Source organism: Mycolicibacterium baixiangningiae (assembly GCF_016313185.1).
Lineage (GTDB): Bacteria > Actinomycetota > Actinomycetes > Mycobacteriales > Mycobacteriaceae > Mycobacterium > Mycobacterium baixiangningiae.
Genome location: NZ_CP066218.1, coordinates 1259542 through 1316596 on the forward strand (window position 1 = coordinate 1259542; position 57055 = coordinate 1316596).

A 57055-nucleotide genomic window follows, 5' to 3' on the forward strand; every position below is an offset into this window, starting at 1 on the left:
CACCCGCCGCGCACACCGCGAACGCCCCCTGGCCGCCCTCGGTGACCGCGACGATCGACGGCCCGAGTTCCAGCCACGAGCGGGCGATCTGTTTGGGCGACCGGTTCGGGTCCAGCCAGCGCAGATCTTCGTCGCTGGCCTTGATGACGTCGGCGCGTTCGACGAGACGGTCGATCCGGTTGCGGGCCGCGTCGGCATCGTCGATGAGCGCCGGGCGGATGTTCGGATCGAAGGTGATGGTCGCCGACAGGTGGTAGGCGTCGAGCAGCGCGGCCGTCGGACGGCATCCGGGTTCGAGCACCGTGGCGATCGACCCGGTGTGGGCCACCATCGGCGGCGCGGCCTCCGGTGTGCCGGTGAGGTCCCACTCGATGTCGAATTCGTAGCGGGCCGAACCGGCCTCGTCGAGCGTGGCCCGCGCGGTCGGGGTGTGGGCGGCGCTCGTGCTCCCGGCGACGAGCTGCACCCCGGAGTCGTGGAGATGCTCGATGATCCGCCGCCCGCGCGCGTCGTTGCCGATGTGGGTGATGAAATCGACCCCGCGTCCGAGCCGGGCCAACCCGACGGCGACGTTGAGCGGGCTGCCGCCGACGTGTTCTGCGGACTCACCGTCGCGTTCGACGATGTCGATCAGGGCCTCGCCGATCACCAGAGCGCGGGGGCTCATGACGGTTTCACCAGCGCTTCGAGTGTGGCGCGGGCTCCGTCGCGGTGCAGCGCCTCCAACGCCGCCACATACTCGTCGACGAACCGCTTGTGGTCGACGAGATCTCCGAAGACGGCCCGGTTTTCGATGAAGGAGGTCGGATTGTCGCGTTGTGCGCGGGCCAGGGGAACCAGCGTGTCGGCCAGCTGATCCTGGACGTCGATCGGCCCGCCCTGCTCGTCGACACCCTCTGCGTAGCGCGCCCAGCTCGCGACGACGGCCGCCGAGAGCCGGATCGGTGCGCCGGTCCGCAGATTGTCGCGGACAACTGGCAGCAGCCATTTGGGAATGCGGTCCGACGAGCCGTAGCACAGCCGGGCGATGGTGTCGCGCACACCAGGATTGGCGAATCGTTCGATGAGGGTGCGTTTGTAGTCGGGCAGGTCGATACCGGGTACCGGCTGCAGTGTCGGCGTCGCCTCGGAATCCATGTACTGGGAGAGGAATTCGGCGAAGAGTGGATCGCCGGCGGCGTCGTGCACCAACCGGTAGCCGACCAGGTAGCCGAAGTAGCACAGCGCCTGGTGGCCGGCGTTGAGCAACCGCAGTTTCATCTGCTCGTACGGGGTGACGTCGTCGACGAGCAGCACGCCGGCGTCCTCGAACGGCGGCCGCCCGTCGGTGAAGGCGTCCTCGAGTACCCACGAGGTGAACGGTTCGGCGACCACGGGCCACGCGTCGTCCACGCCGAATTCGTCTCGCACGACGGCGATCACCTCCGGGGTGGTGACCGGTGTGATGCGATCGACCATCGAGTTGGGGAAGCGCGTGTTCGCACCGATCCACTTGGCGAGCCCGGGGTGCGTGCGGTCGGCGTAGGTCATGAACGCCGCGCGGGCCACGTGCCCGTTGCCCTCGATGTTGTCGCACGAGACGATCGTCGGCGACGCGATGCCGCGGTCGCGCCGACGGGCGAGCGCCTCGGTCACCAGGCCGAAGACGTTGACGGAGTCGACGTCGACCGTGTCGACGCCGTAACCGCCCTCGGTGATGGTGAGCGAGATGATGCGGGTGCTCGGCGCGCAGAGCAGTTCGACGACGCCCTCGGGATCGTCGGGGGCGTAGCGGTAGTCGACGATCGACCCGATGACCCGGGCGTCGCGGGTGCCGTCGGGATTCTCCAGCAGCAGCGTGTAGAGCCCGTCCTGGCTGCCGAGCGCATCGGCCATCTTGCGGTCACCGGGCAGCACCCCCACTCCGCAGATGCCCCAGCGGGAGGCGAGACCCTTCTCCATCAGCCGGTCGACGTACATGGCCTGGTGCGCGCGGTGAAATCCGCCGACGCCGAAGTGCGCGATGCCGACGGTGACGTCGTCACGTGCGTAAGTCGGCCTCTCAATTTGGATGTCCGGCAGGGTCGCCTCGCTGAGCTTCATGACACGGTCACCATCGTCTCGAAGTTACCGGGCAGAAAAGTGTTGTCTGCGTCACATTCGCCATGTTAGCGTCATGAGCATCTACTCGCACCAATGAGCATCTGCTCACAGTACTCATGGAGAGGTGAGATACTCTTGGCGACACCGACGTCGGCTCCCGTGACGAACGGCCACGTGTCCCAGCGCTCCCCGGAAGACCTGCGGCTCGCGCTGCGCGCGGCGACGCTGTATTACCTCGACGGTCTGACCCAGGCCGAGATCGCCGTCCGGCTGGGCGTCTCGCGGCCGACCGCCGGCCGCCTCGTCGCCCGCGCCAGGGCACGCGGGCTGGTGCGGATCGACATCGTGGTTCCACCCGAGCTGCAGGACGATCTGCATGCCGACGAGGAGCGGGAACTCGAGGCGCGGTTCGGCCTCACCGAGGTGGTCGTCGCAGGCCACGGCGTCGACACCGGTGCACCCGGCCGGCCCGCCGCCTTCGCCAACCTCGGCCGTGCGGCCGCCGCGCTGTTGACGCGCCGGCTGGGGTCCGACGACGTTCTCGGCTTCACCTGGGGTCCCGAGCAGGCTGCGGTGGCGGCCGCGCTGATGCCTGGCGTGGCGACCTGTCGCGCGGTGGTCCAACTCGACGGCGCCATGTCCAGCGCCGCGTACCAGACCGGCGTGGAGATGATCCTCGGCCGGTGCGCGGACATGTTGCGCGCGAACACGATCCGCTTACCCGCACCGCTGTACGCCGATCCGTCCACCGTCATGTCGATGCGCTGCGATTCGGTGATCTCCCGGACACTGGAAGCCGGGCGGCACGCCGACGTGATGCTGTTCGGGGTCGGTGCGGTCTCGACGTCGACCACGCTGTTCGAGGGCAGCTATCTCGACACCCGCATGCTCGACGAGCAGATCGCGGCAGGCGCGGTCGGCGAGATCGGTGGCCGGTTCTTCGACGAGCAGGGCGCACCCGTCGACACCGAACTGCAGCAGCGCGCGGTGTCGGTTCCGCTCGAAGACATCCGGGCCTGTGAGAAATCGATGCTCATCGCCAGCGGAGTTGCCAAATACCGCGCCACGCTGGCTGCCCTGCGTGGACGGCTCGCTCGGCTGCTGGTCTGCGATATCGACTGTGCACGTTGGCTTCTCGACCACGGAAAGGGGTGAAGGTGAAAGCGCAGACAATGGTGCGCCGGCTGGCGGGAGGTCTGGCCGCTGCCGGACTGGTGTTCACCTCCGGCTGCGCCGGCGCCGGCAGCCTGGGAGCGTCGGACAACGAGGTGACGATCGCCCTGGTGTCCAACTCGCAGATGACCGACGCCCAGGAGCTCTCCTCGGAGTTCGAGAAAGAGAATCCGGGCACGAAGCTCAAGTTCATCACGCTGTCCGAGAACCAGGCCCGGGCCAAGATCACCATGTCGGCCGCGATGGGCGGCAGTGAGTTCGACGTCGCGATGATCAGCAACTTCGAGACCCCCCAGTGGGCCAGAGACGGCTGGCTGCACAACCTCTCGGACTACGCGAAGAACACCCCCGGTTACGACGAGAACGACTTCATCTCGTCGCTGCGGGAGTCGTTGTCGTACGAGGGCAATATGTACGCGGTCCCGTTCTATGGCGAGTCGTCGTTCCTGATGTACCGGAAGGACCTCTTCGAGCAGGCCGGCATCAAGGTCGACCAGAATCCGGACTACCAGCCGACCTGGCCTGAGGTCGCCCAGTGGGCCGAAACGCTCAAGACCGATGACCGCGCCGGCATTTGCCTTCGGGGGAAGCCGGGCTGGGGCGAGGTGCTCGCACCGCTGGACACCGTGATCAACACTTTCGGTGGACGTTGGTTCGACGAGCAGTGGAACGCCCAGCTCGACAGCCCCGAGGTCAACAAGGCCGTCAACTTCTACGTCGACACGGTCAAGAACTTCGGTGAACTCGGCGCAGCCTCAACAGGTTTCCAGGAGTGCGCCAACCTGTTCGGGCAGGGCCAGACCGCGATGTGGTACGACGCGACGTCGGCGGTCTCGGTACTCGAAGATCCCAAGGAATACCCAGACCTGGTCGGCAAGATCGGTTACCTGCCCGCTCCGATCGTCGAGAAGCCGAACTCGGGTTGGCTCTACACCTGGGCACTGGGCATCCCGAAGGGTGCCAAGAACCCCGACGGCGCATGGAAGTTCATCTCGTGGATGACCAGTAAGGACTACATGAAACTGGTCGGGGAGAGGCTCGGCTGGGCGCGGGTACCACCCGGCAGCCGAACGTCGACCTACACCGACCTGCCCGAGTACGAGGCCATCTCGGAGTCCTACGGACCGCTGACGCTGAAGTCGATCGAGAGCGCCACCCCGAATCAGCCCACCGTGCAACCGGTTCCGTACTCCGGAATCCAGTTCGTCGGCATCCCTGAGTTCCAGGACCTGGGAACCCGGGTGAGCCAGCAGATCAGCGCGGCGATCGCCGGACAGAAGTCGGTGGACGACGCACTCGCCCAGGCACAGGAATACGCCGAGGTCGTCGGCCGCACATACCAGGAGAAGTGATGACGGTTACCGCTGAAACCGAGGCTGACACCGGCCAGCAGGCGATGGCCGAACGGGTCCGCAAGATCAAGGAGGCCCAGGGACTGGGCGTGAGCCGCGCCGAGGGCTGGCGACGGCGTGGACCGTTGCTTCCGGCGCTGATCTTCATGATCGTCGTCACGCAGATCCCGTTCCTGTTCACCCTCTACTACTCGACCCTGTCGTGGAACCTGGTTCGCCCCGGATCCCGGCGGTTCGTCGGGCTGCAGAACTACATCGCCGTCGTCAAGGACAGCCAGTTCTGGTCAGTGGCGTTCAACACCGTCATCCTGATCGTCGGTGTGGTGCTGATCTCCGCGTTCCTGGGCCTGTTGCTGGCCCTGTTGTTGGACCGCGCCTTCCTCGGGCGCGGCGTCGTCCGGACCCTGCTCATCACCCCTTTCCTCGTCACTCCTGTTGCAGCGGCGCTTATCTGGAAGACGACCATTCTCGATCCCAACAACGGGATCCTGAACTGGCTGCTGTCGCTCGTCGGCATCGGCAGGGTGGACTGGATCGGTCAGTTCCCGCTGACGATGGTGATGGTCGAACTGATCTGGCAGTGGACGCCGTTCATGATGCTTCTGATCCTCGCCGGCCTCCAGTCGATGCCTCGCGACATCCTGGAGGCCGGTCGAGTCGACGGTGCGGGCGCCGTCCAGCTCTTCCGTGAGCTGACGCTGCCCCACCTTCGGCGCTTCATCGAACTGGGGGTCGTCCTCGGTGCGATTTACCTGATGAACACCTTCGACGCGATCTACATGATGACCCAGGGTGGGCCCGGCATCGCGAGTGCGAACCTGCCGTTCTACATCTACCAGCGCGCGTTCCTGGGCTTCGACATGGGCCAGGCGGCAGCGATGGGCGTGGTGGTGGTCATCTTCACGATCGTCATCGCCAACTTCGCTCTGCGGTTGATCTTCAAATCGTTCTCCGGCAAGGAAGAAGCAGCCTGATGACCACCACAGTCGAGAAAGATACGCCGACACAGGGTTCCGACCTCACATCGAAGAAGAAGTCCCGCAAGTTCTCCGTCTGGGGGGTGCTGGCCTGGCTCGTCGGGCTCGGGTTCTTCTTCCCGGTGTTCTGGATGATTCTGACCTCGTTCAAGCAGGAGGGTGACGCGGCGACCGATCCGCCGAAGCTGTTCTTCACCCCGACGCTGGACCAGTACGGCGCGGTATTCGACCAGGGCATCGGGCCGGCGATGCTGAATTCGTTGTTCGCCACAGGACTGTCGACGATCCTGGTGCTGCTGCTGGGGACGCCCGCGGCGTTCGCGCTGTCGCTGCGCCCGGTGCGCAAGACACAGGACGCGTTGTTCTTCTTCATGAGCACCAAGATGCTTCCCATCGTGGCGGTGATCCTGCCGCTGTATGTGATCGTGTCGAACATCGGTCTGCTGGACAACATCTGGGCACTGGTGATCCTCTACACCGCGATGAATCTGCCGATCGCGGTGTGGATGATGCGGTCGTTCTTCCTCGAGGTGCCCGCGGAACTGCTCGAGGCGGCCAGCCTCGACGGTGCGAGCCTGTGGCGGTCGGTGCGTGAGGTGATCCTCCCGCTGGTCTCACCCGGCATCGCGGCGACGGCGTTGATCTGCGTGATCTTCGCCTGGAACGAGTTCTTCTTCGCGGTGAACCTGACCGCCGTGAACGCCCAGACCATGCCCGTGTACCTCGTGGGCTTCATCGCCGGTGAGGGCCAGTACTGGGCGGTGCTCTCGGCGGCGGCCACCATGGCCGCACTCCCCGTCATCATCTGCGGTTGGTTGGCGCAGAACAAGCTGGTGCGCGGGCTTTCCTTCGGCGCGATCAAGTAAACGGATTCACGAGAGACACGGAGAACGCAATGGCTGCCATCACGTACAAGAACGCGTCGTGCATCTACGAGGGCTCGGACAAGCTCGCGGTGGATTCGCTCAGCCTCGACATCGCCGACGGCGAATTCGTCGTGTTGGTCGGGCCTTCCGGTTCGGGTAAGAGCACCGCGCTGCGGATGCTCGCAGGACTCGAGGAAATCGACGAGGGCGCCATCGAGATCGGCGGCAAGAACATGGTCGGCGTGCCGTCGAAGGACCGGGACATCGCGATGGTGTTCCAGAACTACGCGCTGTACCCGAACAAGACGGTCGCCGAGAACATGGGTTTCGCGCTGAAGCTGCGGGGCGTGTCGGCCGACGAACGGCGCCGCAAGGTCGAGGAGGCGGCCAAGATCCTGGATCTGACCGAGTTCCTGGACCGCAAACCCGCCAAGCTGTCCGGCGGTCAGCGGCAGCGCGTGGCCATGGGGCGTGCCATCGTGCGGGAGCCGCAGGTGTTCTGCATGGACGAACCGTTGTCGAACCTCGACGCGAAACTGCGCGTGCAGACCCGCACCCAGATCGCCGCGCTGCAACGCCGCCTCGGCACCACCACCGTCTACGTCACCCACGATCAGGTCGAAGCCATGACGATGGGCGACCGGGTGGCGGTGCTGCGCTTCGGCAAGCTGCAGCAGTTCGCCGCGCCCAACGAGCTCTACGACCGGCCGGCCAACGCGTTCGTCGCCGGCTTCATCGGCTCACCCGCGATGAACCTCGTCACGGTTCCCGTCGCCGGCGACGGCGTGAAGATCGGGGACTCCACGCTCACCCTCGAGCGCGACAATCTGACCAGGCTGAGCGACGCCGGCCTGTCGGAGGTCACCTTCGGAATTCGGCCCGAGCAACTCGAGATCACCGACTCCGACGGCGTGGATGTCGTCGTCGACCTCGTCGAGGATCTCGGCAGCGAGGCCTACGTGTACACCCACGCCAGTTCCGGCTCGGGCATCGAACTGGTGGCGCGATGCAATCCGCGCACCGCCCCCAAACTCGCCGACACGGTGCGGTTGCGCAGGCATCCGGAGGGTGTGGTCCACCTGTTCCATCCGGAGACCGGCGCCCGACTGAACTAGGCGCGGCGTGGCGCGGCGAGTTCTACACCAGGGTCGTTTGCGTCGACGTCTGACGACCCTCACGTAGAAGTCGGCGGCGTCCAACCGCGTTCGGCGAACGCTGTCCGAACGCGGTGCAGGATGTACCGCCGGCTGTGTTCGGCGACTACCCGAAGGTCGAACCACCCTTCGCGGGCGATGCGCTCGGCGCGCCCGATGTCGTAGACGTACTGGCCCCGGTTACTGGCATGGTGGGCGCCCTCGTAGTCCAGGCCGACCTTCGGCTCGTCGTACCCCATGTCGATGAACGCCTCCGAGTATCCGTCCGACACCCGGATCTGCGTCCTCGGTCGGGGAAGCCCGCCGTCGATCAACGTCAGGCGTAGCCGGGTCTCCTGCGGTGACTGAGCGCCGCCGTCCATCAAGTCCAACGCGATACGTGACGATCGGACACCGCGCGCGCCGCGATAACGCTGCGCCAACGGCCCGGTGTCCGCAGCGCTCACACCCGTGGCGGCGGCGAGCGCGTCGAGGTGCACGAGAGCCGCGTCGCGCGAGAGATGCCGAGCGAGGTCGAACGCCGTGCGCGCCAGCGACGTCACCGGTAACGCACCGATGCGGACGATCTCGTCGTCGCCGACTATCTCTTCGCGCACGACGACGCCGGCTCGGTGGCGACCGTGCTCAGCGATGATCTCGACCGGCGTCGTCGGCTCTATCCACTTCGCTCCGTGCAGAGCCGCGGCGGCGCGCCCCGCGCGATGACGCCTTGGCGGCCGGTCCACAGCCACGCGGCGAGCGCGTTGACGAGGAGGGTGCGCTCGGCTTGCTTGGGGACGTAGAAGCCGGGGTGAATGCTGGTGTACCTGGCACGCAGTTGGCCGCGGGTCAGCATGCCGTCGGCGTCGCCGTCACCAGCGTCGCGCGGCTCGGCCTGTGGAGGAAACAGTCGTTGTGGACAGCGAGTTCGACGTGAGGGTCGTGCATCGGCGTCGACAACGACCCGGGTGTAGAACTCGGCGGCAGGCCGCCCGCCTCGAATGGGTAATACCGTGGCGTGGTGGATCACTTCGGTCGGGTGCGCCTGACCAACCCGGACAAGGTGCTGTACCCCGCGACGGGGACCACCAAGGCCGAGGTCTTCGAGTACTACGTCGACGTGGCCGACGCGATGGTGCCCCACATCGCCGGCCGGGCCGTCACCCGCAAGCGCTGGCCCAACGGCGTCGGTGAGCTGGAGTTCTTCGAGAAGCAGCTGGCCAGCTCGGCGCCGGACTGGCTGCAGCGCGGCACGATCGTCCACAAGTCCGGCACCACCACCTACCCGATCATCGACACCCGCGAAGGGCTGGCGTGGCTTGCGCAGCAGGCCTCCCTCGAAGTGCACGTGCCGCAGTGGCGGTTCGTGGGTGAACCGGACAACCTCACGCCCGGACCGGCCACGCGCGTCGTGTTCGACCTGGACCCCGGCGACGGCGTGACCTTCCGCCAGCTCTGCCAGGTCGCCCACGAGGTCCGCGATCTCATCACCGGTATGGGGCTGGCCGTGTATCCGCTGACCAGCGGGAGCAAGGGTCTGCACCTCTACGTCCCGCTCGACGAGCCGATCAGCAGCCACGGCGCGTCGGTGCTGGCCAAACGTGTTGCCCAGCAGCTCGAGAAGACGATGCCCAAGCAGGTCACCGCCACGATGACCAAGAGCCTGCGTGACGGCAAGGTGTTCCTCGACTGGAGCCAGAACAACGGGAACAAGACGACGATCGCGCCGTACTCGCTGCGCGGGCGTGAGCAGCCGACGGTCGCCGCACCGCGCACCTGGGACGAGATCGAAGATCCCGACCTGCGGCATCTGCGTTTCGACGAAGTGCTCGAGCGCATCGAAGAGTTCGGCGATCTGCTGGCCGACCTCGACGAGAAGGTGCCCGTCTCCGACCGGCTGACCAAGTACCGCAGCATGCGCGACCCGTCGAAGACCCCCGAACCGGTGCCGCCGCGTCCGCCGACCAAGGGCAACAACGACCGCTTCGTCATCCAGGAACACCATGCCCGACGGTTGCACTACGACCTGCGCCTGGAACGCGACGGCGTCCTGGTCAGCTGGGCGGTGCCGAAGAACCTGCCCGACGGCCCCTCGGAGAACCGTCTCGCCGTGCACACCGAGGACCATCCGCTGGAGTACATCGCCTTCCACGGCACCATCCCGAAGGGGGAGTACGGCGGGGGCGACATGTTCATCTGGGACACCGGGACCTACGAGACCGAGAAGTTCAACGATCACGCTCCCGACGGGCCGGCCAAGGGCGGCGAGGTGATCGTCACCCTGCACGGCACCAAGATCGACGGTCGCTACGCGCTGATCCAGACCGACGGCAAGAACTGGCTCGCCCACCGGATGAAGGATCAGGGGAATCCGACCTTCGAGGATTTCGCGCCGATGCTGGCCACCCACGGCTCGGTCGAGAAGTACACCGCCAAGAACTGGGCCTTCGAGGGCAAGTGGGACGGCTACCGGCTGCTGGTCGACGCCGACCACGGCAAGCTCTTCCTGCGTTCGCGCAGCGGCCGCGACGTCACCGCCGAATATCCCCAATTGCGGGCGCTGGCAGCCGATCTCGCCGACCATCACGTGGTGCTCGACGGGGAGGTCGTGGCACTCGACGACAACGGGGTGCCCAGCTTCGGGCAGATGCAGAACCGGGCGAGGGCCACGCGCGTCGAGTTCTGGGCGTTCGACATCCTGCGTCTCGACGGGCGCTGGCTGCTGCGCGCAAAGTACCGGGACCGCCGAAAACTGTTGGAGACGCTGGCCGGCGGCGGCGGCCTGACCGTGCCACCGCTGCTCGACGGCGACGGCCCCGAAGCGCTCGAGCACGCCCGGATGCGCAAGTGGGAGGGCGTCGTCGCCAAGAAGTGGGACTCCACCTATCAGCCGGGGCGGCGGTCGTCGGCGTGGATCAAGGACAAGCTGTGGAACACCCAGGAAGTCGTGATCGGCGGCTGGCGGCAAGGTGAAGGTGGCCGCAGCAGCGGGATCGGCGCGCTGGTGCTCGGCATCCCGGGGCCCGATGGTCTGCAGTTCGTCGGCCGGGTCGGCACCGGCTTCACCGAGAAGGAACTCGGCCACCTCAAGGAGACCCTCAAACCGCTGCACACGAAGGAATCCCCTTTCACCACAAGGCTTCCCACGCAGGACGCGAAGGGGGTGACGTTCGTGCGGCCGGAGTTGGTGGGGGAGGTGCGCTACAGCGAGCGCACCGGTGACGGCAGGCTGCGGCAGCCGTCGTGGCGGGGTCTGCGTCCGGACAAGACGCCCGACGAGGTCGTGTGGGAGTAGTTCAGCGTGAGAGGGAGTCCGTCATCTCCGCGAGTCCGTCGGCCAGTTGACGTGGGAGTCGCGCGTCAAGCGCGTCCGTGGATGACCACGCTTCGGCTGAGAGGAAGTCGATGCATGCGGATGTCGTTCACGGGTGCCGCCGGATCCGCATACCCGAAGGAGATTCCGAACAGCAGTTTGAGGTCGTTCGATACGCCGAGTGCTTTGCGGACTTCGTCGGCGTACATGCCCAGAATGGTCTGTGGGACGCCGTGGAACCCTCGAGCGGTCAGCGACAGCAGGAACGTCTGTGCGTACATGCCGATGTCGCCTGCGGTGCGGACCCCGTCGCCGAGCGCAGGCATGAACAGAAAAGCGACGTGGGGAGCACCGTAGAATCGCAGGTTGTCGCGTATCACTTCGCGTCTGCCTTCGACATCGGAGCGCGCCACTCCCCATGCCTCATAGAGGACTGCTCCGTGGTCACGTGACCGCTCCAGGTAGATGCCCTCGCCGTAGTCGGCGGTGAAATCGGGGGATTCCCGCTCGTCTTCGTAGGCTTGTAATAGTTCATTGCTCACCGCGTCCTTCACTGCGCCCGAGACGACGTGCACTGCCCACGGCTGGGTGTTGCTGTTGGAGGGAGCGGTCTGTGCGTCTTCGAGCACGTTTCGGATGTCCGCCGTCGACATCGGATCGGGCAGGAATCGCCGAGCGGACCGCCGAGACCGGACGACGTCGGTGAACGCTGTCGATGAGTCAGTCATGTCGACCTTTCGTTCTCAGAGCTGCAGAGCTTTGGCGAGTTCCCGCAACGCCGACCGTGGGTCCGCGCTCGCTCCGTCGCCGACGACCTGAACGACGACGTGATCGGCACCCGCATCGAGGTGTGCCGTGACCGACGCGGCGGCCTGTTCGGCGGTGCCCATGCCGACCAGCGCACGGGCCAACCGGTCGGATCCGCCGGGCACCAGGTCGGACTCGTCGAAACCTTGTCGCAGCCAGGAATTCCGGTAGTTCTGAAGCGGTATGTAGAAACCGACGTGGGTGTGCGCTCTTCGGAGTTGATCCTCTGCGTCGCCGCCGATCGCCACTGCTTGCTCAGGCACGAGCCACTTGTCGGGACCGAGGACCGACCGAGTCGCCGCGGTCTGTTCGGGCGTGACGAGATAGGGGTGCGCCCCGTCGGCGAGCTCACCGGACAGCTCGATCATCCTCGGGCCCAGGGCGGCCAACAGGCGGGCTGGCCTGGCGCCTTCTTCGATCTCTGTAGGCACCGAGTTCATCCGCTCCAAGTAGGTGCGCATGGTTGCCAGCGGCTTGCCGTAGGAACCGTGCATGGAGTCTTCCACGAAGGGTGCATGGCTGACGCCGAGACCGAGCACGAACCGTCCCGGATGCAGGGCCGCGAGGGTTCGTGCGCCGGTCTCTGCCGGTATCGGGATCCGGAAGTGGATGTTGGCGATGCCGGTGCCGACGACCAGCCGGTCGGTGGCCGCCAGGAACGCTGCCGACTCGACGAGGGCGTCTTTCCCGCCGCCCTCGGGCATGAACAGCGATCCGAATCCCAATTGTTCGATCTCACGGGCGATGTTCTGCGCGTCACGGATGGGCCAGGGTTCGCTGTTCCACCAGACGCCTACTTTGGAGGGAAAGTTCACGCCCGCTGGCTTGTTCGTCATACGGTTACCTCAATATCTGATTGTTCTTCTAGTCGACCGCGGGGTGTGCGAGGCCTTCGAGCGTCTGTCGAAGGTCATCGATGTCCCTATACGTGAGCCGGCACGCTGATTTGATCTTCTCGGTGACTCCGCGGATTTCAGCCTCGAGCGCCCGGCCTTCAGTCGTCAGGTCGACCAGCACCCGGCGTTCATCGGTGCGATCCCGCACGCGAGTGACCATTCCGGCACCTTCGAGTCGTTTCACCAGGGGCGTGATCGTGCCCGTATCCATGTCGAGACGGGCGCCGAGTGTGCCGACCGTCAAGGGTGCGCCATCCAGTAGCGCCAGCATGACGAGGTACTGGGGAAAGGTCAGACCGAGGGGCTCCAGAAAAGGTTTGTGCTGACGGATCATCCGGTTCGCGGCGCCGTACAGCGCGAAGGACAGTTGCTGACCCAGCTCGTAGCGTGAGCCTGCCTGCGTCCGAGCAGAACGATCTCTAGAGCGCGATTCCATAGCGCACTAGACGATAGCACGCCATAGGCAAGTTGCCTCGGATCGGCGGCGTTGGTTCAGTGACTCAGGCGACGACCCGGAAGTGTTCCGCCCTCGAGTCCGACGAGTCGGGCAGCGTCATACCGGCAGCCGCAGAGCCCTGCTCGAATCCGCGCCCATCTTGTGGACGCTGACGACGCAGACGTCGGCACCAGCGTCCATTGCCCACCTGGGCAGGTCCTCATGGGAAGGCAGGCGCGCACCCCATGCCTCGTCGACGATCAGCGGTTTGCCCCGGTCATGACAGATCTTCGCGATGCCGGCGCAGATGCCGTACGGGCCGGGACTGACGATGAGCGCGCCGACGCGTCGGGGTGTTTCAGCCAGTCAACTGGGAATAGCCGCAGCGGCGATCGCCTGCTGCAGACCGCGGGTCGCCAACTGATCGGCCAACTCGTTGTCGGCGATACCTGAGTGACCCTTCACCCAGAACCACTCGACACGGTGTTGCGCGCAGGCCTTTTGGAGCCGCTGCCACAGATCGACGTTCTTCACCGGCTGCTTGGCGGCGGTCATCCAGCCGTTGCGCTCCCACCCGAGCACCCACTTCGTGATGCCGTTGCGGACATAGGTGCTGTCGGTGTGGAGGTGGACCACCACGGGTCTGGTGAGTGCCTCGAGCGCCATGATCGGCGCGGTCAGCTCCATCCGGTTGTTGCTCGTCGCGCCGGGCTCTCCACCGCACATCTCACGGACGTGTCCGCGCTGGCGCAGGACGGCTCCCCATCCGCCGGGGCCTGGGTTGGGGCGGCATCCGCCGTCGGTGTGGATGACCACTGGGTCCTCGACGGATTCACTCACGCGCCGAGGATAGGCACCGGGGCGGTTGCCGGGGTAAGTGACGCGCCGGGAACTAGGTGTGGCGCCGGTCGTGCGGTGCGGTCGGCGGGACGCGACCCAGCAGGATGCCCAACGCCAGCATCCCGAGCGCCAGCCCGAGGTGCAGCCAGTTGTCGGCGGTGTTGAGGGGGACGAAGTTGGCCGCCGAATCGTGGTCGATCAGCAGGCCGTAGAGCCACAGCACCGCGTAGACGAGGCCGCCGCCGATCAGGTACCACTTCGCCGCGTTGAACGTGCCGTGCAACGTGACGCCGAGGACACCGAACACCAGGTGCACGACGTTGTGCAGGGCCGAGACGGCGAAGACGCCCAGCAGCATCGCCCCCGAATGATGGCTCGCGAAGGTCAGCTCGTCGTAGTGGGTGGTGATCCCCGGGACGAAGCCCAGGATGCCGACGACCAGGAAAACCGCGCCGACGGCCAACGCCGCCTTCTGCACGGGCGCTTTGTCCCAGCCCGGCGCGGCCGTCGGTGTGCCCTGCGTACCCGGTGTCGCCATCGGTGAGCCCTTTCTCCTCTGTCTGCCGAGGTTTGCCCGTACCCCGCTGCGCCGCGGGGAAACCGATTCACCGAGCACCGAGCGGGGTACCTGCCGGACATGTCCTCCGACCACCCCGCCTGGGACGACCTCGCGGGACGGTTCGCGGGGCGGTTGAAGGCCGTGCGGAGCTGCGCGAACCCTGGTTATGTGCGCCCGGACTGGGCCGAACGCAACGAACAGCTGGCCCGCGATCTGCTGCCCGTCCCACCCGCCGACTTCCTCTGCCATCCGGCCATCGCCTTCCAGATGCTGATGGGGGAGCGCATCGTGCCGCACGAGTTGCCGTACGTCCGGGAACGGCTGCCCGACGAGGCGCTGTTGACCGAGGATCCAGTGGGCGCGCCGTCGACCGTCCGGGTGCCCGGCACCGAGATCCGCACGTCGCCCAACACCGTGCATCAGCTCTACCACCTGTTGCGCTACGAGGAGGCCACCGGACGGCGGGTCCGCGACGCCTCGACGATCGTCGAATGGGGTGGCGGGTTCGGCAGCCTGATGCGGTTGCTCGTGCGGCTGCACGGCGCGGATCCGACCTGCGTAATCATCGACACCCCGGTCTTCACCGCGCTGCAGTGGCTCTACCTGTCCGCGGTGCTGGGGGAGGACCGGGTGGTCCTGCACCACCGCGGACCCGTCCGACCCGAAGCGGGACGCGTCAACGTCGTCCCGATCGGCCTCGTCGCGGATCTCGACGTCGACGCGGACCTGTTCATCTCGAACTGGGCGCTCAACGAGAGCATGCCCGCCGCGCAGCGCGAGGTGGTGGTGCGGCGCTGGTTCGGTGCACAGTCGCTGCTGCTGGCCATGCATGCCGGCGATCCGTTCGCCGCGGTGGTCCTGGACCACGGGGCCCGGGCTGTGCTGCTCGGCGATTTCATGCCCGGCCAGCAGTACCTGGTGCTCTAAGTGATGGTGATGCCGCCGTCGACCACGATCGTCTGCCCCGTCACGTAACCGCCCGCGTCCGATACCAGCCACACCAGCGTGGCCGCGAGTTCCTCCGGGTCGCCGATGCGGCCCAGGGCCGCCCGCTGGATGACGCTGTCGAGATAGCCGGGCTTGTATTGGTCGGTCATCTCAGATTTGAAGAACCCGGGTGCGATGGCGTTGACCCGGATGCCCTTGCGAACTCCCCACTGCTGGGCCAGGTCTCGTGTCAGCCCCGTGATCGCCGCCTTGCTCGCGCTGTAGGCCGCCTGCGGCAGACCCGCCGTGGTGATGCCGAGGATGCTCGAGATGTTGACCACCGAACTGCCCGGCGCCATCACCCGCCCGCAGGCCTGCGCGGCCCAGTACGCACCGTTGAGGTTGATGTCGACGACCGCGCGGAACTCCTCCGGGGTCTCGCGGGTGGCGGGGACAGCGGTGCCCACACCGGCATTGTTGACGAGTACGTCGACCCGCCCGAATTCGGCCATCGCCGCGTCGACCATCGCCTGGCACTGCGCGGGGTCGGTGACGTCGGTGGCGACCGACAGCGCGCGGCGCCCCGACGAGCGCACCAATTCCGCGGTGCCCTCGAGTTTCTCGACGCGGCGGGCGGCCAGCACGACGTCCGCACCGGCCTCGGCGCACGCCGTGGAGAACGACACACCGAGACCAGAGGAGGCGCCGGTGACGATGACGACCTTGTCGTCGAGACGGAATCTGTCGAGAACGGACATGGTGGTCATCCCATCACACCGGCACTGCGCCACCGGAGCCCGTTCCTGGGTCAGGCCCGGCTCCACTCCTCGGTCTGCGTGAGCCACAGCAGATAACCGAGCGCGGGCAGCACCAGGACCGCGGCCAGGCCGACCACCACGAGCAACCCGACCAGCGTCGCGTCGGCGCCGGCCGCGTCGGCGATCGTCACCTCGCCGACCAGCAGCCACGGATACTGACCCACACCCCAGCCGGTGATGACGGCGACCACCGCCCCGGCCGCCGGGAACCGCGCCAGCGCGTACCGCCGCCGCCACACCAGCACGAGCGTCGCGATGCCGCCCAGCGCCGCGACGACCAGCAGCGGTGCGCCGCGGCTCGCGAGCCCGGCGGAGAGCACCGGGGCGTCGTGCGCGACGGGATACAGCCCGGCGAAGACGATGACACCGGCGACGATGCCGACGATCAGCGTGCGCATCCGCAGCATGTCGGCGAGCGCAGTGTGGCCCGCGCGCTGGGCGTCCGCGGTGAGGAACACTCCCGCCAGGAATACGCACGTCGTGACCGCCAGCGCACCACCCACCAGCGAGGTCGGGTTGAGCCACGATCCGATCCGGTCGCCGTACCCGTCGGCGGGCACCCGGCCCGAGGCGATGGCCCCGGCGACGGTGCCCAGGAAGAACGGGGTGATCAGCGACGACCCGGCGAAGACCGCGCCGAACAGCTGGGCTTGGCGGAGGGTGCCGGAGTACTTGCGGAAGGCGAAACTCGCTCCGCGCAGCACGATTCCGGCGAGCGCGAGCATCAGCGGGATGAACAGCGTGGTCATCGCGGCGGCGAATGCGGCCGGAAAACCCGTCCACCAGATGACGAGGATGTAGATCAGCCACACGTGGTTGGCCTCCCACACTGGCCCGATGCTGTGATCGACCAGCGTGCGGACCTCACTGCCGCGGCGAGCGTTGCCGGCGGTCAGATCGTAGAAGCCGGAGCCGAAGTCGGCACCGCCGAGCACGGCGTAGACGATGACCCCGAGGAACATCGCCGCGGCGACCACCGTCGCCAGACTCACGGCACCGGTTCCCGCTGCGGTGGCCCGTACGGGCTGGGCAGGTCCTCGTCACCGGCGCGCCACCGCCGGGCCATGGAACGCAGCACGACGACGGCGCCGACGGTCATGCCGAGATAGACCACCAGCACACCGATGTAGCTCCACCACAGGCCGCTGCTCATGCTGGCCGCGTCGCTGGTGCGCAGGGTCTGCCACACCGTCCACGGTTGCCGTCCGACTTCTGTTGCCACCCAACCGAATTCGACGGCAAGGATCGCCAGGGGCCCGGCGATGACGGCGAATCGCAGGAACCAGCGGTTGCCGAGGAGGTCGCGGCGGCGCCACCGCAGGAACCAGTAGAGGACGACCGCCGCGGCGAGCAGTGTGCCAATAACCACCATCGACTGGAACGCCAGGTGCGTGATGTTGACCGGCGGATGTTCATCCTCGGGGATGGTGTCGAGACCGGGCACCGGGGCGTCCCAGGAGTTGCGGGCGATGATCGACCCCAGCCGTGGAATGTCCAGCGCCCAGCGGACTTCGCCGTCGACGAGGATTCCGCCCAGCCGCAGCGGCGCCGGACTCTCGGTCGTCTCGGCGAGTTCGAAGGCCGCTAGCTTCGCCGGCTGGGTGTCGTGGATCCGCATGCCGAGGAAGTGGCCGATGAAGGGCTGGGCCAGGGCCGCCACGGAGGCGAAGGCGAACGGCACCATGAAGCCGAGCCGGTGGTGAGCATCGTTGCGGCCCCGCAGGATTCCGGCGGCATACACGCCCGACACCACCAGCCCGACGACCATGAACGCGGCCACCCACATGTGCAGGAACTGCAACCAGACACCGCTGTTGAACATCGCCCGCCACGGGTTGACGTCCACCACCTCACCATCGCGGATCGCGAACCCGGCGGGGTGGTTCATCCACGCGTTCACCGACACCACACAGAATGTGCCGACGACGCCGGAGACCCCCATCGGGATGAGCATCGCCAGGTGGCGGCGTGGCGGCATGCGGTCCCAGCCGTAGAGGTAGATGCCGAGGAAGATCGCTTCGACGAAGAACGACAGGCCTTCGAACGCGAACGGGAGGCCGAGCACATCGCCGAACCGGCCCATCAGCCCCGGCCACAGCAGGCCCATCTCGAAGCTGAGGACCGTACCCGAGACGGCGCCGATCGCGAAGAGCACCGCGGCGACCTTGGCCCAGCGCCGGGCCAGGCCCAGCGCAACGGGATCCTCACGCACCAGGCCGCGGCGGTGCACGACGTAGATGATGGTGGGAAAAGCCACCCCGAAGCACGCGAGAATGATGTGCCAGCCGAGCGATACCGCCATCTGCTGGCGCGCCGGGAGCAGGCCGGGCGGCTCCCCGCTCGACGCCAGCACCAGGAACTCGGTGAGTGCCATCGCGTGCGCGGTACCCGATGTGGTGGCCTGCAAACATCCACGCGGGCGCATACGGGCGCGGTTGCGTTTCTCGCAGAGCTTCCGCGGCCCGTCGGCTCTGGCGGCAGACGGTCGCGTACGTCAAACATATTGTTCTGCAGGGTGGTTCGACTGCCACCCCGCTGCCCTGGACATACCGGCCGCCTGCTCGCGGCCGACGCGCTGCAGTCCGCGCCGGCCTCGGTTGCAGTATGCTGATGACGGCCTTCCCGTCGCGAACCGCACCACCGAGACCGTCGCCCGCGTCGCCACCGAATGGGGTTTCGCACACACTGGCAGGTTCGCCGTGAGGGACCGCGAAGCCGACGGTCAGAGCCCGCACGCCACGTTGCGTGGCGAGACGCCACACGTTCGGAGTCCGACAGCAGTATCGTTTTAACGGTCAGCAGAAGAGGGGGTCGCCGAGTGATCGAAGACCGTCAGAGTGCCCTCGCGCAGAAGCTCGCAGAGCTGACTCGCGACGTCACCGTCCGCAACACCGGCGACCCGCCTGCGGCGCTTGAAGAGCTGGTCGGAAACGCCACCGACTACGTTCCCAACGCCCGGTATGCCGGTATCACCTTGGCCACGCGCGACGGCGCCGTCGAATCGGTCGCGGCCACCCACCGGTATGCGGAGCTGCTGGACCACATTCAGGAGAAACACCAAGAAGGACCGTGCCTGTCGGCTGCCTGGCACCAGCACACCATCGAGGTCCCGGACCTCAAGACGGACGGCCGCTGGCCGGCTTACCAACGTGAGGCACTCGCTGCGACGCCTGTCAGGTCGATCCTCTCCTATCAACTGTTCACCGGGGCGAAGAATCTGGGAGCGCTCAACTTCTACGCTCATCACGCCGATGCCTTCACCGCCCAGGATGTGGAGCTCGGTCTCGTCTTCGCCACCCACGTCGCGCTCACCTGGAACATGGTGCTGCTCGACTCGCAGATGCGCAGTGCGCTGGCCTCCCGCGACATCATCGGGCAGGCCAAGGGGATGATCATGGAACGCTTCGATGTCGACGCCGTACGCGCCTTCGAGCTGCTGAAGCGGCTGTCACAGGATTCGAACACCTCGCTGGTCACGGTCGCCGAGCGGCTGGTGACCGCTGACCATCCATCCCGATGACGGCACCGGAAGAGCAGGACGGCAACCCTGCGGCGCGGCGCGAGGCGGCACGAGTTCGTGCCGACGAACTGCGCCGGCGACGTGAAGAGCTCGACAACGGTGTACCGCCCTCGGATGAAACCGTCGAACGTGCGCGCCGCCGCGCCGACGCGGCCCTCGAACGCGCGATACAGGCCCATGAAGCCGCCGCACTGCGGCACCGGGATGCCAGCGCGGCCCATCGCCGGGTAGCGGCCGTTCACGAGGACGCCGCGGTGCGCGCGGGCGACGGGAACGCGGACGCGCACCAAGACGCTGCGGCCTATCACCGCAACGAAGCCGAGCGGCACGACGCCGCGGCCGCCGAAGAGTGCGATCGGGGCGAAGAGGACGAAGCGCGGCGCCGGGTCTAGAGGCTACTCACCCCGTCAGTTCTGAACTTCCATCAGCAGCAGCGCGCCGTTGACCGTGCCCTGCGGTGACCGGAACGCGCTGCAGGTGACGCGGAGCCGGGCGGTTCGGCCTCGACGGTTGACGGCGTCGACGACCGTTTCGCCCGTGCTGTCCGGTTCGACGAACGCCCGTCCGATGAGCGGGTGGATCTCCGCGATGGGCATGCCCGAGTCCAGCGAGGACAGCGGTACGCCCGTCGTCTCGTCGGCGCGCAGCCCCCACAGGTCCTCACATTCCCGGTTCCAGACCACCACCCGCATCTCGCGGTCGACCACGATCATCCCGAGCTGGACCGAGTTCACCAGTGAATCGAGGAAGGCGCTGGCCTCGTCGAGTTCGACGCTTCGCTCACGAAGGGTGTCGTTGATCGTGTGCAACTCGTCGTTGGTGGACTGGAGTTCCTCGTTCATCGTCTCGAGTTCCTCGTTGGTGGACTGGAGTTCCTCGTTGGTGGTCTCCAACTCCTCCACCGTCGACTGGAGTTCCTCGTTGGTGGTCTCCAACTCCTCGTTGGTGGACTGCAACTCCTCGTAGGCGGCCTCCAACTGGTGATTGACCTGCACCACCTTGCCCACCAGTGCCCTCGTGGCAGTGATGTCGAAGAAGACGATCGATACCCCGAGCAGTCCGTTGTCGACGTCGACGAGCGGGTTGACGTGGATCTCAAACCAGATCGGATCCGGGCCGGCACGCTGCCACTCCACGTCCTCGATACGTGCCGAGCGTCGCTCGACCTTCGCCTGCTCGATGTAAGCGCGCAACTCGACCGGCCGGAACGACACCTCGAGATCACGCAGCAGCCGACCTATGTCGCGCGCAGAGAGCCCGAACGTCGACTCGGCCTGCTGATTGATCATGGCGACCGTGTCATCGCCCGTCACCACGATCTGAGCGACGGGGCTGGCGCGGAAGGCAAGTTCCCGAATGGGCGACAACCCCGGTAGGTCACCGTGCCGCTCGATGGCGGAGACGCTGTCGCGAAGGGGCCCCAGACCGTTCTGCGCGTTGGGCGCCTTCCGGAAGATGCGATTTTTCAAGTCGATCGGAACGAACCGCTCGCTGTGGCTGAGCAACATCTCGGCGTGCCCGAGGAACAGCGTGCCGCGGGGCGCCAGTGCGAATTGCAACCGCTTCAAGACGTTCTGCTGAGTCTCGGCGTTCAGGTACATCAACAGGTTCCGGCAGACGAGGAGATCGACCCGGGATATCGGTGCGTCCTTGACCAGGTCGTTGCGCCCGAAGATGACCGCCCGGCGCAGATCCTTGCGGAAGACGTAGTGGCCGTTGGTGTGGTCGAAATAGCGTTCGAGCAGTTCCGGCGGTATCGATTCGACGGCCTTGGCCTCGAAGGTGCCCGCCCGCGCCTCGGCCAGCGCGTCCTCGTCCACATCGGTGGCATAGATCTTCACCCGCTGCCGGAAGCCGTCCGGGCCGAGCGCTTCGGCGAGGAGCATGGCGACTGTGTAGGCCTCCTGCCCCGAGGCGCATCCGGCGCTCCACACCCGGATCTGGTCGTTGGGGCCCCGCTCGGCCAGCATGGCCGGAATCACGTCGTCGCGGATGACGTCCCAGGCCGGCCGGTCCCGGAAAAAGGTGGTGACGTTGATCAGGATCGTGTTGAACAGGGACACGAATTCATCGGCGGAGGCCTGCAGCACGTCGAGGTACTCCTCGAACGTCTGGAAGCCGGCGTGGTCCATCCGATGCCGGACCCGCCGCATCAACGAGGCGCGCTTGTAGCCGGTGAAATCGAAGCCACGGGTGTCCCGCAGATAGCGCAGCAGCGCTTCGAACGCCTCGTCTGTCTCGCCGCTCGCCATCGTCCACCCGCCCAGTTGTGCCGCAGGATCAGAGTACTTGGCGACTACAACCGGTTCTCCGGGCCCAATACCGCCCAGACGGCCTTACCGGTCGGGGTCGGGGCGTTGCCCCAGGCCCGGGACAGCGCCGCGACGATCTTCAGTCCCGAGGGGCGGTTGACCTCCTCCACGAATTCGTGGACGTTGGCCGCTACGTGGCTGGCGTCCTCGACGGCCACCGTGACGACGGTGCCGTCGGTCTCCAGTCGCAGACTGGGCCGGCTGTCGGTGTGTCCGAGAACATTCTCGACGAACGCCGTGACGACGACCTTGGCGACCGGGACCAGCGCGGCCTGCGACCACGTCGTCAGCCAATCCTCCACGAATTGTCTCGACTGGTTCAGGCTCGAGCGATCAGCCGACAGATCGGCCCGCGCCCGGCGCCGGTAGCGCGGCGGTTCGGCGCCGTCCAACACCGTCAGCGCCTCGCCGAGGGTCGCGTGCACCGGCACATACCGGGCGATGCCGTTGCGCCTGATGGCCGAGCGGCCTTCGCTGTGCTCACAGACGAGCAGAATGGGTACCTCCGGCCAGCGGGCGACATGCCAGCTCGCACTCGTGAACACCGCCCATGCCGACTCGGCGGGTACATCGAGCGCACTGACATCGACGACGACGCCCGCGGGGGCGTCCAGCGCCGCTTTGATGATCCTGTCCCGCAGGGCACGGTAGGAAACGCTGTCCAGACGTCCCCGGCATGTGAGCAATGCCGTATCGCCCACGATCGTCTCGGCGACCGTGATGTCGGTGTCGTCAGCCTTCACCGTGATCGCCATCGAGGGTAGGGGCCGCGGCCAGCCTTTCGCCCAGGACCATGAGGGCGCGGTCGGCTTCGTCGGCCTGCTCGGTGTACTTCTTGCTCAGAGCCCCATGCCTGGCGTTCTCCGCCATTCTGCGGGCGAGCTTCGCTTTCTCGCGCAGACTGCGCAGCGCCACCCACAGGGCACCGTCCACCTCTACGTCGCGGGCCCGCAGGAGGGCGTCCGCAGTCCACGCATGACCGACCTGGCAGCGGTAGTTGATACCGCTCACCGTCTGCAGCGAACCGTTGCAGTCGGGGCAGGTGTAGCCGGACGGGGGACCCAGTGCTTCGGTGTCGAAGTCGGTGGAGAACCGGCTGCCCATGGCGATGCGGTTCTCCAGTTCCATGCTCGTATCGCGTTCCATCTCCCGCTCCTCGATGTCTCGCTCCACCAGCTTCGCGAGGATCCCTCCGATGTCGGAGGCCGCGGCCTGGTGATCGATCAGACCTGCATCAAGAGCGTGCTGCGGCATTGCGGGGAACAGCGCGTCATCGGGATCCTGTGCAACGGTGACGCCGCCCCGGTCCCTGATGGCCTTCGATCCCAGCACGCCGTCGTCGAGCACTCCGGACAGCACCACACTGATCGCACGCGAGCCGAAGCTGAGTGCGACAGAGCGAAACAGCGCATTGACTGCCGGCCGGTGCGCGTTCTCCGTCGGGCCTTCGGACAGAATCACCCGCTGCTTGTCGGCCAGGAGGTGACGATCGGGTACGGCGACGTGGATATGGCCGGCACGCAGCGGTTCACCGTCGACCGCCGACCGGGCGGGCAACGGCCCACTTCGATCGATGATCTTGGCGAGCATGCTCGGCGCACTGGCGGGCATGTGCAGCACCACCAGGACCGCGTACGGGAAGTCGCTCGGCAGACCCGCCGCGAACTGCGTCAGCGCCTCCACCCCGCCCGCCGACGCACCCACCGCCACCACGCCGTACGGTGCGTCGTTCGGTTGGGTATGAGGGTCGACCATCTGTAGGGACGTACCCCGACGGCGGATATCTACACCTTCGCGATGACGTTTTCCGCGAACCACTCGAGATTGCGGATCTTGTCCGCCAGCGGTTCGGTGTCCGGGCCGGTGATGTAGGGGATGCGGAATCCGACGATGACGTCGGTGACGCCCTTGTCCTCCAGCCGTTTGATGCCGTCGACGCTGAACGCGTCGACCGAGATGACGTGGATTTCGAACGGTCCGGTCTGCCCCTGCTCCTCGCGGAACCGGTTGAGCCGAGCGAGTAGACGGTCGAGTTCCTCGGCGTCGCCACCGCCGTGCATCCAGCCGTCGCAGCGCGCGGCCCGTTTGAGCGCGGCGTCGGCGTGGCCGCCGACCAGGATCGGCACGGGCTTCGTCGGGGCGGGCGTCATCTTGGTCTTGGGGATGTCGTAGAACTCGCCGTGGAACTCGAAGTACTCACCGGTGGTCAGGCCCCGGATGATTTCGATGCACTCGTCCATCCGCTTGCCGCGCTTGGCGAACGGCACGTTCATGAGCTCGTAGTCCTCCTGCCACGGGCTGGTGCCGACACCCAGACCCAGCCGGTTGTCGAACAACGCGGCCAGCGACCCGGCCTGCTTGGCGACCAGGGCCGGCGGGCGGATGGGCAGCTTGAGCACGAAGAAGTTGAACCGCAGCGTCGTGGTGACCGCACACAGCGCGCTCGCCAACACGAACGACTCGATGAACGCCTTGCCGTCGAGGAACTCTCGGCTGCCGTCGGGGGTGTAGGGGTAGGTCGAATCGGATTCGAAGGGATAGGCGACGCTGTCGGGAATCGTCATCGCGTCGTAGCCCGCCGCCTCGGCGGCCTTCGCCAGCGGGATGTGGTACGTCGGGTCGGTCATCGCCTCGGCGTAGGTGAACCGCACAGCGCCTCCTGGGGGTCGGTTGCCGCGGATGGACGGCTTGCGAATACTAGAACGTGTTCTAGTGCGATGTTTGAAGAATGCACAGCCGGGAACGCCTCGGCCGTGAGCGCAGCGAAAACCTTCTACAAGCCCCTGGCCCTCGCTAGCAGCATCGGGGGAGGGCTTCTGGCCGGCAAGATCTTCACCGAGATCTGGCAGCGGGCGAACCCGGACGGCACCGAGCCGCCGGAGCCCAAGGACCTCGACAGCTCCGCGCGTCAGATCTTCATCGCCGCGGCCGTGCAGGGCCTGATCGTCGGCCTGGTGCGGGCGGCCCTCGCGCGGGCGCAGGCCAAGGGATTCAAGGCGCTGACGAACGAGAGCCCCGAGTAGCACCATGGCGTAGGTGCGCACCCGGCGGCCAAGGCTGACCCGTAATGTCCGGCTGCTGTCGGGGGTGTCGTTCCTGCAGGACGCCGCCAGCGAGTTGCTCTATCCAGGCGGGATCTTCGCGATCACCGTGGCGGTGCCGGCTCTGCGGCGCCGGTGATTGGCGCCCGGTTCGGCGGGTATGACCCGGCCATGACCGATCTTGTGGCTGATGCATTGGTGGCCCGGCTGCGTGACTGGGGCGCCGACCGGGTGTTCGGGTACGCGGGCGACGGCGTGAACACGTTGCTGGGAGCGCTGCAACGTTCCGGCGCACCGGAATTCGTCTCGACCCGGCACGAGGAATTCGCGGCGTTCATGGCGTGCGGCCATGCCAAGTACACCGGCCGGGTGGGCGTCTGCATGGCCACCCAGGGCCCCGGCGCCATCCACCTGCTGGCGGGTCTCTACGACGCCAAACTCGACAAGCGACCCGTCGTGGCGATCGTCGGGCAGGTGGTCTCGACCGCGCTGGGCAGTGGCTATCTGCAGGAGGTCGACCTGCACACGCTGTTCAAGGATGTGTGCGGCCAGTACGTGCAGACGTTGTTCGCGCCGGAACAGGCCCTGATGGCGCTCGACAACGCGATGCGCACCGCGATCGCCACGTCGACGCCGACCTGCCTGATCATCCCGCACGACGTGCAGCAGATGGAGATGCCCGAGCATCTCGAGCACAGCCACGGAGTGGTGCCGTCGACGGCGGTCAGCGCCCAGGCCCGGATCATCGCGCCCGACGAACAGATCCGGGTAGCGGCCGAGGTGCTCAACGCCGGCGAGCGGGTGGCATTGCTGGTGGGCCGCGGCGCCGCCGGTGGCGCCGCCGAGATCGCACAGGTCGTAGAGACGCTCGGGGCCGGGGTGACGACGTCGCTGCTGGGTAAGCCGGTGCTCGACGAGGGCGAGCCGTGGCACACCGGTGTGATGGGTCACCTCGGCACCACCGCGAGCGCGGAGCTGATGGCCAACTGCGACACGCTGCTCATCGTGGGCTCCAACGATCCGTGGACGGAGTTCTACCCGGCGCCCGGTCAGGCCAGGGCGGTCCAGATCGACATCCAGGCGCGCGTGGTCGGCGCGAAGTACCCTGTCGAAGCGCCGGTGATCGGGCAAGCGGCACAGGCGCTTTCGGCACTGTCGGCACTGCTCGAACCAAAGACAGACCGTCGCTGGCAGGAGCAGGTGCACCAGTGGCGGCAGCGGTGGGACGAGGACGCCGCCCGACGGGCCGCCGTAAAGACCACCGACGCCAACCCCGAGGCCGTGGTGCGGGCGCTGTCCGATCACCTGCCCGCCGATGCGCGAGTGGCGGTGGACACCGGCTCGTCCACCTACTGGTACGCGCGGCACCTCCGCCTACCGCCGGGTGTGCCCGCCCACCTGTCGGGTTACCTCGCCTCGATGGGTTGCGCGCTGCCCTACGGGGTGGCCGCCAAACTCGATGCGCCGCAACGGCCGGTGGTCGCGCTGGTCGGTGATGGGGCCATGCAGATGAGCGGGCTGCTCGAGCTCATCACCATCGCCGACATGTGGCCGTCGTGGCAGGATCCGCGGTTCGTCGTGCTGGTGCTGAACAATGCGGACCTCACCGAGGTGTCGTGGGAGCAGCGTGAGATGGAGGGCAATCCGCGTTTCGCCGCATCCCAGGACGTGCCGCGGTTCCCGTACGCCGACTACGCCGAACTGCTGGGGCTGCACGGCATCCGGCTGACCGATTCGGCCGATGCGGGTGACGCGTGGGCGAGGGCGTTCGCGGCGGACCGTCCGACGGTCATCGAAGCGGTGGTCGATGCCGGGACCCCGCTGCTGCCGCCCCTGATGCCGGACAGCAAGACCGACAAGGTGCGCGATGCGCTCGACCGGGAGGGCCAGAACGCGCTCGGCGAGCGGGTGGCCGATCAGCGCCGCCACGAACAGGATTGACGATCAGCGGGCAGGCACGTGCACGACGACGTCGTCGACGGGAAACGGCGGGGCGCCGACACCGGTGATCGCGTGGCCCCACGGTGTCGGCTCGCCGATCCGCCCTTCGGCGCTCGATCCGTCGACGGCCACGGTGACCGGCTCCGTATGCCTACGGTTCGGCAGTTCGCCGAAAACTGTTCCGCGCCAGTGGTACCGGCCGTCGACCGGATCGAGGTGCCCGGACAACCGCACCCGTCGGATCTGCGTGGACCCGGCGAGGGTGACCAACGCGGGACCGTCGTACACCTCGTCCTCGACGCCGATCTGCGAGTCCAGATCGAACACCGACGGGATCTGCCGCCTCATCCTCCGCCAGTACCACCGGCCCGTCCGCTCGCGCACGTCGGCGGTGCGCTGTGTACGGTGGCGCACCTCGATGCGGGTGGCCTGCGCCTCGGCCATCACGTGCAGACAACCGACCACGTAGCGCCACCTGTGCACGCGGATCCGTCCCGGCCCGGAGATGGTGAAGTGGTTGGGGAACCCGTGCGCGGCGACACCGAGATAGGCCGGCAGCGGGCCACCCGGCGCCTCCGCCGAGACGACGATGCGCCCCCGGACCGTGTCCTCTGCCGTCTGCACCGACCACGTGTGCTCGGCGTCGTCGAACGTTCGGGTGACCGCGGCCGGGTCCGGCAGTTCCGCGACAGCGGGGATCCCCGCATCGCGCAGAACACGAACCGCATCAGGAACGCCGATCGCGATGGCATCGAACACGGTGGTACTCACAGGAATCCGCTGCGCCGCCACAGTCGCCGGGAGATCGGGCCCATCAACCCGGACTCGTCGAGGAACGCCGCCAGCGATGCGAACCCCAGGACCTGGACCTCGCGGCGATGGGGGCTGGTGCGCGCCATCTGCCGCGCCTGACCGGGATCAAGGCCGACCCGGTGATACGGAACCGGATTGGTGAACAGGCGCCGGAAGAACAATCCGCCGACGCCGTTGATGTTGGCCACCCACATCTTGGTGAACCGGCGCATGTGCGGCACCCGCCTGCGCACCCCGTCGCGCGCGAACTGGATGTGGCGCGCCTCCTCGGCGACGTGAATTCTCATGAGGCGCTGGACGACTGGCTGCAGTTCGGGGTCGTCCATCATCTGTCTCTGCAGCGAGTCGAAGATCTCCTCGCCGACGAGCGCGGCCACCCACAGCAGTGAGCCGCGGAACGTCAGCGGCAGCAGGTTGATGATCATCCGCTGGTACCGCTTCGGCTGCACGGGCCTGGCGCCGACCTTGGCGATGGCCTTGCCGAACATCACCATGTGCCGGGCCTCGTCACCGAGTTCGGTCAGCTCGTAGTGGGTGGCGTGTGCGGTCGGATCCTGGTGCATCATCTTGCGCAGGAGGGCCTGGTTGAGGATGTTCTCGAACCAGATCCCCGCCGAAAGGGTGTTGACCAGTTCCTGGCGGGACAACTCGATCCGCTGTTCGCGGGTCATGGTGTCCCACAGCGGTGTTCCGTAGATTGAGACGACCTTGGGTGGCAGGAAGAACTTGTCCGGTTCGAGTGGAGCGTCCCAGTCGATATCGACGATCGGGGCGTAAGACTTCCTGACCGATCCCTTGAGCAGGCGTTCGGAGAATTCCTGCCTGCGGCGGGCGGTGCCGGTCCTGGCCGAGGTTGTCATCGTCGACGTCCCTTCGTTGGCACTTCTGAAGGTAGGGAGGCGTCCACGGCGTGTCAATACTCCGGGTACCGGATACATGTGTCCCGGTTTTGGGACACGGCCGCTCGGGTATCGACCACGCATGGCCGAAGATGCGTCTACGAAAGACCGCGCACCCGATCCGGACGACGCGCGTAAGCCGGATTCGCCGACCGACCTGACCAAGCCGTCGACGATGTACGTGCTGCGCAAGACCGCCCGTGAGTTCGGCCACGACCAGTGCACCGACCTCGCCGCCGCGTTGACGTACTACGCCGTCCTGTCGCTGTTCCCCGCGGTGCTGGTGATGGTGTCGCTGCTCGGTGTCTTCGGCCAGGGCCGCCGGACCACCGACGCGCTACTCGACATCGTCTCGGACATCGCGCCGGCATCGACCGTCGACACCCTGCGTCCGACGATCGAGCAACTGGTCGATTCCCCCTCTGCGGGTTTTGCTCTCGTGATCGGCATCCTCACCGCGCTCTGGTCGGCCTCGGGATACGTCGGCGCGTTCGGCCGGGCGATGAACCGGATCTACGAGGTCGACGAGGGCCGGCCGGTGTGGAAGCTGCGGCCCCTTCAGCTGGTGCTCACCTTCGCCGCACTGCTCGGGGCAGCCCTGGTGGCATTCATGCTCGCGGTGAGCGGGCCGGTGGCCGAGGCCATGGGCAACGCAATCGGTCTCGGCGAAGCGGCGGTGACCGTTTGGAGCATCGGACGATGGCCGGTGATCCTGTTGCTCGTCGTCATCGCCGTCGCCGTGCTCTATTACGTCACCCCCAACGTGCAGCAACCCAAGTTCCGGTGGATCAGCATCGGTGCCGGCCTGGCCATCCTCACCTGGGTCCTGGCCTCGGTGATCTTCGGGATCTACGTCGCGAACTTCAGCAGCTACAACAAGACCTACGGGGCTCTGGCCGGCGTCATCGTCTTCCTGCTGTGGCTGTGGATCACCAACCTGGCGCTGCTGTTCGGCGCGGAACTGGACGCTGAACTGGAACGGGGCCGCCAGCTCCAGGCCGGACTGCCCGCCGAGCGCGAACTCCAGCTCCCGCCGCGCGACACCCGCGTGATCGAGAAGAAGGAAGCCGCGATCGAGGAAGACGTCAAGCGGGCCAAGGCCCTGCGCCGCAGCCGGGGTCGCGACGACGGCTGACATACTCGCCTGCGTGACCCGACGGATCCATGTCATCGGCATCGGTGCAGGTGACCCGGACTACGTGACCGTTCAGGCGGTCGCGGCGCTCAACGACACCGACGTCTTCTTCGCCATGGACAAGGGCGAGGCGAAAGACGATCTGGTGGCGTTGCGCCGCCTGATCTGCGAACGGTTCATCCGCGAACCCGGCTACCGCTTCGTCGAACTGCCCGACCCGGTCAGGGCGAAGACCGGTGACTACCGCCAGGCCGTCGACGAATGGCACACCGCGCGGGCGCGGCTGTGGGCCGAGGCGATCCGCACCGAACTGCCCGAAAACGGTGTCGGCGCGTTCCTCGCCTGGGGCGACCCGTCGCTCTACGACAGCACGCTGCGCATTCTCGACCGGGTGGCCGGCCACGTCGAGTTCGACCACGACGTCATCCCCGGCGTCACCGCGATCCAGGCGCTCACCGCGCGGCACCGGATCCCGCTCAACGACGTCGGCGAACCCGTGCTCGTCACCACCGGGCGGCGACTGCGCGAACAGGGATTGGCGGGCTCCGCGGTGGTGATGCTCGACGGCGACTGCGCGTTCACCGAGACGCCCCCGCAGACCCGCATCTGGTGGGGCGCCTATCTCGGCACCGATGACGAGCTGCTGGTGTCGGGCACCGTCGGCGAGGTGGGGGAGCGGATCGTGATGATGCGCGCGGAGGCGCGGGCCCGGCACGGCTGGATCATGGACACCTATCTGCTCCGCGCCTGAACCCGCCGTCCACCGTGCGAAGATCAGCCCATGGGTAGCTTCCTGCTGCGGGCCGCGGTCACCGGGGTGGCGTTGTGGGTGGTGACGCAACTGGTCTCGGGGATGGAGTTCGTCGGCGGCGACAACTCGGCGCAGCGGATCGCCATCATCTTCGTCGTGGCGGTGGTGTTCGGCCTCGTCAACGCGATCGTCAAACCGATCGTGCAGCTCATGTCGATCCCGCTGTACATTCTCACGCTCGGGCTCTTCCACATCGTCATCAACGCGCTGATGCTGTGGCTGACCGCGTGGATCACCGAGCACACCACCCACTGGGGGCTCTACATCGACGACTTCTGGTGGACGGCGATCTGGGCCGGCATCCTGCTGTCGATCGTGAGTTGGGTGCTGTCTTTGCTCAGCGGCGGTCTGATCAAGCGCTGACCGGCACACTGGACCCATGCCGGAACTACCCGAGGTCGAAGCACTGGCCGACCACCTGCGGCGCAACGCCGTCGGACTGCCGATCGGACGCGTCGACGTGTCGGCGTTCTCGGTGCTCAAGACATTCGACCCGCCGATCACCGCACTGCATGGACGCGAGGTCACCGACGCCCACCGCTGGGGGAAGTACCTCGGGCTGCAGGCCGGCGACCTGCACCTGATCACCCATCTGTCGCGCGCCGGCTGGCTGCGCTGGTCGGACAAGCTGGCGGGCGCACCCCTGAAACCCGGTAAGGGGCCCATCGCGCTGCGGGTGCACCTCGGCACGCCCGGGGAGGCACATCGGCCCGATGTCGCCGCCGGGGCGGCTCGGCCCGATGTCGCCGCCGGGGCGGCTCCGGGATTCGACCTCACCGAGGCGGGCACCCAGAAACGCCTGGCGGTCTGGCTCGTCGACGACCCCACCCTGGTGCCCGGCATCGCCACGCTGGGGCCCGACGCGCTGGAGCTGACGGCCGAGGATCTCGGCGCGCTGCTGGCGAAGCAGGGCGGGCGCATCAAGACCGTCATCACCGATCAGAAGGTGATCGCCGGCATCGGCAACGCCTACAGCGACGAGATCCTGCACGTCGCCCAGTTGTCGCCGTTCGCCACCGCCAACAAGCTGACCGCCGCCCAACTCGGCGGCCTGCACGACGCGATGATCTCGGTGCTGACCGACGCGGTGTCGCGGTCGGTGGGGCAGCAGGCCGCCACCCTCAAGGGCGAGAAGCGATCCGGGTTGCGGGTGCACGCACGCACCGGGCTGCCGTGTCCGGTCTGCGGGGACACGGTGCGCGAGGTGTCGTTCGCCGACAAGTCGTTCCAGTACTGCCCGACCTGTCAGACCGGCGGCAAGGTGCTCGCCGACCGGCGGATGTCACGGCTGCTCAAATAGTGGTGATTTGGGCGTGTGTGGTCGCGCTGGGCGCAACCCACCACGCCGAAATCACTGCCGTTACGCTGCCCGGATGACCCGCCAGAGAATCCTGATCACCGGGGCGAGCTCCGGACTGGGCGCAGGAATGGCCCGGGCGTTCGCCGCCAAGGGCCGCGACCTCGCGTTGTGCGCCCGCCGCGTCGACCGGCTCGATGAGCTGAAAAACGAACTGACGCAACGGTATCCGAACATCACGGTCGCGGTCGCCGAACTCGACGTCAACGACCACGACCAGGTGCCGAAGGTGTTCGCGGCGCTGGCCGACGAACTCGGCGGCATCGACCGCGTCATCGTCAACGCCGGAGTCGGCAAGGGCGCACCGCTGGGCTCGGGCAAGCTGTGGGCCAACAAGGCGACCATCGAGACCAACCTCGTCGCGGCGCTCGTGCAGATCGAGACGGCGCTCGAGATGTTCAAGCACACCGGCAGCGGCCATCTCGTGCTGATCTCGTCGGTACTGGGCAATAAGGGTGTGCCGGGCGTGAAGGCCGCCTACGCCGCGAGCAAGGCCGGGGTGTCCTCGCTGGGGGAGTCGCTGCGCGCCGAGTACGCGAAGGGGCCGATCCGCGTCACCGTCCTCGAACCCGGCTACATCGAATCGGAGATGACCGCGAAGTCCGCGTCGACGATGCTCATGACCGACACCGAGACCGGCGTCGCCGCGATGGTCCGCGTGATCGAGAAGGAGTCCGGCCGCGCCGCCGTGCCGTGGTGGCCGTGGGCGCCGCTGGTGCAGGTGATGCGGGTGCTGCCGCCGCGGCTGACCAAACTGTTCGGGTAATTCCGGCGCGCTGGGCCGTTGTCCACGGTTGACATATCGTTGGGTTTTCCCAATACTTCGTTGTATGAGTCCGGTGAGACGGGGCCAGGCGCTTCCGATCCACAACCGCATCGGCGTCCTGCGCGCCGAGCGGCGCATGTCGCGGGCTGAGCTGGCGGATCTGATCGACGTGAACCCGCAGACCGTCGGCGCGCTGGAGCGCGGAGACCACTACCCGAGCCTCGATCTGGCGTTCCGGATCTGCGACGTCTTCAACCTGCCGGTCGAGGCCGTGTTCTCCCGCACGGAATTCGTCCCGCTGTCCGCCGAGCTCTACCGCAGCACACGACGAGCCAAAGGAGACGACCCCGATGTCTGAGACGTCCGTGCCAGCCGACCGAACCCTGATCGACCGATACCAGGACTACCGCACCCGCCGATTCCTCAAGACCGAGCGCGCCTACGCCAACAAGCTGCCCGGTTGGCGCAGCCAGCCCCGGCGTCGACTCCTGGTCATCGTGCTCGCCGCGACGTTCGCCTTCATGTTCGCGGTGAGTGTGTTGTGCGCGTTCGGGATCGACTGGGCGCCGCTGCTGTGGCTGCCCGCGTGCCTGGTGTTCTTGCCGGCCTGGACCATGCTCCAGATCGTGTCCGGCCGTCAGGGCGACGCGCCCCAGGCGGCGCTCGACGAGTACGAGGTGCAGCAACGCAACAGCGCGCGTTCGATCGGTCTGACCGTGACGCAGTACCTGATGCTCGTACCGATCTTCTACCTGGTCTTCGGCGCAACCCTCACCGGCGGCACGGATACCGACATGGCCTATGCCGGCGGGTCGATGGCGCTGGCCGTGCTGCTGGTCGGCGGGTGCCTGCCCGCGATGATCCTCGGTTGGATCCGGCCAGACCCCGAAGCCTAGGCTGAGCGACCTCGCTCAGTCCGGCTCAGGCCGATCGACCTCGCTCCGCTCGGTAGCGCCGCACCAGCGCATCGGTCGAGGTGTCCGACTGTTCGGCGGGCGAACCGTCGCCGGTGAGGACCGGCAGCAGCGCCTTGGCCTGGGTCTTGCCCAGCTCGACACCCCACTGGTCGAACGAGTCGATACCCCAGATGACCCCCTCGGTGAACACCTGGTGTTCGTAGAGCGCGATCAACTGGCCGACCACCGACGGCGTCAGCTTGGTCGCGAGAATGCTTGTCGTGGGCCGGTTTCCGGGCATCACCTTGTGCGGTACGACGTTGGCCGAGGTGCCCTCGGCGGCAATCTCCTCGGCGGTCTTACCGAACGCCAGCACCTGGGTCTGGGCGAAGAAGTTGCTCATCAGCAGGTCGTGCATGCTGCCGGTGCCGTCAGCGGTCGGCAGATCGTCGGTGGGCTGGCTGAACCCGATGAAATCGGCCGGCACCAGCCGCGTGCCCTGGTGCAGCAATTGGTAGAACGCGTGCTGGCCGTTGGTGCCCGGTTCACCCCAGAAGATCTCACCGGTGTCGGTGACGACGGGGGTGCCGTCGGCGCGCACCGACTTGCCGTTGGACTCCATCGTCAGCTGCTGCAGATACGCCGCGAACCGCGACAGGTCGTTGGAGTACGGCAGCACCGCCCGCGACTGCGCGCCGAAGAAACTCGAATACCACAGGCCGATCAGCCCCAGGAGCGCCGGCGCGTTCGCGTCCAGCGGTGCGGTGCGGAAATGCTCGTCGACGATGTGGAAACCGTCCAGGAACTCGGCGAACCGCTCCTTGCCGATCACGGCCATCACGCTCAACCCGATGGCACTGTCCACCGAGTAGCGCCCACCGACCCAGTCCCAGAAGCCGAACATGTTGTCGGTGTTGATGCCGAACTCGTCGACCAGGCGCTTGTTCGTCGACACCGCGACGAAGTGCTTGCTCACCGCGGCGTCACCCAGTGTGTCGGTCAGCCAGCGCCGCGCCGCGGTCGCGTTGGTCAGCGTCTCCAGCGTGGAGAACGTCTTGGAGGCGACGATGAAAAGCGTTGTGGCAGGGTCGAGTCCGTCGAGCTTCGCGACCAGGTCGGCCGGGTCGACGTTGGACACGAACCGCGCCGAGATCCCGGCGTCGGCGTAGTGGCGCAGCGCCTCGTAGACCATCACCGGGCCGAGGTCCGAGCCGCCGATACCGATGTTGACGACGGTGGTGATGCGCTCACCCGTCGCGCCCGTCCACTCGCCGCTGCGCAGCCGGTCGGTGAAATCGCCCATCCGGGTCAGCACGTCGTGCACGTCGGCGACCACGTCCTGCCCGTCGACGGTCAGCTTCGCGTCGCGGGGCAGCCGCAGCGCGGTGTGCAGCACCGCACGGTCCTCGGAGGTGTTGATGTGCACCCCCGAGAACATCGCGTCGCGGCGTTGCTCCAAGTCGGCGGCGCGGGCCAGATCGACGAGCAGCCGCAGGGTTTCCCCGGTGACGCGGTGCTTGCTGTAGTCGATGTAGAGATCGCCCACCGACACCGTCAGTTCCGTGCCGCGCGACGGTTCCTGGTCGAACAGCTCCCGCAGGTGCGTTCCGGCGATTTGATCATGATGGCGCTGGAGCGCCTGCCATGCGGGGGTGGCTGCGATGTCGGCGATCTGGGGCTCGTCGGAATCCATGCCCAAACCCTAGTGCGGTAACGCAAAAGAAGGCGTAGAGAATTGACCTATGGACACCACCGCTCTGCTGAAGTCAGTTCCCACCGGCCTGTGGATCGGCGGTGAGGAACGCCAGGCGAAGTCGACGTTCAACGTGCTGGATCCCAGCAACGACGAGGTGCTGGTCGCCGTCGGCGACGCGACCGCCGAGGATGCGGTCGCCGCACTCGACGCGGCGTGCGCGGTGCAGGCCGAATGGGCGGCCACCCCGGCGCGTCAGCGCGGCGAGATCCTGCGGTCGGTCTTCGAGGCGATCACCGCCCAGGCCGACGACATCGCCGCGTTGATGACCCTCGAGATGGGCAAGGTGCTCGCGGAGAGCAAGGGGGAGGTCACCTACGGCGCCGAGTTCTTCCGCTGGTTCGCCGAAGAGGCCGTCCGCATCGGCGGCCGCTACACGCCCAGTCCGGCGGGCACCGGCCGCATCATCGTCACCAAACAGCCCGTCGGCCCCTGCTACGCGATCACCCCGTGGAACTTCCCGCTCGCGATGGGCACCCGCAAGATGGGCCCCGCGTTCGCCGCCGGCTGCACGATGATCGTCAAACCCGCGCAGGAAACCCCGTTGACCATGCTGTACCTGGCCAAGCTCATGGCTGAGGCCGGACTGCCCAAGGGCGTGCTGTCGGTGCTGCCGACCAGCAGCCCCGGACCGGTCACCGAGGCGCTCATCGACGACGGCCGGTTGCGCAAGCTGACCTTCACCGGGTCCACGGGCGTGGGTAAGGCACTGGTGAAACAGTCCGCCGACAAGCTGCTGCGCACCTCCATGGAACTGGGCGGCAACGCACCGTTCATCGTGTTCGACGATGCCGACGTCGACGCCGCCGTGGACGGCGCGATGCTGGCCAAGATGCGCAACGGCGGTGAGGCGTGCACTGCGGCCAACCGCTTCCACGTCGCCAACTCCGTGCGCGAGGAGTTCACCGAGAAGCTGGTCAAGCGGATGAGCGAGGTCACCCTCGGCAACGGTCTCGACGAATCGTCGACGCTCGGCCCGCTGATCAATTCCAAGCAGCTCTCGAAGGTGACCGAACTGGTCTCCGACGCCGTGTCGCGCGGAGCGACCGTCGCCGTCGGCGGCGTCGCACCCGGCGGCCCCGGCAATTTCTACCCGGCGACAGTGCTCGCCGACGTCCCCGGCGACGCCCGCATCCTCAAGGAGGAGGTGTTCGGCCCCGTCGCGCCCATCACCGGATTCGACACCGAGGACGAGGGCATCGCCGCGGCGAACGACACCGAATACGGGCTCGCGGCCTACGTCTACACCCAGTCCCTGGACCGTGCGCTGCGCGTCGCCGAGGCCATCGAATCCGGCATGGTCGGGGTGAACCGCGGGGTGATCAGTGATGCCGCCGCCCCGTTCGGCGGCATCAAGGAGTCCGGCTTCGGCCGCGAAGGCGGCACCGAAGGCATCGAGGAGTACCTCGACACGAAATACATCGCGCTGACGAAGTAGGTCACTTTCTCTGCGCGAGCAGACGCAGAACTGCCCGTTTTTCCGCGAATCGGGACACTTTTGCGTCTGCTCGCGAAGAGGGCGGTGCGCCTTCCGGATTCGGCGTCGCGGCCGCCATAGACTTCCCTGCTCGTAACAGATTTGGGAGGCGCCGGAGACGTGACTGCCGTGACTGCGGCGCCGGTCCGCGTTGCTGCACGCCGGCGGTGGGTGGCGCCGGTAGCGGGCCACCCGCGCCGCGGCACGGCCGGGCGCCGTGAGATCCGCGCGCTCGACGGGATCCGCGCCGTCGCGGTGGGCCTGGTGCTCGCCGATCACGGTGGACTGCCCGGGGTATCGGGCGGCTTCCTCGGCGTCGACGTCTTCTTCGTCCTCAGCGGATTCCTGATCACCTCGCTGCTGCTCGACGAACTCGGCCGCACCGGCCGGGTCGACCTGCGGGGGTTCTGGATCCGCCGGGCCCGCCGCCTGCTGCCCGCCCTGCTCGCGATGGTGCTCGCCGTCGTCGCGGCGCGGGTGTTCTTCCCGCCCGACGCCGTCACCTCCCTGCGCGAGGATGCCGTCGCCGCGTTCTTCTGGGTCGCCAACTGGGCTTTTGTGGCCCAGCAGACCGACTACTTCTCCCAGGGCAGCCCGCCCTCGCCGCTGCAGCACGCCTGGTCGCTCGGCGTCGAAGAGCAGTTCTACCTGGTGTGGCCGCTGCTGCTGGTCGCCGTCGTCGGCGTGCTGGCGTTTCGCCGTTCGGCGCCCACCCTGCGCGCCGTGCGCTGGGGGATGTTCGGGCTGGCGGTGGTCGGCGCGTCAGCGTCGGCCGCGGCAGCTGTCCTGCTGACCTCCGACGGGACGGCCAACCGGGTCTACTTCGGCACCGACACCCGGGTGCAGGCCCTTCTGATCGGCGCTGCCGCGGCCGCCCTGCTGGTGCGCGACTGGTCGACGGTCACGATGGGCTCGCCGATCCGCGGGCGCTGGGGCCGGTGGGCGGCCCGGCTGCTGTCGGTGATCGGGCTGGCCGGTCTGGCTGCGCTGGCGCACTATGCGACGGGCGCGCCGGCCGAGTACCGGATGGGGTTGTTCACCGCGACGGCGGCCGCGGGGGTGCTCGTCGTCGCCACGGTGGCGCTGGACCAGCGTGGTCCGGTCGCGCGCCTGCTCGCCTGCCGACCGCTGGTGTGGCTGGGCGCCGTCTCCTACGGCGTGTACCTGTGGCACTGGCCGATCTTCCTGATCCTCAACGGCGAACGCACCGGCTGGGCGGGCTGGCCGCTGTTCGCCGCCCGCTGCGCGGCGACGCTCTCGGTGGCCGTGCTGAGCTACTGGCTGCTGGAACGGCCGATCCGGCAGTGGCGGCCGGCCACCGTGCCGCAGCTTCCGCTCGCGCTGGCCACCGCCGCGACGGCCGCCGTCGTGACGATCTCGGTGGTGCCCGTCGGTGTGCACCCCGCCGACGACCTCCCGCCCGGCGGACCGCTCGACATCGCCTCGGCCGCGGCGGTGCTGCCGGAACGACCGGTGGCCATCGGCGCCGCGGGTGTGCAACGGCCGCCGGGCACCCGCAGCGTCGCGGTGTTCGGCGATTCGGTGGCGTGGACGCTGATGCGGTATCTCCCGGAAACCCCGGGGCTGCACTTCTCCAACTACACGACCATCGGCTGCGGCATCGCCCGCGGCGGGCCCTACCGTACGACCGGGCAGACGCTGACGCAGAAGCCGGAGTGCGAGACGTGGCCGAGCCGCTGGGCGCAGCGCATCAGCCATGACCGGCCCGACGTCGTGCTGTTGATGGTCGGGCGCTGGGAACTGGTCGACCGCGTCAACGAGGGGGAGTGGACGCACGTCGGCGACCCGGCGTACGACGCCTACCTGCGCGGGGAGCTGGACCGGGCGCTCGACATCCTGGGTTCGACGGGCGCGCGCGTGGTCGTGACGACCGCGCCCTACAACCGGCGGGCCGAACAGGCCGACGGCAGCCTGTATCCGGAGGACGATCCGGACCGCGCCGACGCATGGAACGACCTGCTGGCCGAGGCGACCGCGAAGCGGCCCAACGTCACGGTGCTCGACCTCAACGAGAAGCTCTCACCCCGCGGCTACTACACCAACCGGATCGACGGCATCCAGATGCGCAGCGACGGCGTGCATCCGACACCGGAGGCGGTCGAATGGCTGACGCCGTGGCTGACGAAGGCGCTCTCTGCCGCGAGGTGATTTCGGCGTGCGCAGTCGCGCTGACCGCGACTGCGCACGCCGAAATCGCTAGTGGCCGAGGCGGCCGCGGCCCAGGCGCAGCAGCAGCATCGCGAGGTCCTTGCCCTCCGGGCCGAGCACGCTGTAGCGCTCGATGACCTTCATCTCACGGTTGTGCACCAGACGGGTGCCGCCGGAGGCCATCCGGACCTTGCCGATGATCTTGGAGACCTCGGCGCGCCGCTGCACGGCCGCGAGGATGGCGGCGTCGAGGTCGTCGATCTCCTGGCGCAGGGCGTCGATGTCGGGCGACGGGTCTGTTTCGATGCTCATCTCGGACTCCTCGTTGTGTGGGGGTGGTGGTCTCATCCGGTTTCGGGCCTCACACAAGAGAAGAGCCCCGGATCCGGAAGCGGACCGCGGGGCTGGGGAAGCAGCTAGACCACGGGCACCGCAGGCCGGTACCCGTAGAAAAATCGCTGCGTGTCACGCACGGTAGTCAGTGTGCCACTCGCGGCCGTGCCAGCGCAAAGAGTGTCACCGCACGGCGGTAAGTTGGGGCAGACATGAGTGTGAACGTGACTGAACCGAGATCCAGGCCCGACAGCGGGCCCGAGGAGCTGCTCGACGGCCTCAACCCCCAGCAGCGCCAGGCGGTTCTGCACGAGGGCTCGCCCCTGCTGATCGTGGCCGGTGCGGGTTCGGGCAAGACCGCGGTGCTGACCCGCCGCATCGCCTACCTGCTGGCCGCCCGCGACGTCGGTGTGGGTCAGGTGCTGGCCATCACGTTCACCAACAAGGCCGCCGCGGAGATGCGCGAACGCGTGGTGGGGCTGGTGGGTCCGCGCGCCCGATCCATGTGGGTGTCGACATTCCACTCCACCTGCGTGCGGATCCTGCGCAACCAGGCGACACTGCTGCCCGGCCTGAACTCGAACTTCTCGATCTACGACGCCGACGATTCCCGCCGGTTGCTGCTGATGATCGGCAAGGATATGGGCCTGGACACCAAGAAGTACTCGCCCCGCCTGCTGTCCAACGGCATCTCCAACCTGAAGAACGAGCTGATCGGGCCCGAACAGGCCGCCGCCGAGGCGTCGGAGGCCGCCGACGACCTGGCCCGCATCATCGCCGAGGTCTACGCGGAGTACCAGCGCCGGCTGCGGTCGGCGAACGCACTCGACTTCGACGACCTGATCGGTGAGACGGTCGCTGTGCTGCAGCGTTTCCCGCAGATCGCGCAGTACTACCGCCGCCGGTTCCGCCACATCCTGGTCGACGAGTACCAGGACACCAACCACGCCCAGTACATGCTGGTGCGTGAGCTGGTGGGCCACGACCTCCCCGAGGACGACGGGGTGCCTCCCGCGGAGTTGTGCGTGGTGGGCGACGCCGACCAGTCGATCTACGCGTTCCGCGGCGCCACGATCCGCAACATCGAGGACTTCGAGCGGGACTACCCCAACGCCACGACCATCCTGCTGGAGCAGAACTACCGCTCCACCCAGACCATCCTCAACGCCGCCAACTCGGTGATCGCCCGCAACACCGGCCGGCGGGAGAAGCGGCTGTGGACCGACTCCGGCCAAGGTGAGCTGATCGTCGGCTACGTCGCCGACAACGAGCACGACGAGGCCCGCTTCGTCGCGAGTGAGATCGACCGGCTCGCCGACCAGGGTGGCTACAACTACTCAGACGTCGCGGTGTTCTACCGCACCAACAACAACTCACGCGCACTCGAAGAGGTGTTCATCCGCGCCGGCATCCCGTACAAGGTGGTCGGCGGCGTTCGCTTCTACGAGCGCAGGGAGATCCGCGACATCGTCGCCTACCTGCGGGTGCTCGACAACCCCGGTGATTCGGTGAGCATGCGCCGCATCCTCAACACCCCGCGGCGCGGGATCGGCGACCGGGCGGAGGCGTGCGTCGCGGTGTACGCCGAGAACACCGGCAGCAGCTTCAACGACGCCCTTCAGGCCGCGGCCGAGGGCAGGGTGCCGATGCTCAACACCCGCTCGGAGAAGTGCATCACGAGCTTCGTGCAGATGCTCGACGATCTGCGCGGCCGCCTGGGCGACGAACTCGGTGAGCTGGTCGAGGCGGTGCTCGACCGCACCGGCTACCGCGCGGAGCTCGAAGCGTCCAACGATCCGCAGGACCTCGCACGGCTGGACAACCTCAACGAATTGGTCAGCGTCGCGCACGAATTCAGCATCGACCGGGCCAACGCCGCCGCACTGGCCGAGGACCTCGACGAACCGGTCGACGAGGACGTCCCCGACACCGGTGTGCTGGCCCAGTTCCTCGAGCGGGTGTCACTGGTAGCCGACGCCGACGACATCCCCGAGCACGGCTCGGGCGTCGTCACCATGATGACGCTGCACACCGCCAAGGGGCTGGAGTTCCCGGTCGTGTTCGTCACCGGCTGGGAGGACGGCATGTTCCCGCACATGCGGGCCCTGGGCGACCCGAACGAACTGTCCGAGGAACGCCGACTGGCCTACGTGGGCATCACCCGGGCCCGGCAACGGCTCTACCTCAGCCGGGCGAAGGTGCGCTCGTCGTGGGGGCAGCCGATGCTCAATCCCGAATCGCGGTTCCTGCGCGAGATTCCGCAGGAACTCATCGAGTGGCGGCGCACCGATCCGACGCCGTCGTTCAGCGCACCGGTCAGCGGTGCGGGGCGGTTCGGCTCACCAGATCAGCGACGACCGGCCCCCGGCCGGTCCGGTGCGGGTAAGCGCCCGTTGATCGTGCTCGAGCCCGGCGACCGCATCACCCACGACAAGTACGGGCTGGGCCGCGTCGAGGAGGTGTCCGGGGTCGGTGAGTCGGCTATGTCGCTGATCGATTTCGGCAGCGCCGGACGCGTCAAGCTCATGCACAACCACGCGCCGGTGAGCAAGCTCTAGCCCGGCTGGGCCCATCGTCCGGTGCTGGGCAGCAGCGTCAGCACGATCGCCGCCAGCGGCAGCACGGGGATCGCGTAGACGATCCACGGGAACTTCGCCCCGGCGACGAACAGGCTGCCGAAGATCAGCAGCCCGATGACGCAGCCGACGACGATCAGCAGGCGGCTCATCCGCCGGCGCAGCAGCAGCATGACCAGCCCGCCGATCGATGCTGCGGCGGAGATCGTCGTGAGGAATCCGATGGCCACGCAGAACAACCGGTCGGTCTGCCACCACCCGGCGATGAGATCGGTGGCGATGACCGCCGTCGCCCATCCGGACAGGATCGCGAGCACCGCCGCGGCGACCGCGGTGCGCGGATGCGCGATCAGCCCCGTTCGGGGGATCTCCACCGGCCGGGGCCGCGGGATGTACGACGTCTGTGTGCCATCGTCGACCACAGGCGGTTCGATGTAGCTGGTCTGCGGTTCGTGGCTGACCGTGGGGAGTCCGCCGGTCGGGTGACGGCGGATGATGCCGGTCGGCGGATCGCTGGACGGCACGGGAATCGCGCCGGTCGGGTGCCGACGGATGATGCCCGTCTTGGGGTCGTCCTGAGTGGCCTGGGCCGGATCGTCTGGGTGGCCAGTCGAGTCAGCAGCGCTCACTCAGCCAACATAGCTGCCGGTGGTGACGCCCCGCTTGGACAACCACCCCACCGGATCGACGCGGTTCGCACCGCCGAGCAGCACCTCGAAGTGCAGGTGCGGTCCGGTCGAATTGCCGCGATTACCCATCGTCGCGATCTGGTCGCCGGCCATCACCTGCTCGCCGACGCTCACCGACCAGGTGTTCAGATGACCGTAGAGCGTCACCGTGCCGTCGGCGTGGCGCAGCTTGACCCAGGCGCCGTAGCCGGCGGTCGGGCCGACGTCGGTGACGACACCGTCGGCGGCGGCCAGGATCGGCGTGCCGATCGGTCCGGCGACGTCGATACCGCCGTGCAGCACACCCCAGCGGTAACCGAACCCGGACGTCCACACGCCCTTCGTGGGCATCACGTACAGGGGGCGCAGCTGGCGCGCCTCGCGTTCGGCGCGCTCCTGGGCGAACGCGGCGGCCTTCTGGATCTCCTCGGTGTGCACGGAGGCGTTGGCGGTCGAGGCAACCGACACGATCTGCATGCCGTCGACAGAGCCCGTGATGGATGCACCCTCGACCGTGGTCGAGCCCGCTGCCAGCACCGTGTCGGTGGTCGCCGGGGCGGAGTTCTGCGTCATCGTGTACGCGCCTGCGGCGGTCGCGCCCGCGGCCATGGCGGCGATCACCAGACGGCTCTTGATCGGGCCTTCGACGTCCTTGCGGTGCGACCCCCCACGGCGAGCGCGGAGATCGATGACGCCGGTGGCGGCGTTCCCGTCGCTGACGTCGGTGTGGCTGTCGCGGTAGGCGCGGGTGCGGCGCGGGACAGCGGAGCCGGCGGCGGGCGCATCGTTGGCGCGGAACTGCGCGGGGACGGCCAGTCGCAGCGGGATCAGGTCGTCGGTGTCGTGCAGGTCGTCGAGTTCGGGGGCGCTGATGACCTGCGCCTCACGATCGAAGGCGGTGCTGTCACGGAAGTCGAGATCAGCCAGGTCACCGAACTCGTTGAACGGGATGATGTCGGTGATCTCAGCGGCGCGCTCGGCGGGGATCGAAACCACCTGGCGCAGGCGGGCGTTCGTCGACGCTCCCTCGCGGGACCTGGACGAACGATGCGCTGCCAACCTGAAGAATCCTTTGTCGTGACCAGAATGTGACCTATCAAGACCAGATGGCACGTTAACCAAATCCCAATGTGGGTGGCAACCCGTGAGGGCGATGCGCGCGGTTTTGTGACGTGTATCACGTTCGGGGCGCGGTGAGATCTCCCACATCCACGGTGGGCGGTGACGACCGGCTCAGCCGGTGTGGATAAAGTTCCCCACAGCCCCCTGGGTGCAAACCTTCTCGATAAACGTGAACGTCAACGCAGACAGACAGTGAGTCCATGGACCTTTTCGAGTACCAGGCGAAGGAGCTGTTCGCCAAGCACAACGTTCCGACCACGCCCGGCCGGGTGACCGACACCGCAGAAGACGCCAAAGCGATCGCCGAGGAGATCGGCAAGCCGGTCATGGTCAAGGCGCAGGTCAAGGTCGGCGGCCGCGGTAAGGCCGGTGGCGTGAAGTACGCCGCCACCGCCGACGACGCGTTCACCCACGCGCAGAACATCCTCGGCCTCGACATCAAGGGCCACGTCGTCAAGAAGCTGCTGGTCGCCGAGGCGAGTGACATCGCCGAGGAGTACTACATCTCGTTCCTGCTCGACCGCTCCAACCGCACCTACCTGGCGATGTGCTCGGTCGAGGGCGGGATGGAGATCGAAGAGGTCGCCGCCACCAAGCCCGACCGCCTGGCCAAGGTGCCGGTCGACGCCGTCAAGGGTGTCGACGAGGCGTTCGCCCGCTCCATCGCCGAGCAGGGCCACCTGCCCGCGGAGGTGCTCGACGCCGCCGCCGTGACGATCCAGAAGCTGTGGGAGGTGTTCATCGGCGAGGACGCCACCCTGGTCGAGGTGAACCCGCTCGTCCGCACGCCGGACGATCAGATCCTGGCCCTCGACGGCAAGGTCACCCTCGACGCCAACGCCGACTTCCGTCAGCCGGGCCACAAGGAGTTCGAAGACAAGGACGCCACCGATCCTCTCGAGCTCAAGGCCAAGGAGAACGACCTCAACTACGTCAAGCTCGACGGCCAGGTCGGCATCATCGGCAACGGCGCGGGTCTGGTCATGTCCACCCTCGACGTGGTGGCCTACGCCGGCGAGAAGCACGGTGGGGTCAAGCCCGCCAACTTCCTCGACATCGGCGGCGGTGCCTCGGCCGAGGTGATGGCCAACGGGCTCGACGTCATCCTGAACGACGCACAGGTCAAGAGCGTGTTCGTCAACGTCTTCGGCGGCATCACTGCCTGTGACGCGGTGGCCACCGGCATCGTCGGCGCGCTCGAGAAGCTCGGCGACGAGGCCAACAAGCCGCTCGTTGTCCGGCTGGACGGCAACAACGTCGAAGAAGGCCGTCGCATCCTCGCCGAGGCCAATCATCCGCTGGTCGTCCAAGCCGAGACCATGGACGCCGGGGCCGACAAAGCCGCCGAGCTGGCCAACAAGTAAGGGAGCCAACGGAATATGTCTATCTTTCTGAACAAGGACTCCAAGGTCATCGTCCAGGGCATCACCGGCGGCGAGGGCACCAAACACACCGCGCTGATGCTCAAGGCCGGCACTCAGGTCGTCGGCGGCGTCAACGCCCGCAAGGCGGGCACGAAGGTCGCCCATAAGGACAAGGACGGCAACGACATCGAGCTGCCGGTGTTCGGCAGCGTTGCGGAAGCCATGAAGGAGACCGGCGCCGACGTGTCGATCGCCTTCGTGCCGCCGGCCTTCTCGAAGGACGCCATCATCGAGGCGATCGACGCCGAGATCCCGCTGCTGGTCGTCATCACCGAGGGAATCCCGGTGCAGGACAGCGCCTATGCGTGGGCCTACAACCTGGAAAAAGGTGGAGAGAAGGGCCCGAAGACCCGGATCATCGGCCCGAACTGCCCCGGCATCATCACCCCCGGCGAGTCGCTGGTCGGCATCACGCCGAACAACATCACCGGTAAGGGCCCGATCGGCCTGGTGTCGAAGTCCGGCACGCTGACCTACCAGATGATGTACGAGCTGCGCGATCTCGGCTTCTCCACTGCCATCGGCATCGGCGGCGACCCGGTCATCGGCACCACCCACATCGACGCCATCGAGGCGTTCGAGAAGGATCCCGAGACCAAGCTGATCGTGATGATCGGTGAGATCGGCGGCGACGCCGAGGAGAAGGCCGCCGACTACATCAAGGCCAACGTCACCAAGCCGGTCGTCGGCTACGTCGCGGGCTTCACCGCTCCGGAGGGCAAGACCATGGGCCACGCCGGCGCCATCGTCTCCGACGGTGCGGGCACCGCTGCGGGCAAGCAGGAGGCGCTCGAGGCGGCCGGCGTGAAGGTCGGCAAGACCCCGTCGGAGACCGCCGCACTCGCCCGCGAGATCCTGCAGAACCAGTAGCACTTTTCCTGCGCGAGCAGACGCAAAACACCCCAAAACTCGCTGTTTTGGGGTGTTTTTGCGTCTGCTCGGCAGTCAGACCCGCCCGCCGAGGTGGTGGGCGAGGAACCGCTCGACCGCGTGGTACATGTCGATCGAGTTGTCCGGGTTGACGAAGCCGTGACCCTCGTCCTCTTTGACCATGTACTCGACCTCGACACCGCGGGCCCGCAGCGCCTCGACGAGATTGTCCGATTCGGCCTGCACGACGCGGGAGTCGTTGGCGCCCTGCACGACCAGGAGCGGTGTCCGGATCCGGTCGACATGGGTGATCGGCGAGCGGGCCAGCATGTCGGCTTCCTGCTCCGGATCCGACGGGTCGCCGACGTACAGGTGCCAGTTGTTGGCCAGGAACGGGCGGGCCACATTCGGCAAGGTGCGCATGAAGTTCGCGAGGCTCGAGATACCGACGTAGTCGATGGCCGCGGCGAAGACGTCCGGGGTGAACGTCACGCCGACGAGCGCGGCGTATCCGCCGTAGGAGCCGCCGAAGATCGCGACCCGGTCGCGGTCGGCATAGCCCTGTTTGACCGCCCAGTCGACGGCGTCGATGAGATCGTCGTGCATCTTGCCGGCGAACTCGCCGATGGCGGCCTGGGTGAACGCTTTGCCGTAGCCCGTCGATCCGCGGAAGTTGACCTGTAGCACCGCATATCCGCGATTGGCGAGCATCTGCACGTCGGGCTGGAAGAGCCAGCAGTCGCGTGCCCACGGTCCGCCGTGGACCAGCAGCACCATCGGCAGGCCGACCGGTTCGATCCCGACCGGCAGCGTGAGATACGCCGGAAGCTCCAGACCGTCGCGGGCGGTGATGGCCACCGGAGCCATCGGGGCGAGCGCTTCGGGATCCAGATGCGGATACGGCCGGAACAGCAGTCGGCTCTCACCCGTCGAGTGGTCGTAGAAGTAGGCGACGAAGGGGTCACGGTCGTCGGTGAAGGTGACCACCCACCGGAGTCCGCTGCTGTCGGAGGACAGCGCGGACAGGTCGCCTTCGGACAGCGCGCTCACATTCTCCAGTACCGCAGCGAAATCCGGGTCGAGCGGATGGATCACCTGACGGTCCCCGTAGTAGCGCGCCCCGATCAACTCGCCGGTCCGGTCACTGAGGATCAGCGGTGACGGCAACACCACCTGGGCGGCCAGGTCATAGGTGGGGTGGCTGTCCACCTCGGTTTCCTCACCGGTCGTCACGTCGACGCGCACCAGCCGGGTCCGGTCACTGCCGTTGTTGGAGCCGAACCACAGGCCGGTGCCGTCGGGACTGACCACGATCGGGTAGATGCTCAGCGGGTAGTCCCTGCCGTCGTAGGTCACGATGGTCCGTAAACTGCTTGTGGCGGTGTCCCATTGGGAGATCTCGACGTCACCGTCAGGGGTCTGTGTCGAGCTGAACAGATCACCGCTCGGGCTGCACAGCCAGTTGGTGACGGTGCCGGGATTCTCGGCGAGCAAAGTGAGCTCGCCGGTGGGGATGTCGAGTTCGTAGGCGTCCTGCAGTTCGGGGTTGCGGTTGTTGAGCTGGACCATCGCCTTGTCCGGACGCCCCTTGAGAACCTCGAACGATGCTCGTGTGCCGGGAAACGGGGTGAGATCCACCGCCGCGGCATCCGGGGCCTCGGGGTCGACTCGGTAGACGTGCCAGTTCTCGTCGCCGCCGTCGTCCTGCATGTACAGCAGCCACCGTGAATCTGGTGTCCACTGATAGATGTACACGCTGCGCGCCTCATCGGCTGTCACGCAACGTGTTTCGGAACCGTCGATGTTCTCGACCCACACGTTGAGGCGGTTCTTCCACGGTGCCAGATACGCGATCCTGGTCCCGTCCGGTGAGATCGTCGCGCCGGCGCGGACCGGCGGCCTGAAGAAATCCTCTACCGGGATGAGTTCGGGCAGTGTCATGGGCGTCCTTCGGGGTCGTGGGTATTGGTTACGGCGCGACCGGCCCACCCAGGCGGCCGTTGGTGGCCTCCCGGATGGCGCGGTCGATCAAGGCGAGGGTTTCGGACTGGCTCACCGGCTTCTTCTCGACGATGACCGCGCAGCTCACCTCCTCGTCGACGACGCGGAACGCGCCGGTGACGGCGGCGGCGCAGAGGCGGACCGTGAGGTCGTGCTCGGGCCGGGCCAACCGGTCGGCGATGACGGGGATCAGGCCCTGTTCCATCCGGTCGTGGACCATCAGGTACGCCGTGCGCAGCGCCGGCTCCGACGTCGTCATCGTGGCCAGCCGCATGGCGCTGATCTCGTCCTCGACGTCCTGCGGCGTCACCGGGTATTCGGCGATGTCTGCGGCGAGGTGTTCGGCGAGGGACTGATGGTGCGGCCACCGGCGCGTCGCGGCCAGGAACCGATCGGCCGACTTCGCGAGCAGCGGCTCGACGCAACTCTCCTTCGTGCGGAAGTAGCGCCAAATCGTGCGGGTGGAGAGCCCGGCGGCGGCGGCGATGTCGTCCCCGCTGATGGCGCTGACGCCGCGCTCCCAGAACATCGCCGCGGCGAGCCGCGAGACGGCCAACCGGGCCGCGGCGTGCTTGTCGTCGATGGCCGCAACCACCTCCCTTCGTGTCACTTAGTGACACCTGCACTGTGTCACTAAGTGACAGCGCGGTCAAGGCTGCCGCGGGCCCTATTCGTCGAGAGGGCGCAGATCGAACAGGAACCGGGCGGCGCCGCGCACTTCGCCGCCGACGAACTTCAGGGGATCGAACTCCGCGGGCGCACTCATACCCAGCAGCCGGGCGTGTACCGCCATTCGGGCGGCAACCCATTCCCTGTCATCGACCGCGATGGCGGACATGACCTTGGGGAGGTGCTCCCATCGGACGTCGTCGTCATCCCTGATCGCCAGCAGGATGCCGATCGCCGTGGCCAGGGGATCGGCGGTATGCCGAGGAGTGGCGGAATCGACGGCCACCACCGCGCGAGTCCAGGAGCTCCACGTACCGGGAATGGCCGTCCCCGCGCGGCGTTGGGTGTCGAGTCGGTCGAGCAGGCCGTCCAGCACGGACAGGGCCCGATCCGCGTTGCCCGGCGCGGGACTGCGCATCAGATCCCGTGCCCATTTGACCTTCAGTAGAGCGGCCGGCTCATTGCTGCGGTCGCTGTCGAGCAACGCGCGCAAGCGTTCGCTGTGATTGGTATCTGCTGCACCCCAGGACATTTCGATCCAGAGGAGGGCGTCGTCGGCTGCCGGCTCCCAGGGGTACTCGGCCAGTATGCGCAGGCCGGCCCGGAAACGGCGTTCGGGTTCGCCACCGCCGGACGTCGCGCTGCGCGCCCTGTCGACGACGGTGCGGAGGTGGTCTGCCACCGGCCGGTCGACCGGACGGCCGAACGCTGCGGCGGCGACCTGCTCTATCACGGTGGCCAGTTCCGCTATCTCCGGTGGGCCTTCGGCGATCCACAGCCGGAGCCCGCCGAGTAGATCCGCGACGTCCCGGTTCGGCGGCGGGCTCGACAGCGTGAACCCGAGAAGTGCCAGCTGAAAATGACGTTCCAGCGGTGAACCCGGTGTGGCGGTGGCGAGCTCGGAACGCAGTCGATCTTGAGCGTAGAAGGCACGGAGGAATTCGACGATGAGCCGCAACGGTTGTCCGCGGTTCTCCCGGAACTGCAGTTGATACCGCAGCAGCGGTTCGGTCAGGTCGTACCAGGATGCCCGTTGGTCTCCCGTCCGCGCCTTGGCTGCCGTCACCCATCGCGAGGAGGTCAGGCGCCCCAACGCCGTCGCCGCGGATTGATTCGAAATGCCCACTGCCGCCGCCAGATCCGAGACGATGCGGGGTTCCCAGCTGCGCGCCAGTTCCACGACCAGTCGTTGTTCGCCCGGTGGTAGTTGCCAGAGGCGTTGCTGGTAGTACGGCGCCAGTCGGTCGAGCAGCGCTTCGACCGCGGGCACCAATGCGTCGAGCGACTGCGGATCGACGCAGTCGGACAGGATGTGCCACAACCGCGGCGAACCGCCCGCGAGCCGGTGGATCACCTGCAACCGCTCGAGGCCCTTCGGCGACTCGATGAACGCCGCGAGTTCGGTGTCACCGCGGCGACGAGCCGCGCGGCTCAGCATGACCGCACCCTCTGCGACGGTGAACTCCGGAAGCGACTCCACCATGAACGACCCGTACCACGGGTACGACCGCGACGAGACGCCGGAGAACAACATGGGGGCGGTGCCGAAAATGGTTATTGCCGTAGAAGTTTCGACCCATGCGCGAAGGCTGCCCTGCCCGGATTCGCCGAGTGCGTCGAAAACCCGATCGAGGTTCTCGACGGCCAGGAGGATCATCCGCCCCGCGGCCGCCGCCAGGATCGCTTCTTCGATGCCCACCGTGTCCTTGTGCCGGCGCAGCGCCCGCGCGGTGTCACCCAGTCGGTCGTCAACTGTCCTGGCGATCTCGACGAGCAGATCGGCGTAGGACCCGATCGCGAGCGCATCCTCCGGGATGAGCGCCGGGAGCACCTGTCGCGCGATCTCATGGTCGGCGAGGCTGCGATGCACGGCCACATGCAGAGTGTGGGTCTTACCGCCGCCGCGGGGCGCGATCAGCAGGGTGTGCGGCCGGGAGCCGTCGCGCACCGCACCGCGGATCCGGTTGACGAGCGTGTCGAGGAGCCCGTCGCGCCCGACGGTGAGGGAGTCGAGTTCCTCGGCGTTCATGGCCGAGGGGGTGAACGTCGGGTGCGCGGTCATCGCCGCATCGCCCGCCAGGCACGTTCGATGAGGGAGGACGCGAACCGATCGGCATCGCCGTCCCGCACGAGGTAGTGGTCCAGTTCGAGGCGTTCGATGACCGACACCAGTTGATCGCGGTCCTGGATCGGGCTGCCTTCGCCGCGGAGCGTCATCAGCGTCTCGTCGACACTGAGCGGGTGGGCCGCGTGGGCGTAGATGTCGAGCACTTTCGCGATCGCGGCCGCGTCGGCACCGTAGTACTGGCTCAACCGGTCTCGATAGTGCCGAAGATCCCAGGGGTCGACCGGGTCGGCGATCGCCGCCGAGACCAGATCGGGCACCTGTTCTACGGTGGGTGGCGTGCCGGTGCGTTGCCATACCTTCTGCGCCGCCGCGACCAGGTGCTGGATGTAGTAGGGGACGTTCTCCGCGGACGCCGCGATGGCAGGCGCGACGATGTGGGCCTGAGGATCGGTGAGGCCGACACCCAGCAGCAGGCACTCCGCCAGGTAGGTGGCGTGGTCCGTACGGATCGGGCCGACGGTGATCTTCTGGATGTCGTTGACCGTGCTCGGGGCGTCCGCCGAGACATGGTGCAGCCCGATGGATCCGGAAAGCACCGTGGCGACCTTTCCGCCGTGGTCCTGCCGGAAGCGGCGAAGGGTGTGCAGGAAGTTCTCACCCGAGCCGGGCTCGCGGCGTTCGAGATTGCGGGCGAGCACGGTCACCTCGTCCACGAAGAGCACCAGCTGGCGGTGCTCGGCCCGGTCGACGGCGCGGCTCAACAGATCGTCCAAGGCGGCCGCCGCGCGGCCATCCCGCTCGAATTTCAGCGGGCCAGCGGTCAGCGTCATCCTCAGCTTCGACAGCTCGTGACGACGTTCTCGGGTTGCACGATGCCTCCGACGACAAGTGACATCGGCCGCGGCGGATAGGGCATGGCTCAAATGTACGTTGCTTCTGTTGTACGTCAATCATGTTGTACGTCGATCTGGATGTACGTCACGCGTGTGGGCCCACAACAGAGTCTGGGGTGTGCACGGCGGAGGAGCCCCTCCATTAGCCTGACGAAGTAACACCTGCCAGGAGGTCTGTCATGGTCGACCCGCGCACGCCGGTCATCGTCGGCGTCGGACAGTTCACCGAACGCGTCGACGACGAGGGCTATCGCGGCATGTCGGCGGTCGACCTCGCGACCGAGGCGGTCCGCGCCGCACTGGCCGACACCGGTGCCGATGCCGGCGCCGTCGCCCGCGCGATCGAGGTCTTCGCCGGCCTGCGGCAGTTCGAGATCTGCACCCCCTTCTCCGATCCGCCGCTGGGCGCCTCGGACAACTACGTGCGATCAGTGGCGCAGCGCGTCGGGGCCGACCCCGCACGGGCGGTGCTCGAACCCATCGGTGGCAACGGGCCCCAGAAGCTGATGACGGAGTTCGCCACGGCGATCGCCGCGGGCGAGATCGAGGTGGCGCTGGTCCTCGGCTCCGAACCGGGGTCGACGACCAAGTACTTCTCGAACAGGGAGCCGAAGCCGGACTTCACCGAACACGTCGGCGGCCAGCTCGAGGACCGGGGTTACGGCTTCGAGCAGTACATGAGCGACTACACCGTCGCGCACGGCCTCACCGGCGCCCCCGTGCAGTACGGGCTGCTGGACAACGCGCGGCGTGCCCGGCTGGGTCTCGGCGTCGACGAGTATCGCCGGAAGATGGCCGAACTCTTCGCACCGTTCTCCGAGATCGCCGCCAAGAACCCGTTCTCGTCCTCGCCGGTGGAGCGGTCGGTGCAGGAGATCGAGACCGTCACCGAGGACAACCGGATGATCTGCGATCCGTATCCCCGGCTGCTCGTGGCGCGCGACACGGTCAACCAGGGCGCCGCCGCGCTGGTGATGTCGGTGGCGGCGGCCCGTCGACTCGGTGTGCCCGAGGAGAAGTGGGTGTACCTGCGCGGCCACGCCGACCAGACCGAGCAGGCTCTGCTCGACCGCGCCGACCTCGGCGTCAGCATCTCGGCCGAGCAGGCGGTGGCGGAGGCGCTGCGCGTGGCGGGCGTCGGCATCGACGACGTGGCCACCTTCGACCTGTACAGCTGCTTCCCGTTCCCCGTCTTCGCGGTGTGCGATGCGTTCGGACTGGCAGCCGACGACCCCCGCGGCCTGACGCTCACCGGCGGACTGCCGTACTTCGGCGGCCCCGGCAACAGCTACTCGTTGCACGGTATCGCCGAGACGGTGACCGAGATGCGCGACAGGCCAGGCGAATTCGGCCTCGTCGGCGCCAACGGCGGTGTGATGAGCAAGTATTCGGTCGGGGTGTACTCGACCGAACCCGCCGATTGGGCGGCCGGCCGGAGCGAAGCGCGCCAAGACGACATCGCCGCACTGCCGAAGGTGCCGGTCACCCGCCACGTCGACGGCACGGGAACCATCGAGACGTATTCGATCCGCTACGACTGGCCGGTGCGCACGGGCATCATCATCGGGCGGCTGGACTCCGACGGCAGCCGCTTCATGGCGATCACCGAAGACGCCGAGCTGATGGCGCTGATGGGTGACGGCGACCCGCTGGGGGTTCGCATCACGGTGACGGCCGACGGGGACAAGAACCGCGCCGCCCTGGCGTAGCGACCCGCCGAGACTGCTGTCAGATCGCGTTCGGCGCCGAAAGCGTGATCTCCCAGCAGTTTCGGCGAAAGAGGCGTCAGACGAGCGCGGAGAGCTTCCCGGCCAGCCGTTCGACATACGCCGCGACCTCGGCCTCACCCTTGTCGGGCAGCCCGAACAGCACCTCGGTCACCCCGAGGTCACGCCACCGCGCCAGCTTGTCGGGGTCCGGCTTGAAATCGAGCGCGACGATCTGCGGGGCGCCGTCGCGATCGGCCGCCGCCCACGTGTCCTGCAGCAGCTTGACCGGGGCGTCGATGTCGAAGTCGCGCGGTGTGGTGATCCAGCCGTCGGCGGATTTCGCGATCCACTTGAAGTTCTTCTCCGTCCCGGCCGCGCCGACCAGCACCGGGATGTGTGCCTGCACCGGTTTCGGCCACGCCCAGCTCGGCCCGAAGTTGACGAACTCACCCTCGTAGGACGCCTCTTCCTGCGTCCACAGCGCGCGCATCGCTTCGAGGTATTCGCGCAGCATCGTGCGGCGCCGGCCGGGCGGCACGTTGTGGTCCGCCAATTCGTCGGTGTTCCAACCGAATCCGACACCCAGGCTGACCCGGCCACCGGAGAGGTGGTCGAGCGTCGCGATGGACTTCGCCAGCGTGATCGGATCGTGCTCCACGGGCAGCGCCACCGCTGTCGAGAGCCGCACGCGGGAGGTCACCGCACATGCCGTGCCCAGCGACACCCACGGATCGAGCGTGCGCATGTAACGGTCGTCGGGCAGTGTCTCGTCACCCGTGGTGGGGTGGGCGGCCTGGCGCTTGACCGGGATGTGGGTGTGTTCGGGGACGTAGAACGTGTGGAAGCCGTGATCGTCGGCCAGTTTCGCGGCCGTGGCCGGGGCGATGCCGCGGTCGCTGGTGAAGAGTACGAGCCCGAAGTCCATGGTCGAATTAGAACGTGTTCTAGTAGGAAGAGCAAGCACGAGCCCGTCGGTTCGGATCGCGGCGATCCATAGTCGTGACGCGGGCCGCGGCGGTTGCTGCCATGTACCCATGAGCACCGAACGCATCGCCGACCACATCACGTTCGCCTACTGGGTGCCCAACGTGAGTGGCGGCCTGGTGACCAGCGACATCGAGCAGCGCACCGACTGGAACTACGAGTACAACAGGAAGCTCGCGCAGACCGCGGAGAACAACGGCTTCGAGTACGCGCTGAGCCAGGTCCGCTACGAGGCCAGCTACGGCGCCGAGTACCAGCACGAGTCGACCAGCTTCTCGCTCGCGCTGCTCCTGGCCACCGAGCGGCTCAAGGTCATCGCCGCCGTGCATCCCGGACTGTGGCAGCCCGGGGTGCTGGCCAAACTCGGAGCCACCGCCGATCAGCTGTCCGGCGGCCGGTTCGCCGTCAACGTCGTCTCCGGGTGGTTCAAGGACGAGTTCACCCACCTCGGCGAACCGTGGCTCGAACACGATGAGCGCTACCGCCGCAGCGCCGAGTTCCTGCAGGTCTTACGCAAGATCTGGACCGAGGACGACGTGGATTTTCGCGGCGACTTCTACCGCATCCACGACTTCACCCTGAAACCGAAACCGGTCACCACCCCGGAGCGGCCCAACCCCGAGATCTTCCAGGCGGCAACTCCACGGCGGCGCGACGCAACGGTGGCCGCTACGCCGACTGGTACTTCTCCAACGGCAAGGACTTCGACGGCATCACCGAGCAGGTCGTCGAGGTCCGTGACCATGCCCGCGAGGTCGGCCGGGAGGTCAAATTCGGGCTGAACGGTTTCATCATCGCCCGCGACACGGAGAAGGAGGCGAAGGAAGTTCTCCGCGAGATCGTTGAGAAGGCGAACAAGCCCGCGGTCGAAGGGTTCCGCGACGCCGTGCAGCAGGCGGGCAACTCGACGCGGGACAAGAAGGGGATGTGGGCGGACTCCTCGTTCGAGGACCTGGTCCAGTACAACGACGGCTTCCGCACGCAACTGATCGGAACCCCCGAGCAGATCGCGGAACGCATTGCGGCATACCGCAAACGGGGCGTCGACCTGATCCTCGGCGGCTTCCTGCACTTTCAGGAGGAGATCGAGTACTTCGGTGCCCGGGTGCTGCCGCTGGTGCGGGAGATCGAGGCGTCCGAACCGGCGACCGCGGGCTCCCCGGTGCTCGCAACGGTGTGACGCAGGGACCGCGCACAGCCGCGTGGGGATTAGGCACCCGTCGTGCGCCGGGCGCGACCATCGGTGCGCTAGCGTGGGGGATCGAATTGCTCAGGTGGTCCGTGTTTGCGCACGCGTTGCCCACGTCAGACGCCCGATCAGCACAGGAGAGGTCATGACCTACTCACCCGGTAGCCCCGGATACCCACCGGCCAATCAACCCACCACCCAGTTCTCGGCGCCGACGCAGCACTTCGGCAAACTGCCCGAGACCCCCGCGGCCGGCGACGGCCCCAGCAAGCTGCCCGCCTACCTGTTGATGGTGGTCGCGGCGCTCGGCGCGCTCGTCTACCTCTGCAACTTCGGGCCGATCTTCGAGGTCAACGCCTCGGACTTCCTCGGCCAGGGCAGCACCGTCAGCGGTTCGACGCTGGGCATCGGGCTGGCGGTCATCGCGGCACTCACCGCCGGTCTGCTCGCCGGCGTCACCCTGCTGTCCAAGGGCCGCACGTACGTCGCCATCGCGTCGGTGCTGTCAGTGCTGGCGTTGTTGCTGGTGATCGCCGAACTGATCAACAAGCCGTCGGAGGCCTCGATCGGGTGGGCGCTCTACGCCCTGATCGTGCTGTCGCTCCTGCAGGCCGGATCGGCCGTCGCCGCGCTGCTCTTCGACACCGGTGTCCTCACCGCGCCCGCCCCGAAGCCCAAGTACGACCAGCAGCAGCAGTACGGCCAGTACGGCGGACCCGGCCCCTACTACGGCCAGCCGCAGTCCGGTCAGCACCAACCGCAGCAGCACCACAGCGGTTCACCACAGCAGGCCCCGCAGCAGCAGCGCCCGGGCTACCCCTCGCAGTACGGCGGCGGGTACCCCGGCAGCGGCGGCCCGTCGACCGGTGGTTTCTCGTCCCCCGGCCAGCAGAGCGGCCCGCCGACCCCTCCCACCGGTTTCCCGACCTACGGCCAGCCGCAGCAGCAGGGCGGCGGTTCCGGGCAGGGGCAGCCGCCGTCGTCGCAGCAGTCCGGCCCGAACCCCTCGTAACCCTGACCGCGCGTGCGTGACCGACGCGCACGCCAGCCTGTGCGAGGGGCCCCGTTAGTGGAGAACCGGCCGGTCGGCGCCCGCCAGGCCCGCGAGTTGGTGCGGGTCGCATTCGGTCCGTCCGTCGTGGCGCTGGTCGTCATCGCGGCGGTGACGCTGTTACAGCTGCTCATCGCCAACAGCGATATGACCGGCGCCTTCGGCGCCATCGCGAGCATGTGGCTGGGCGTGCACCAGGTGCCGGTCTCCATCGGGGGCCGCGAACTCGGCGCGATGCCGCTGATGCCCGTCTTGATGATGGTGTGGGGGACCGCCCGCACGACGGCTGCCGCGACGTCGCCGCACGGCTCCTGGTTCGTCACCCGCTGGGTGATCGCCTCCGCGCTGGGTGGCCCGCTGCTGATCGCCGCGATCGCACTGGCGGTCATCCACGACGCCGCGTCGGTGCTGACCGAATTACAGACACCG

The 57055-nt window shown here is 67.5% G+C and carries 52 protein-coding genes and 3 pseudogenes (2 of these 55 running past the window's edge); 28 read left to right on the top strand and 27 right to left on the bottom strand.

The genetic code is table 11. From position 1 onward, the window contains the following. On the bottom strand, nt 1-667 hold the 5' portion of the coding sequence (locus I7X18_RS05930; RefSeq protein ID WP_193044114.1) for a carbohydrate kinase family protein. Its footprint begins 251 nt before the window's first position; 667 of the gene's 918 nt are visible here — the first part of the coding sequence; the start codon lies at nt 665-667; its stop codon lies off the left edge, out of view. Beyond that, nucleotides 664-2082, bottom strand: coding sequence for a mannitol dehydrogenase family protein (locus I7X18_RS05935; RefSeq protein ID WP_193044113.1), 1419 nt, complete (start codon nt 2080-2082; stop codon nt 664-666). Before I7X18_RS05935 ends, I7X18_RS05930 begins: the two co-directional genes overlap by 4 nt. Nucleotides 2083-2217: 135 nt before the next feature. Here I7X18_RS05935 and I7X18_RS05940 point away from each other — a divergent pair, with 135 nt between their 5' ends. From I7X18_RS05940 to I7X18_RS05960, 5 genes are read left to right on the top strand one after another with little or no spacing between them, the layout of a single operon-like run. Next, nucleotides 2218-3237, top strand: coding sequence for a sugar-binding transcriptional regulator (locus I7X18_RS05940; RefSeq protein WP_226862902.1), 1020 nt, complete (start codon nt 2218-2220; stop codon nt 3235-3237). Between the two features lie 17 nt (nt 3238-3254). Beyond that, nucleotides 3255-4607 carry an ABC transporter substrate-binding protein gene (locus tag I7X18_RS05945; RefSeq protein WP_193044954.1) on the top strand — a complete coding sequence of 451 codons (1353 nt, stop codon included), beginning with the start codon at nt 3255-3257 and terminating at the stop codon, nt 4605-4607. After that, nucleotides 4607-5581: a carbohydrate ABC transporter permease gene (locus tag I7X18_RS05950; RefSeq protein ID WP_193044112.1), complete on the top strand. Its 975-nt coding sequence runs from the start codon at nt 4607-4609 to the stop codon at nt 5579-5581. The genes I7X18_RS05945 and I7X18_RS05950 overlap by 1 nt, the downstream gene beginning before the upstream one ends. Further along, a complete protein-coding gene (locus tag I7X18_RS05955; protein WP_193044111.1) occupies nt 5581-6450 on the top strand; it encodes a carbohydrate ABC transporter permease in 870 nt (289 codons plus the stop codon). The genes I7X18_RS05950 and I7X18_RS05955 overlap by 1 nt, the downstream gene beginning before the upstream one ends. 29 nt (nt 6451-6479) lie before the next feature. Beyond that, entirely contained in the window at nt 6480-7565 is a 1086-nt protein-coding gene (locus I7X18_RS05960; RefSeq protein WP_193044110.1) for an ABC transporter ATP-binding protein, read from the top strand. Between the two features lie 59 nt (nt 7566-7624). Here I7X18_RS05960 and I7X18_RS05965 read toward each other — a convergent pair. Then, nucleotides 7625-8439: pseudogene (locus tag I7X18_RS05965) on the bottom strand (hypothetical protein). Between the two features lie 162 nt (nt 8440-8601). On the opposite strand from I7X18_RS05965, the gene I7X18_RS05970 reads away from it, so the two are divergent. Further along, entirely contained in the window at nt 8602-10878 is a 2277-nt protein-coding gene (locus I7X18_RS05970) for an ATP-dependent DNA ligase (protein ID WP_193044109.1), read from the top strand. Between the two features lie 65 nt (nt 10879-10943). Here I7X18_RS05970 and I7X18_RS05975 read toward each other — a convergent pair whose 3' ends face one another. The 6 genes and pseudogenes from I7X18_RS05975 to I7X18_RS06000 form a co-directional block, all read right to left on the bottom strand. Beyond that, on the bottom strand, nt 10944-11624 hold the full coding sequence (locus I7X18_RS05975; RefSeq protein WP_193044108.1) for a nitroreductase: 681 nt from the start codon (nt 11622-11624) through the stop codon (nt 10944-10946). A 15-nt stretch (nt 11625-11639) separates the two neighbouring features. Next, a complete protein-coding gene (locus tag I7X18_RS05980) occupies nt 11640-12539 on the bottom strand; it encodes an LLM class F420-dependent oxidoreductase (RefSeq protein WP_193044107.1) in 900 nt (299 codons plus the stop codon). Between the two features lie 28 nt (nt 12540-12567). Beyond that, nucleotides 12568-13035, bottom strand: coding sequence for a MarR family winged helix-turn-helix transcriptional regulator (locus I7X18_RS05985; RefSeq protein ID WP_198730529.1), 468 nt, complete (start codon nt 13033-13035; stop codon nt 12568-12570). A gap of 133 nt (nt 13036-13168) precedes the next feature. Beyond that, nucleotides 13169-13400, bottom strand: a pseudogene (locus I7X18_RS05990) (ornithine decarboxylase); the annotation flags it as partial. Between the two features lies 1 nt (nt 13401). Then, nucleotides 13402-13875, bottom strand: a complete 474-nt coding sequence (gene rnhA / locus I7X18_RS05995) for a ribonuclease HI (RefSeq protein WP_193044106.1) — start codon at nt 13873-13875, stop codon at nt 13402-13404. Between the two features lie 52 nt (nt 13876-13927). Beyond that, nucleotides 13928-14413, bottom strand: coding sequence for a DUF4383 domain-containing protein (locus I7X18_RS06000; protein WP_193044105.1), 486 nt, complete (start codon nt 14411-14413; stop codon nt 13928-13930). 99 nt (nt 14414-14512) lie between these two features. Here I7X18_RS06000 and I7X18_RS06005 point away from each other — a divergent pair, with 99 nt between their 5' ends. Next, the gene (locus I7X18_RS06005) at nt 14513-15361 is read left to right on the top strand and encodes a class I SAM-dependent methyltransferase (protein WP_193044104.1); all 849 of its coding nucleotides are present in this window, start codon (nt 14513-14515) and stop codon (nt 15359-15361) included. Here the strand turns inward: I7X18_RS06005 and I7X18_RS06010 are convergent. From I7X18_RS06010 to I7X18_RS06020, 3 genes are read right to left on the bottom strand one after another with little or no spacing between them, the layout of a single operon-like run. After that, nucleotides 15358-16119 (bottom strand): SDR family NAD(P)-dependent oxidoreductase, encoded by a 762-nt coding sequence (locus tag I7X18_RS06010; RefSeq protein ID WP_193044952.1) that lies wholly within the window; start codon nt 16117-16119, stop codon nt 15358-15360. The genes I7X18_RS06005 and I7X18_RS06010 overlap by 4 nt on opposite strands. Nucleotides 16120-16169: 50 nt before the next feature. Further along, nucleotides 16170-17171 carry a cytochrome d ubiquinol oxidase subunit II gene (locus tag I7X18_RS06015; RefSeq protein ID WP_193044103.1) on the bottom strand — a complete coding sequence of 334 codons (1002 nt, stop codon included), beginning with the start codon at nt 17169-17171 and terminating at the stop codon, nt 16170-16172. Further along, nucleotides 17168-18553, bottom strand: coding sequence for a cytochrome ubiquinol oxidase subunit I (locus tag I7X18_RS06020; protein ID WP_226862901.1), 1386 nt, complete (start codon nt 18551-18553; stop codon nt 17168-17170). Before I7X18_RS06020 ends, I7X18_RS06015 begins: the two co-directional genes overlap by 4 nt. 447 nt (nt 18554-19000) lie before the next feature. Between I7X18_RS06020 and I7X18_RS06025 the strand changes: the two genes are divergently transcribed. Together I7X18_RS06025 and I7X18_RS06030 are read left to right on the top strand one after the other, a co-directional pair. Continuing rightward, nucleotides 19001-19699, top strand: coding sequence for a GAF and ANTAR domain-containing protein (locus I7X18_RS06025; RefSeq protein WP_404822751.1), 699 nt, complete (start codon nt 19001-19003; stop codon nt 19697-19699). Then, nucleotides 19696-20091, top strand: a complete 396-nt coding sequence (locus I7X18_RS06030) for a hypothetical protein (protein ID WP_193044101.1) — start codon at nt 19696-19698, stop codon at nt 20089-20091. Before I7X18_RS06025 ends, I7X18_RS06030 begins: the two co-directional genes overlap by 4 nt. Nucleotides 20092-20106: 15 nt before the next feature. Here I7X18_RS06030 and I7X18_RS06035 read toward each other — a convergent pair whose 3' ends face one another. Genes I7X18_RS06035 through I7X18_RS06050 form a run of 4 tightly spaced genes read right to left on the bottom strand, consistent with a single transcriptional unit; the run spans nt 20107 to nt 24662 of the window. Further along, nucleotides 20107-21951 (bottom strand): CheR family methyltransferase, encoded by a 1845-nt coding sequence (locus tag I7X18_RS06035; protein ID WP_193044100.1) that lies wholly within the window; start codon nt 21949-21951, stop codon nt 20107-20109. Between the two features lie 44 nt (nt 21952-21995). Beyond that, nucleotides 21996-22766 (bottom strand): STAS domain-containing protein, encoded by a 771-nt coding sequence (locus tag I7X18_RS06040; protein WP_193044099.1) that lies wholly within the window; start codon nt 22764-22766, stop codon nt 21996-21998. After that, nucleotides 22744-23766, bottom strand: coding sequence for a chemotaxis protein CheB (locus I7X18_RS06045; RefSeq protein WP_193044098.1), 1023 nt, complete (start codon nt 23764-23766; stop codon nt 22744-22746). The genes I7X18_RS06040 and I7X18_RS06045 overlap by 23 nt, the downstream gene beginning before the upstream one ends. Before the next feature lie 29 nt (nt 23767-23795). Further along, nucleotides 23796-24662, bottom strand: a complete 867-nt coding sequence (locus I7X18_RS06050) for an LLM class flavin-dependent oxidoreductase (protein ID WP_193044097.1) — start codon at nt 24660-24662, stop codon at nt 23796-23798. A 102-nt stretch (nt 24663-24764) separates the two neighbouring features. Between I7X18_RS06050 and I7X18_RS06055 the strand changes: the two genes are divergently transcribed. From I7X18_RS06055 to I7X18_RS06065, 3 genes are read left to right on the top strand one after another with little or no spacing between them, the layout of a single operon-like run. Beyond that, the gene (locus tag I7X18_RS06055) at nt 24765-25034 is read left to right on the top strand and encodes a DUF4235 domain-containing protein (RefSeq protein ID WP_193044096.1); all 270 of its coding nucleotides are present in this window, start codon (nt 24765-24767) and stop codon (nt 25032-25034) included. 13 nt (nt 25035-25047) lie between these two features. Next, on the top strand, nt 25048-25191 hold the full coding sequence (locus I7X18_RS06060; RefSeq protein WP_193045046.1) for a hypothetical protein: 144 nt from the start codon (nt 25048-25050) through the stop codon (nt 25189-25191). A 32-nt stretch (nt 25192-25223) separates the two neighbouring features. After that, complete coding sequence (locus I7X18_RS06065) at nt 25224-26993, top strand: thiamine pyrophosphate-requiring protein (RefSeq protein ID WP_193044095.1); 1770 nt, start codon at nt 25224-25226, stop codon at nt 26991-26993. 3 nt (nt 26994-26996) lie between these two features. Here I7X18_RS06065 and I7X18_RS06070 read toward each other — a convergent pair whose 3' ends face one another. Next, nucleotides 26997-27764: a DUF4873 domain-containing protein gene (locus I7X18_RS06070; RefSeq protein ID WP_193044094.1), complete on the bottom strand. Its 768-nt coding sequence runs from the start codon at nt 27762-27764 to the stop codon at nt 26997-26999. Then, a complete protein-coding gene (locus tag I7X18_RS06075) occupies nt 27761-28666 on the bottom strand; it encodes an AurF N-oxygenase family protein (protein ID WP_193044093.1) in 906 nt (301 codons plus the stop codon). Before I7X18_RS06075 ends, I7X18_RS06070 begins: the two co-directional genes overlap by 4 nt. Before the next feature lie 121 nt (nt 28667-28787). Between I7X18_RS06075 and I7X18_RS06080 the strand changes: the two genes are divergently transcribed. The 7 genes from I7X18_RS06080 to I7X18_RS06110 all read left to right on the top strand — a co-directional run bounded on the left by I7X18_RS06080 (nt 28788) and on the right by I7X18_RS06110 (nt 33670). Continuing rightward, complete coding sequence (locus tag I7X18_RS06080; protein ID WP_193044092.1) at nt 28788-29840, top strand: YihY/virulence factor BrkB family protein; 1053 nt, start codon at nt 28788-28790, stop codon at nt 29838-29840. A gap of 13 nt (nt 29841-29853) precedes the next feature. Further along, complete coding sequence (gene cobF / locus I7X18_RS06085; RefSeq protein ID WP_193044091.1) at nt 29854-30591, top strand: precorrin-6A synthase (deacetylating); 738 nt, start codon at nt 29854-29856, stop codon at nt 30589-30591. 30 nt (nt 30592-30621) lie between these two features. After that, nucleotides 30622-31014, top strand: a complete 393-nt coding sequence (locus I7X18_RS06090; RefSeq protein ID WP_193044090.1) for a phage holin family protein — start codon at nt 30622-30624, stop codon at nt 31012-31014. A 16-nt stretch (nt 31015-31030) separates the two neighbouring features. Then, nucleotides 31031-31951: an Fpg/Nei family DNA glycosylase gene (locus I7X18_RS06095; RefSeq protein ID WP_193044089.1), complete on the top strand. Its 921-nt coding sequence runs from the start codon at nt 31031-31033 to the stop codon at nt 31949-31951. A gap of 73 nt (nt 31952-32024) precedes the next feature. After that, entirely contained in the window at nt 32025-32774 is a 750-nt protein-coding gene (locus I7X18_RS06100; protein WP_193044088.1) for an SDR family oxidoreductase, read from the top strand. A gap of 64 nt (nt 32775-32838) precedes the next feature. Beyond that, complete coding sequence (locus I7X18_RS06105; protein ID WP_193044087.1) at nt 32839-33132, top strand: helix-turn-helix transcriptional regulator; 294 nt, start codon at nt 32839-32841, stop codon at nt 33130-33132. Continuing rightward, nucleotides 33125-33670, top strand: a complete 546-nt coding sequence (locus tag I7X18_RS06110; RefSeq protein ID WP_193044086.1) for a hypothetical protein — start codon at nt 33125-33127, stop codon at nt 33668-33670. The genes I7X18_RS06105 and I7X18_RS06110 overlap by 8 nt, the downstream gene beginning before the upstream one ends. Before the next feature lie 25 nt (nt 33671-33695). Here I7X18_RS06110 and pgi read toward each other — a convergent pair whose 3' ends face one another. Beyond that, a complete protein-coding gene (pgi, locus tag I7X18_RS06115) occupies nt 33696-35363 on the bottom strand; it encodes a glucose-6-phosphate isomerase (RefSeq protein WP_193044085.1) in 1668 nt (555 codons plus the stop codon). Nucleotides 35364-35412: 49 nt separating this feature from the next. Here pgi and I7X18_RS06120 point away from each other — a divergent pair, with 49 nt between their 5' ends. Continuing rightward, nucleotides 35413-36861 (top strand): NAD-dependent succinate-semialdehyde dehydrogenase, encoded by a 1449-nt coding sequence (locus I7X18_RS06120; RefSeq protein ID WP_193044084.1) that lies wholly within the window; start codon nt 35413-35415, stop codon nt 36859-36861. Nucleotides 36862-37020: 159 nt separating this feature from the next. Then, nucleotides 37021-39069 carry an SGNH/GDSL hydrolase family protein gene (locus tag I7X18_RS06125; protein ID WP_193044083.1) on the top strand — a complete coding sequence of 683 codons (2049 nt, stop codon included), beginning with the start codon at nt 37021-37023 and terminating at the stop codon, nt 39067-39069. A 48-nt stretch (nt 39070-39117) separates the two neighbouring features. On the opposite strand, the gene I7X18_RS06130 is transcribed toward I7X18_RS06125, so the two are convergent. Continuing rightward, nucleotides 39118-39417 (bottom strand): chorismate mutase, encoded by a 300-nt coding sequence (locus tag I7X18_RS06130; RefSeq protein ID WP_193044082.1) that lies wholly within the window; start codon nt 39415-39417, stop codon nt 39118-39120. Nucleotides 39418-39614: 197 nt separating this feature from the next. Between I7X18_RS06130 and pcrA the strand changes: the two genes are divergently transcribed. Next, on the top strand, nt 39615-41960 hold the full coding sequence (pcrA, locus tag I7X18_RS06135; protein WP_193044081.1) for a DNA helicase PcrA: 2346 nt from the start codon (nt 39615-39617) through the stop codon (nt 41958-41960). Here the strand turns inward: pcrA and I7X18_RS06140 are convergent. Both I7X18_RS06140 and I7X18_RS06145 read right to left on the bottom strand, forming a co-directional pair. Next, the gene (locus I7X18_RS06140; protein ID WP_193044080.1) at nt 41957-42607 is read right to left on the bottom strand and encodes a hypothetical protein; all 651 of its coding nucleotides are present in this window, start codon (nt 42605-42607) and stop codon (nt 41957-41959) included. The genes pcrA and I7X18_RS06140 overlap by 4 nt on opposite strands. Next, nucleotides 42608-43705, bottom strand: a complete 1098-nt coding sequence (locus I7X18_RS06145; RefSeq protein ID WP_193044079.1) for a M23 family metallopeptidase — start codon at nt 43703-43705, stop codon at nt 42608-42610. It lies immediately after the preceding gene. Between the two features lie 263 nt (nt 43706-43968). On the opposite strand from I7X18_RS06145, the gene sucC reads away from it, so the two are divergent. Together sucC and sucD are read left to right on the top strand one after the other, a co-directional pair. Further along, complete coding sequence (gene sucC, locus I7X18_RS06150; RefSeq protein WP_193044078.1) at nt 43969-45132, top strand: ADP-forming succinate--CoA ligase subunit beta; 1164 nt, start codon at nt 43969-43971, stop codon at nt 45130-45132. Between the two features lie 15 nt (nt 45133-45147). Next, nucleotides 45148-46062: a succinate--CoA ligase subunit alpha gene (sucD, locus tag I7X18_RS06155; protein WP_193044077.1), complete on the top strand. Its 915-nt coding sequence runs from the start codon at nt 45148-45150 to the stop codon at nt 46060-46062. A 75-nt stretch (nt 46063-46137) separates the two neighbouring features. Here sucD and I7X18_RS06160 read toward each other — a convergent pair whose 3' ends face one another. The 4 genes from I7X18_RS06160 to I7X18_RS06175 are packed head-to-tail and all read right to left on the bottom strand — an operon-like array spanning nt 46138 to nt 51630. Continuing rightward, nucleotides 46138-48003, bottom strand: a complete 1866-nt coding sequence (locus tag I7X18_RS06160; RefSeq protein WP_193044076.1) for an alpha/beta hydrolase family protein — start codon at nt 48001-48003, stop codon at nt 46138-46140. A 28-nt stretch (nt 48004-48031) separates the two neighbouring features. Continuing rightward, entirely contained in the window at nt 48032-48673 is a 642-nt protein-coding gene (locus I7X18_RS06165) for a TetR/AcrR family transcriptional regulator (RefSeq protein WP_455429780.1), read from the bottom strand. Nucleotides 48674-48730: 57 nt separating this feature from the next. Then, on the bottom strand, nt 48731-50794 hold the full coding sequence (locus I7X18_RS29935) for a hypothetical protein (RefSeq protein ID WP_319017964.1): 2064 nt from the start codon (nt 50792-50794) through the stop codon (nt 48731-48733). Then, nucleotides 50791-51630, bottom strand: a complete 840-nt coding sequence (locus I7X18_RS06175; RefSeq protein ID WP_226862898.1) for an ATP-binding protein — start codon at nt 51628-51630, stop codon at nt 50791-50793. The genes I7X18_RS29935 and I7X18_RS06175 overlap by 4 nt, the downstream gene beginning before the upstream one ends. A gap of 242 nt (nt 51631-51872) precedes the next feature. Here I7X18_RS06175 and I7X18_RS06180 point away from each other — a divergent pair, with 242 nt between their 5' ends. Continuing rightward, entirely contained in the window at nt 51873-53402 is a 1530-nt protein-coding gene (locus I7X18_RS06180; RefSeq protein ID WP_193044075.1) for an acetyl-CoA acetyltransferase, read from the top strand. 76 nt (nt 53403-53478) lie between these two features. On the opposite strand, the gene I7X18_RS06185 is transcribed toward I7X18_RS06180, so the two are convergent. Then, complete coding sequence (locus I7X18_RS06185) at nt 53479-54327, bottom strand: LLM class F420-dependent oxidoreductase (protein WP_193044074.1); 849 nt, start codon at nt 54325-54327, stop codon at nt 53479-53481. A gap of 109 nt (nt 54328-54436) precedes the next feature. On the opposite strand from I7X18_RS06185, the pseudogene sfnG reads away from it, so the two are divergent. The 3 genes and pseudogenes from sfnG to I7X18_RS06200 form a co-directional block, all read left to right on the top strand. Further along, nucleotides 54437-55566: pseudogene (gene sfnG, locus I7X18_RS06190) on the top strand (dimethylsulfone monooxygenase SfnG). A gap of 154 nt (nt 55567-55720) precedes the next feature. Beyond that, nucleotides 55721-56587: a DUF5336 domain-containing protein gene (locus I7X18_RS06195; RefSeq protein ID WP_193044073.1), complete on the top strand. Its 867-nt coding sequence runs from the start codon at nt 55721-55723 to the stop codon at nt 56585-56587. Between the two features lie 57 nt (nt 56588-56644). Next, nucleotides 56645-57055, top strand: partial view of a cell division protein PerM gene (locus I7X18_RS06200; RefSeq protein WP_193044072.1) — the beginning only. 996 nt of this gene lie beyond the right edge of the window; only the first 411 of its 1407 coding nucleotides appear in the window; its start codon is at nt 56645-56647; its stop codon lies off the right edge, out of view.

Bases quoted from the DNA above. Each gene is read 5' to 3' on its own strand.
- I7X18_RS06180 (WP_193044075.1), top strand. From the start codon at position 51,873: ATGGTCGACCCGCGCACGCCGGTCATCGTCGGCGTCGGACAGTTCACC.
- I7X18_RS29935 (WP_319017964.1), bottom strand. From the start codon at position 50,794: ATGACCGCGCACCCGACGTTCACCCCCTCGGCCATGAACGCCGAGGAA.
- I7X18_RS05985 (WP_198730529.1), bottom strand. From the start codon at position 13,035: ATGGAATCGCGCTCTAGAGATCGTTCTGCTCGGACGCAGGCAGGCTCA.
- I7X18_RS06005 (WP_193044104.1), top strand. From the start codon at position 14,513: ATGTCCTCCGACCACCCCGCCTGGGACGACCTCGCGGGACGGTTCGCG.
- I7X18_RS06040 (WP_193044099.1), bottom strand. From the start codon at position 22,766: ATGGCGATCACGGTGAAGGCTGACGACACCGACATCACGGTCGCCGAG.
- I7X18_RS06000 (WP_193044105.1), bottom strand. From the start codon at position 14,413: ATGGCGACACCGGGTACGCAGGGCACACCGACGGCCGCGCCGGGCTGG.
- sucD (WP_193044077.1), top strand. From the start codon at position 45,148: ATGTCTATCTTTCTGAACAAGGACTCCAAGGTCATCGTCCAGGGCATC.
- I7X18_RS06195 (WP_193044073.1), top strand. From the start codon at position 55,721: ATGACCTACTCACCCGGTAGCCCCGGATACCCACCGGCCAATCAACCC.
- I7X18_RS05935 (WP_193044113.1), bottom strand. From the start codon at position 2,082: ATGAAGCTCAGCGAGGCGACCCTGCCGGACATCCAAATTGAGAGGCCG.
- I7X18_RS06045 (WP_193044098.1), bottom strand. From the start codon at position 23,766: ATGGTCGACCCTCATACCCAACCGAACGACGCACCGTACGGCGTGGTG.
- I7X18_RS05945 (WP_193044954.1), top strand. From the start codon at position 3,255: ATGGTGCGCCGGCTGGCGGGAGGTCTGGCCGCTGCCGGACTGGTGTTC.
- I7X18_RS06035 (WP_193044100.1), bottom strand. From the start codon at position 21,951: ATGGCGAGCGGCGAGACAGACGAGGCGTTCGAAGCGCTGCTGCGCTAT.
- I7X18_RS06160 (WP_193044076.1), bottom strand. From the start codon at position 48,003: ATGACACTGCCCGAACTCATCCCGGTAGAGGATTTCTTCAGGCCGCCG.
- I7X18_RS06095 (WP_193044089.1), top strand. From the start codon at position 31,031: ATGCCGGAACTACCCGAGGTCGAAGCACTGGCCGACCACCTGCGGCGC.
- pcrA (WP_193044081.1), top strand. From the start codon at position 39,615: ATGAGTGTGAACGTGACTGAACCGAGATCCAGGCCCGACAGCGGGCCC.
- I7X18_RS05980 (WP_193044107.1), bottom strand. From the start codon at position 12,539: ATGACGAACAAGCCAGCGGGCGTGAACTTTCCCTCCAAAGTAGGCGTC.
- I7X18_RS05955 (WP_193044111.1), top strand. From the start codon at position 5,581: ATGACCACCACAGTCGAGAAAGATACGCCGACACAGGGTTCCGACCTC.
- I7X18_RS06065 (WP_193044095.1), top strand. From the start codon at position 25,224: ATGACCGATCTTGTGGCTGATGCATTGGTGGCCCGGCTGCGTGACTGG.
- I7X18_RS06100 (WP_193044088.1), top strand. From the start codon at position 32,025: ATGACCCGCCAGAGAATCCTGATCACCGGGGCGAGCTCCGGACTGGGC.
- I7X18_RS05975 (WP_193044108.1), bottom strand. From the start codon at position 11,624: ATGACTGACTCATCGACAGCGTTCACCGACGTCGTCCGGTCTCGGCGG.
- I7X18_RS05960 (WP_193044110.1), top strand. From the start codon at position 6,480: ATGGCTGCCATCACGTACAAGAACGCGTCGTGCATCTACGAGGGCTCG.
- sucC (WP_193044078.1), top strand. From the start codon at position 43,969: ATGGACCTTTTCGAGTACCAGGCGAAGGAGCTGTTCGCCAAGCACAAC.
- I7X18_RS06105 (WP_193044087.1), top strand. From the start codon at position 32,839: ATGAGTCCGGTGAGACGGGGCCAGGCGCTTCCGATCCACAACCGCATC.
- I7X18_RS06020 (WP_226862901.1), bottom strand. From the start codon at position 18,553: ATGGCACTCACCGAGTTCCTGGTGCTGGCGTCGAGCGGGGAGCCGCCC.
- I7X18_RS06010 (WP_193044952.1), bottom strand. From the start codon at position 16,119: ATGTCCGTTCTCGACAGATTCCGTCTCGACGACAAGGTCGTCATCGTC.
- I7X18_RS06090 (WP_193044090.1), top strand. From the start codon at position 30,622: ATGGGTAGCTTCCTGCTGCGGGCCGCGGTCACCGGGGTGGCGTTGTGG.
- I7X18_RS06175 (WP_226862898.1), bottom strand. From the start codon at position 51,630: ATGACGCTGACCGCTGGCCCGCTGAAATTCGAGCGGGATGGCCGCGCG.
- I7X18_RS06120 (WP_193044084.1), top strand. From the start codon at position 35,413: ATGGACACCACCGCTCTGCTGAAGTCAGTTCCCACCGGCCTGTGGATC.
- I7X18_RS06075 (WP_193044093.1), bottom strand. From the start codon at position 28,666: ATGACAACCTCGGCCAGGACCGGCACCGCCCGCCGCAGGCAGGAATTC.
- I7X18_RS06080 (WP_193044092.1), top strand. From the start codon at position 28,788: ATGGCCGAAGATGCGTCTACGAAAGACCGCGCACCCGATCCGGACGAC.
- I7X18_RS05950 (WP_193044112.1), top strand. From the start codon at position 4,607: ATGACGGTTACCGCTGAAACCGAGGCTGACACCGGCCAGCAGGCGATG.
- pgi (WP_193044085.1), bottom strand. From the start codon at position 35,363: ATGGATTCCGACGAGCCCCAGATCGCCGACATCGCAGCCACCCCCGCA.
- I7X18_RS06130 (WP_193044082.1), bottom strand. From the start codon at position 39,417: ATGAGACCACCACCCCCACACAACGAGGAGTCCGAGATGAGCATCGAA.
- I7X18_RS06110 (WP_193044086.1), top strand. From the start codon at position 33,125: ATGTCTGAGACGTCCGTGCCAGCCGACCGAACCCTGATCGACCGATAC.
- I7X18_RS06185 (WP_193044074.1), bottom strand. From the start codon at position 54,327: ATGGACTTCGGGCTCGTACTCTTCACCAGCGACCGCGGCATCGCCCCG.
- I7X18_RS06030 (WP_193044101.1), top strand. From the start codon at position 19,696: ATGACGGCACCGGAAGAGCAGGACGGCAACCCTGCGGCGCGGCGCGAG.